The sequence below is a fragment of the Campylobacter mucosalis genome (assembly GCF_013372205.1).
Lineage (GTDB): Bacteria > Campylobacterota > Campylobacteria > Campylobacterales > Campylobacteraceae > Campylobacter_A > Campylobacter_A mucosalis.
Map to the genome: position 1 here is coordinate 173014 of NZ_CP053831.1, position 57671 is coordinate 230684.

A 57671-nucleotide genomic window follows, 5' to 3' on the forward strand; every position below is an offset into this window, starting at 1 on the left:
TAAATTTATAAAGGCGTATGCTGATAATACGACCCTAGATACACAAAGTGCCGATATCGTTAGCATAAGCTATGGCATAAGAAATGTGGTAGCTAGAAAAGAGGCATTAAGGGAGTTTAATAGGGTTTTAAAAATGGGCGGATATGTCGTGGTGCTTGAGTTTACAAAGCGTAAAAAGAGTGGCTTTTTAACCACTATTCGCGACTTTTATCTGCAAAAAATTCTGCCAAAAATCGGTGGTGCGATTAGCAAAAATAAAGAGGCTTATGAGTATTTGCCAAACTCTATTGAGGGTTTTTTAGACGCTAAGGAATTTTGCGATGAGCTTTATGAGGCTGGTTTTGATATAGAGGTTTGTCGTGGATTTAGTATGGATATCTCGACACTATTTATCGGCAAAAAAGTTCGTGAATGCTAAGCGTATCACAGCTAAATGAACAGGCTAAAAACCTACTTGAAGCACACTTTAGCTATGTTGAGGTTGTTGGCGAAATTTCACGCCTTACCAAACACGGCTCAGGCCACTGGTATTTTACACTAAAAGATGAAAACGCAAGTATCTCGTGTGTGATGTATAAGGCAAACAACGCCCGCGTGAAATTTGAAGTAAAAGACGGCTTAAAGGTCGTAATATATGGCAAAATTTCGCTTTATTCTCCAAGTGGTAGCTATCAGCTTATAGCAACTAGCCTAAAGCCAGATGGCGAGGGTGAGCTAGAACTTGCATTTAAACAGCTAAAAGAACGCCTTGAGAGTGAGGGGCTTTTTGATATCTCACACAAAAAACCACTGCCAAAACTGCCACAAAAGATCGCTCTAGTAACATCGGCGACATCGGCAGCTTTGCAGGATATGCTTCGCGTGGCACAGACTAGGTGGAGACTTTGTGAAATTTTTGTTTTTGACACGCTTACACAAGGGCAGAGTGCGCCAGAAGCGATTATTAGAGCTTTAAAAAAAGCCGACGAATACGGTGTTGATGTTATTATTTTGGCTCGTGGTGGCGGAAGTCGTGAGGATCTTTGGTGCTTTAATGATGAGAGTCTGGCTCGCACGATATTTACGCTAAAAACGCCTATAGTATCGGCGATCGGGCACGAGATTGATTATGTTATTAGCGACTTTGTGGCTGACTTTAGAGCTCCTACGCCAACGGCTGCAATGAGTGAAATTTTGCCAGATGAAAATGAATTTATGCAGTATATCGACGGACTTGATAATGCCATAAAAAACGCTATAAAAGCCAAAATTTCAAAGTGTCAAAATAAGCTTGATTTTTTAAATCTAAAGCTATCCCCAAATGCTTTAAAAAATAAAATTGATCTAAAAATTTCACATATTTTAAGGCTTAATGAAAACTTTGACGCTAAGATAAAAGCTAAAATTTCAAAACTGCAAAGCAATGTAAATGAGCTAAACGCGATGTTTTTGGCACGCGAGAGCTTTTTTGAAGCAACAAAAGATTTGATACAGGTGCGTATTTGTGGCAAAAAGGCCAATCTTGAAGAGGTTAAAATCGGCGATGAGATTGAGCTAATATCGCAAACCACAACCAAAAGGGCAAAAATTTTATGAAACTAATCTCACTTTTTAGTGGTGCTGGTGGGCTTGACCTTGGCTTTAAAAAGGCTGGATTTGACATTATTTTAGCAAATGAATTTGATAAAAATATCTATGCCACTTACAAGGCAAATCACGACACACCGCTAATACAAAAAGATATAAAAGAGCTGAAAATTTCAGAGCTAGAAATTTGTGATGGCATTATTGGTGGGCCGCCTTGTCAGAGTTGGAGTGAGGCTGGGAATTTAAAGGGTATTGATGATAAAAGAGGCCAACTTTTTTATGAGTATATTAGAATTTTAAACGGCATTAAGCCTAAATTTTTTGTGGCCGAAAATGTGCGTGGCATGTTAGCCAAGCGCCATAAAGATGCGGTAAAAAACATAATAAATGAGTTTGAAAACGCTGGATACAACGTGCAAATTTGTGTCTTAAACGCAAAAGATTACGGCGTGGCACAAGATAGAATTCGCATTTTTTTCATCGGCTTTTTAAAGGGTTTAAAGGTAAATTTCACACCTTTAAAACCGCACAAAAAAAAGTTAAATTTAAAAGACATAATTTATGATTTAAAAGATAACGCAACACCAGCACTTGAAAAAAACAGAGCCAACAAATCCCTAAAAATCGCTAATCACGAGTATTATATCGGTAGCTACTCCACAATTTTTATGAGCCGAAACAGAGTTAGGGGCTGGGATGAGCCAGCTTTTACAATACAGGCTAGCGGTCGTCAAGCACAGCTTCATCCAAACGCTCCAAAAATGCCACAAATTGGCAAAAATCGCCATATTTTTGCACCAAATTTTGAAAATTTATACAGGCGTTTAAGCGTTAGAGAGTGTGCAAGAGTGCAGGGTTTTAGCGATGATTTTATATTTTATTATGATAGAGTTGATTATGGCTATAAAATGATAGGTAATGCCGTTCCTATAAATTTAGCCTACGAGGTCGCAAAAGCCGTAAAAAGGACATTTAATGAGTGCTAAGAGTGCTTTAAACGGCAAGGCTTATGAGTTTGCTTATATTCTTGCATTAAGCAAAATAAAAAGTGTAAAAATAGCCAAAAATAACGCCTACAACGTAGCTTTAAATGCATTTAACACGCTTTTAGAGCCAGAAAAAGAGCTATTTTTAGCAAGTGCCACGGCTGGGATTAGTAAAATTTTAGAATACGAACCAAACCTTACAGAGCCGATTTTAGCAACAATGCAAGATGACAAAAACGGCGAATTTGGCGATGTTAGAGATATAATTTTACAAAGCGACAAACACCAAATTGGACTTAGTATTAAGCACAACCACTTTGCTGTTAAACACTCACGGCTATCAAAAACGCTTGATTTTGGTAAAAAATGGTATGACTTGCCCTGTTCTAGTGAGTATTTTTTTCAAATTTCGCCAATTTTTGAAATGCTAAATAGACTAAAAGGCACAAAATGGAGTGAGCTAAAAGATAAGCAAAATTTAGTGTATTTGCCAATTTTAAACGCCTTTAAAGATGAAATTCTCTCGCAAAATAAAAGCCACAACATAGCTTCAAAAATGGTTGAATATATGCTTGGCAAGTTTGATTTTTACAAATTAATCGGCAATGATAAGCAAAAAATCACACAAATTTTAGTCTTTAATTTACGTGGGAATTTAGGCAAAAATAGCCTAACAATCTTGCCAATTTCAAAGCTACCAAATCGTATAATTTCGCTTGATTTTAAACAAAATAGCAAAAACACCTTAGAGCTTTATTTAGACAATGGTTGGAGCTTTAAATTTCGCATTCACAACGCCTCAACTATGATAGAGCCGAGCTTAAAATTTGATATAGGATTTTTAGGCGTCCCAGCGACAATAGTTAGTTTTAATACAAAATTTTAAGGAGCAAAAATGAGAATGATAAATTTCAGTGCAGGTCCAACAGGTTTGCCACTAAGTGTGCTTGAACAAGCAAAGGCTGAGTTTACCAACTATAAGGGCGAGGGCTACTCTATAATGGAAATCTCGCACCGCTCAAAGACCTACGAAGAGGTACATTTTGGGGCGATGGATAAGATACGCAAACTTTACGGCATTGGCGATGAGTATGAAATTTTATTTTTGCAAGGTGGTGCTCATTTGCAGTTTGCGATGATACCTTTAAATCTCTATCAAGGTGGTGTGATTGAGTATGCAAACACTGGCGTTTGGACGGATAAGGCGATAAAAGAGGCTAGAACTATGGGTTTAGAGCCTAGCGTAGTTGCAAGTTCTGAGAATTCTGCCTTTGATCATATCCCACAGATAAATTTTAGCGATAGTGCTGACTACGCCTACATTTGCTCAAATAACACGATTTATGGCACTCAGTATAAAACATTACCAAAAACTAAAGCACCGCTTGTCGTTGACGCAAGTAGCGATTTTTTCTCAAAACCGCTTGATTTTTCAAACATCGGCGTTTTATACGGCGGTGCTCAAAAAAACGCAGGACCAAGTGGCGTGACGATAGTGATAATCCGCAAAGACCTGCTAGAGCGAGACCCTATGCCGCACACTCCAACATTTTTGCGTTTTAAAACTCACGCGGACGCAAAAAGTCTTTATAATACACCATCAACATTTGCCATTTATCTGCTAAATTTAACAATGCAGTGGGTGCTAGATCAGGGCGGATTAAACGCGATAAAAGAGATAAATTCTAAAAAAGCACAGATACTTTATGACGCCATTGACGGTTCTGGCGGATTTTATAAAGGACACGCACAAAAAGAGCATAGGTCTGTGATGAATGTTAGTTTTAATGTCGCAAAAAATAGTGAGCTTGAGCCGATTTTTGTTGCTCAGGCCCTAAAAAACAATATGCTAGGACTTAAAGGTCATAGATTGCTTGGTGGTATTCGTGCTTCAATTTACAATGCAGTTAGTGTGGGGGATTGTGAAGCGTTAGCTGATTTTATGAAGGAATTTGCACGTAAAAATGGTTGAAAATAGAGCTTTTTTAAAAGAGCAAATCTTAACTTATCTTGGAAACAAACGCTCCTTGCTAGACCTTATCGGTAAGGGCGTAAAAATCGCAAAAGATGAGCTAAAAAAGGACAAACTCGCCACCTGTGACCTATTTTCAGGCTCTGGCGTTGTGGCTAGATTTTTAAAGCAACACAGCAGTTTTTTGGTCGCAAACGACCTTGAGCTTTACTCAAAAATAGTAAACGACTGCTATCTTTTTAACGCAGATGATGATTTTAAAATGCACCTTAAAAGCTCGTTTAAACCATTCGTAAAACGCGTAAATGCAAATTTAAAGGCGGGTTTTATCACTGAGCTTTATGCCCCAGATGATGATGAGAATATAAAATTTGGCGAAAGGGCGTTTTATACCAAAAACAACGCATTGTTTATTGATACGGCTCGTGATATGATAGATACTTTGCCACTAGAAATGCGTAGGTTTTTTCTAGCTCCACTGCTTTATGAAGCTAGTAACCGAGCAAACACGAGTGGCGTTTTTAAGGGGTTTTATAAAAATAAAAATGGAGTTGGTCAATTTGGCGGAGAGGGGCAAAATGCACTTGGTCGCATAAAAGGTGCGATCTCTTTAAAGGTGCCTGTTTTTTCAAATTTTAACGTCCCTTATGAGATTTATAAAATGGACGCAAATGTCCTGGCTAGTGAGCTTAGTGAGCTTGATCTAATCTACCTTGATCCACCATACAATCAACATCCATACGGCTCAAACTACTTTATGCTAAATTTAATCGCAAAAAATGAGCGACCAAGCGAATTTTCAAATGTTTCTGGCATACAAAAGGACTGGAACCGCTCAGTATATAATAATAAGTCAAAAGCACCAGAGAGCTTTTTTAGCCTAGTTTTGAGCCTAAAGGCAAAATTTATACTTATATCATTTAACTCAGAAGGCTTTATAAGTCGCGAGAATTTTGAGAAAGAACTTGCAAAAATGGGGCAAGTGATAATCTTGGAGCAAAAATATAACACATTTAGAGGGAGTAGAAATCTAAGTGCTAGAAATTTACACGTTAGTGAATTTTTGTATGTATTAAGGAAACGATAAGTTGTCGATAAACAATAAACCAAAACTTAGCATAGCAAAGCAAATTGAGCACCTAAAGCAAAAAGGCATAAAATTTGAAAGTTATAGTGAGAAAGAGGCTTATGTTTTTTTACAAAACAATAGCTATCTTTTTAAAGCAAAGGCTTATTTAAATACTTTTAAAGAAAAGGACAGCCTTGGCAAAACTTTAGAGTATAAGGATTTAGATTTTAAACATCTTGTGGATTTATCTACGATAGATATGCATTTTAGGCGGTTTTTAGTAAGATTAACTCTTGATTTGGAACATATTTTAAAATCAAAAATAATGCGAGATTTTAATAATAGTCCATATAATGGATATGAGATTATTGCTGATTTTTTAGCTCAAAATTCTTATGCAGATGATTTTATTAAAAATCAATTAAATAATATCAATAGGCGAATTGAAGCTAATAAAGATCTTTCTGCTCCTACCGAATTTATTTTAAAAAAATATCAAAGAGATCTTGCAATTTGGAATTTTATAGAGATAACCCAATTTGGCATTTTTATAGAATTTGCAAATTTCTTTTATGAAAAACATAAAAACAAAGAATTTGACGCCATAAAACATAGTCTTTTTAATGTAAAATTTTTACGCAATGCTTGTGCTCACAATAATTGCATATTAGCAAATTTAAAAGACAATATAAGAAATCCTCAAAGACAAAGTTTAGATATTATTTTTGGGCTAAAAATTTTTAAGAAAAAAGATATTAATTTTATTAAAAAGCAGATGATGAATCGATCCATAAATGATTTTGTGACAACAGTTTTGGTGTATGATAAAATTTGCAGAAGTTCTCATATGAAGTATTATTGTTATAGCGAACTTTACGATCTTATGATCGGTAGATTTTTAAAAAATAAAGATCTATATAAAAAGTCAAAAATCATAAAAAGACGTTATATTTTTTGTTTAAGAATATTAAAATTTCTTAAGAATAAGCAAGAATTAAATCAATAGTTTGTATAATCCCGGTATCGTTCGCTGGATAAGACGTGAAAACGGGTGAGTTCGGCTATAGGCACAGAGCTTTTGCTTTGTGCCGATTTATATACTACCTATCGCTTGTAAAATTTCATCTTTAAGCTCTATCATATCTTTGCTAAGTGCTATAAAATATGGGCTTTTTAGGCTTTTTGTATTGTAGTTTATCTCATCTTTTGTTTTTATATCAAACATAAATCCGCCACAGCTTCTAACGATAGCTTCTCCGGCTGCTATATCCCAAAGTGAGCTTGGGCTTAGGCGTATATAAACCCCGCCACTCTCGCAAAGTCTACAAAATTTTATCGCAGAGCCTATCCTTACCACATCAAATCCACGCTGAATTAAAAGCGTGTGCGGTAAATTTTTGCTTTTTATGGTGCTTGTGTAGGCTATTTTGCTATTTTTTGTAACTTTGCTTAGGTTTATAATTTGATTTGGCTGTGTGCAAATTTCTTTAAAACACTCATTACCATTGGCGTAAAATAGCTCGTTTGTGGTTGGGATAAATATCACGCCAAGCACTGGTTTTGCTCGTTCTATAAGTGCGATACACACGCAAAATTCGCCATTTTGTTTGATGAATTCTTTTGTGCCATCAAGCGGATCAACTAGCCAAAATCTATCACTCTTAAGCCTTAGCTCATCGCCTAAAATTCTCTCTTCTGAGCAAATTTCTATACCGCTAACACTTAAAATTTCAAATATCTTCTCATTTGCTGCTAGATCTGCCGTCGTAAGCGGAGAGCTATCCATTTTTTTATACACTTCAAATTTGTTGTAGTGTTTTAAAATTTCAGCTCCAGCACTTACGGCCGCCTTTTTTGCTAGTTCTAAAAGTTCTCTCATTTTAATTTGGTGTGCGATTTGTATTGCCTGTATAAAGCTGTCTAGGGCGAACTATCTTCATTGCACCTTGCTCTTTTAGCTCCAGCCACTGACTTATCCAGCCAGGTGTTCTACCTATGACAAATATGACGGCAAACATATCGTTTGGTATGCCAAGTGCTTTTAATATAAGCCCAGAGTGAAAATCCACATTCGGATAGAGGTTGCGAGATACGAAGTAGTCGTCATTTAAAGCAATCTCTTCAATGCGGTTTGCTACTTTTATAAGCTCTGAGTTTATGCCAATCTCATCTATTAGTTGATCTCTCATCTTTTTAAGAACCTTGGCACGAGGGTCAAAATTCTTATATACCCTGTGTCCAAAGCCCATTAGTCTAAACGGATCGTTCTTATCTTTTGCACGAGCTATATATTTATCGACATTTTCAACGCTTCCTATCTCTTCTAACTGCCTAATCACTCCCTCGTTTGCTCCTCCGTGTGCCCAGCCCCACAAGGCACCAATACCAGCTGCTATACAAGCATAAGGGTGTGCGTGTGTCGAGCCAACTGTCCTTACCGTTGTCGTAGAGGCATTTTGCTCGTGGTCAGCGTGTAGCATAAAGACCGTATCAAGTGCTTTTACTTCAATGGGCTTTAAATCCACGTGTTCATAAGGATATGAACGCATCATATAAAGGAAATTTTCTGTAAAACCGCGATCTAAATTTGGATATATGATAGGATATCCACGTGAGAAGCGGTAACTAAATGCCGCTATGGTAGGAATTTTAGCTATTATTCGCATTGCCATCTCGCGGTATTCTTCAGGCTTGTCCATATTTAGATGATCAAAGTAAAACGCAGACAGAGCAGAAACTGACGCCTGAAGTATCGCCATGGGGTGTGCTTTATCAGGAAACGCGTCAAAAATTTTCATCATACCTTCGTGTATGTATGAGCGTTTTTTAAGCTCTGATTTGAAATTTAAATACTCATCGCCACTTGGCAACTCCCCATTTAAAAGCAAATACGCTACGTCTAAAAATGTTTTATGCTCGGCAAGATACGCGATGTCGTATCCGCGGTGCATTAGTTCGCCCTTTAGCCCATCTATATATGTTAAATTTGATACGCACATTGCAGTTGAGGTAAGCCCCTTATCAAACGTGAACATACCCGTATCGCTAAAAAATGTAGAGATATCCACAACATCAGGTCCCATAGTGCCATTTAGTATCGGATACTCATAGCTTTTTCCATTGCGGTTGTCGATTATGGTTGCGGTATTTTTCATACTAGCTCTCCTTTTGGTTTTATGCTTGTTATTATTTTTATTCCTACCATTGATACTATTGCTTCAATTAAACTTGCTAAAACAAATGACGAGTAAAGCTCATCGCTGATATTTTTAGTCCCGTATGCTATCGTGGCTACCGCTATAAGTAGCGTAAGTGGCATTGAGTGTGCTAATGCGTAAAGAACGACGCCTTTAAATTTTAACAAATTTAAAAACACCAAAGCACTTAAAAATCTAGCACCAACCATTGCAATTACGATAAACATAGCGTTTTGCAACAAAGAGCCTACAAATATACTTTCAAGTTTTAAAGTTGAGCCGATGTAGGCAAAAAATATCGGCACTAAAAAGCCAAATCCAAAGCTACCCAACTTTTGTGGCAGATCTTTTTTGTGATCAAAAAAGGTTGCTATAAACATACCCGCTATAAACGCACCAAATGCAATCTCAAGACGCAGATACGCCATTAGTGCGACCATTGAGAAAAATATCGCGATACTTAGACGGATATCTTTTTCATTTTTATCATACTCTGGCATTAAAACCACTTTAAATCCTGGAAACCACCAAAATAGCACGTCAAGCAGTTTAAAACCAAGCACACTAAGGGCTAAAAATGCCAAAAGATAGCCCACGTTTAGCCAAAATGTAGGCTCTGAGCCGTATTGAAGGTATGATGAAGCTATCGTTAAAAGCACGATACTTACAACCTCGCCAATAGACGCGATAAGCATAGCTAAATTTAGCCACTCTTTATCTTTGCCATACTCCTTAAATAGCGTAAATATCATACCTACGCTCATTATTGGTATGATGATTATAAAAAGCAGGTGCAATGAAAATATAAAAGTTATCGCACTAGCTATAACGTAAAGTAAAAATATATATATGTAGCCTTTTGTTAGAAGCTTTCTATCGGCATTTAAAAACATACGAAGATCTATCTCCATACCTGCTAAAAACATTAAAAAGAAAAATGCCACTTCGCTTACAAGTTTAAAAATGTGATCTTGCGTTATAAGCCCAAAATAACTAGCCAACGCACCTAAGATTATCTCAATCGGAGCTATTGGCATACGCGTAAGACGCGAAAAATACGGAGATAAAAAAATGATACAAGCTAATGAAATAAGCGTAAAAAGTGTATTGTTTTGCAAATCAATCCTAAATGAAATTTTATCTATTATACAACACGCAGTATGTTAAATTTATTAAATTTTATGTAAAATAGCACAATTACACAAGGAGGTAACAGTGCAAGATGTAAAAGAATTTTATGATGAGGTTCCATATTTTTCCGCTGCTTTTGTGGATAGCTCGGTTTTGCGTCTTCAGGCGATTGGTGAGTTTTTAAATATAAATCCGCCACCTTTAAAAAACGCCAGAGTTTTGGAGCTTGGCTCGGCTTATGGTGGTAATATTTTGCCATTTGCCATTCATAATTCAGACGCAGATGTGGTTGGAATAGACATCTCAAGCACTCAAGTTAATGACGGAAATGCTATTGCAAAGAGTATGGGGGTTGGTAATTTTACTCTTATTCAAAAAGATATTTTAAATTTAAGCCAAGATGATATTAAAAAGCTTGGAAAATTTGACTACATCATCGCTCACGGTTTTTTTAGCTGGGTTAAAAATAATGTAAAAGACGCACTTTTGGCTATTATAAAAAATATGCTAAGCCCAAATGGTATCGCGTTTATCTCTTATAACGTCTATCCTGGTTGGCGTGGTTTTGAAACATTACGTGATTTTATGGTTTTTACAAGCAAAGATGAAAAGGGTGACAAAAAGCTAAAAAAAGCAAAATCAGAGCTAAAATTTTTAGAGGATTTTTTAAAACTAAATCTTCAAGCCCAAAGCGATCAAACCCTAAAAGATACGCAACGTCTGCTTTTGACACAGCTTGGATTTTTAAAAAACATTATCAAGGATGATAAAAACGACTACTATATTTTGCACGAATTTTTAGAGCCAAACAATGATCCATTTTACTTTTACAAATTTGCAAATAAACTATCAGCCATAGGGCTTAGCTACCTTGCTGAAAGCACACTTGATGATATTTTTAGTTCTGGTGTTGGGATTGCTAGATTTGATAGACACATCGAGCAAAATTACAAAAACCGCATAGACTCAGAGCAGATGAGAGATTTTTTACTAAATCGTTCATTTAGAAAAAGCTTAGTGGTGCAAGAAAATTTACTACCAAAAGATAGTCAAACTGACATTGGTATTGATGAATTTTCGCGTATAAATTTGATAGCTGATATTAAAAAAGATGATGATAAATTTAGCTTAAAGGGTGCGTTATTGGAGCCTAGATTTGCAAAATTTTATGAAAAAATTATGAGCGTTTATCCAGCAAGTGTTAGTTTAGACGATTTTGATGGCACACACTTGCAAGATGGTTTTGACGCATTTTTATACTTAATGTCAAATCCAAACGTCGCCATAACTACCAAAAAATTTGTCGCTATATCTTATGAAAAGCAAAAAAGCAGACTAAAAGATAGCATAAAAGGCTATATTAGTTACTTTGCAAACACCACTCGGCCGGCACTGCTTTTAGCAACCGAGTTAAACACAAAGGTTGAGCTTGATATGCTTGGTGCAAAAACTGCTCTGCTCTTTGATGGCAAACACTCTATTGATGAGATAGCGTTGAAATTTAGAGAGATTTTTGTAGAGCTTAATGAAACTGATGTTAATATCTTTGATGCCAAAGAGTATGTTTTAGGTGTTAAAACTAAGCTTGAAAATGCGTATTTTTTAGAAAATATTAGCTAGAGTTGTTTTGGGTTAAAGCCCATTGCTCTAGCTTTTTTGATAAAGATTTTAAGCCCTTTTTGCTCTTTTTTGCCCATTTTGTAAGTGATAAATTTCAAATACCACTTAATATCATTTGGGCTTATGTCTCTTGATGTCGCGTATTGCTCTAGGATATAGCGTGGAATTTTGATATTTTGTTTTAAAAAGTTTTTTACCAGTTTGTTGTATGCTGACGCGTTTTTAGTGTAGCAAAATCTACCAAAAACAAATGGCAGCCCCGTCCTGCTGTGCCAAATTTTGCCCAAATCATAAAATTTGCTCTCTCCTTCTTGCAAATACGCCTTTAAGGCTCTGTCGCCTATTATCACTTCACCTTTTATGTTTAAAATTTTAGCTAGCATATTAGAACTAGCACTTGCAACATCAAGTTTGGGCTCTGAGTTTTTACGCACCAAAACGCTTTTGACATCTTTTTTTGCGACAATTCCAAAATTTAGCTTTTTATACTTAGAACGTCTGCTCTCTATGCTTGATATTACCGCAGCGTCTATGCGGTTATTTAAGAGTGCCTTGTTTAGCTTACTAGGCACATCTTTTTTATGCTCGATACCCTTTTTAACGGCATTTGTTAGACTTGAGCGTTTTAAAAATATATGAAATGGTAATAAATTTAAGTAGTCAATCTTGCCAAATTTCAAGTTAAATCCTTACAAACTAAATCCGTCATCAACTACTATATTTTGCCCATTAACAAACATAGAAGCATCGCTTAAAAGATAGACTAATGCACCACAAATGTCAGTAGCATCAAGCATACCTTTTGTGCCACAACGTTTTTTGTACTGGCTTAAAAATGGTTCAGGCTGTGCGTCTAGTATCCCGCCAGGACTTATGGCATTTAATCTTATACCATCTTTTTTAAACATTTTTGCCATATATTTACTCATACCTATAAGCCCGTGTTTTACGGCTGTATACTCTATCGGCGAGTGCATATTTGTGCCTTCGTATGTTTCAAAGGCGGGTGCTCCTATGCCTTGAATTGATGATATGTTTATGATGTTGCCAAATTTTTGATTTAAAAAATAGCTTATAAAAGATTGTGATATATTAAAATATCCACCAAGATGAAGTCCTAAAAATTCGTTAAAGTCATCTATACCTATCTCAAAAAATTTTCTACCATAATTTTTGCTTTTTGGATACGCATTATTTACAAGTGCATCTATTTTGCCGTATTTTTCGTGTAAGAAATTTATTAGTTCGTTGATAGATTTTTTATCTGATATATCAACTTGCAGTGCCTCAACTTTTGCATTTTTGTGAGTATTTAAAATTTCATCCTTTAGTTTATTAGCTCTTTTTGTATCAACTTCGGCTATAACTCCTACGCCGTTATTTTTAACAATAGCCCTTATAAACTCACTGCCTATTCTACCTGCTCCACCAGTAACTACTACTACCTTATCTTTTAGCATTTTTTTGCTCCATTAAAAACTCTACAAATTTAAAATCAAGCTCCGTGTCAATATCTATCGACCGCTCCTCGTCCATTACATAAAGTCCTGTTTTTGGCACAAAACAGCTATCGTGTTTTAAAAGTGCTTCACGCTTCCATATATAAATAGAGGCGTTCATATCGTAGCTTTTTGGTGCGTCTTGACGTCTTAGGACTTGATTTGGTAGTTTTTTTGATAGACTGACTTTGCCATTTTCATCAACTTCAACTAGGTTAAAATATGGACTTCGTCTGCTTGGCATAGCTGTTATTAGGATGTCATTATCATCTTTTAAGAACTGAGTATATGCATTTACTATATCGCTTACATCTCTTAGTGGTGCGGTTGCGTCAAGGTCTATGTGATAATCAAATTTCAAACCATAGTGTGCTTCACTTTTAAGCAGAGCGTCCCTTATGACTTCTATTTTTCCTGCCGTATCACTAGCCATACGCTCGTCTCGTTTAAAAAATACCTCTGCTCCATATTTTAGAGCTGTTTGTGCTATTAAATCACTATCGGTGCTAATGACTATGTGTTTAAAAAGACCACTTTGTTTTGCTTGTTCTATCGTGTATGCTATTAGTGGTTTACCGCAAAGCTCACGTATGTTTTTGTTTTTAACGCCCTTACTTCCGCCCCTTGCACATATAGTGCATAAAACTTCAGCCATTGTTTTGCTCCTGTATAGTTTTTATAGTTTTCATAACCATTAAAGCCTCTTTAAATGAACAAGCTATTTTTTGCTCGTTTAAAATATCATTGTGCATAGCTTTAAACATATCGTTTCTCTCAAAATTCATATCTATTTGGTTTTTCTCGCAACTCTTATCCGCTATAATCAGCTTAGAATTTACAAGATCTGCAAAGATACTAAAATCATCAGTATCTAAGAAAATTTGCCTATTTGTGATTTTGCTTATATAGTCCATTTGTAGACTTATAATGGCGTCGTTTGTCTTTGCCATAATCATAGCTATGTCGTCTGAGTTTATTTTTAGATCTGAAATTTTTAAGTTAATGCTCTTTATCTCTTTAAATTTGCCACAAATCCAGCTAATATAGTCTATCTCGTGACTTAAATCAAGCAATACTCCGCCGCCAAGCTCTTTTTTTGCACTATAGCATTTTGTATAATCGCCCATTCTCCAAGTCGGTAGATACTGAGAACATTTAGCATTTACGGATAAAATTTTTACATCTTTAGTAAGCTCTTTTATCTTTAAAATAAACGGATGAAAACGAAGCACATAACCTATGAAAATTTGATTTTTTGGTATAAAATCGTATAGTTTTTCAAATAGTGGCTTTTCACAAAATATGATTTTATCATTTACGCACTCATCTATAAATTTAAGCTGTTCGTAGTGTAGTGCCGTTGGTGTAGCTATGACAAAATAGTCATATTCATCTAGTGGAGTTTCTTTAAGTGTTTTAAATGTTTTTATGTCGCTTAGCTCTTGTGAGCTAACTACATCAATGCGGTCAAATTTTTTTAAAGATATTAAAACTTCAAAATGCCTTTTGCCAATAGAACCAAAACCTATAATAAGAGCTTTCAAAATTTCACCCTAGCTTATTCTATATTGTTTTTTAGCTTCCAGCTACCATTATCAAGCTGTTTAAAAATTTCTTGATTGTAATGTTTGTCTACTATGTGCCAAAATTCACGTTCACTATAACCAAAAAAATCACAAAATTCCCTAACGCTTCTATTATCTAGCGCATGGTCATGATGTTTTACTAATTTTACGGCTTCATCTCTTGTTATCATTCCATATCTAATCATTCTACTTGCATAGTCCGTAGCGCTTGCGTGACCAAATTTTGGATATTTCATCCAGGCGTGAACCAAGTAGCCAGGTGTCTCAACTTGGTCTATGCTTTCTACGCAGTGTGTTCTATCCCATTCGCCAATTAAATCGTGAAAACCATGTCTTTTTGCAATGCTATAGTTATCAAAACTATTCCACTCTACAAAGTAACTTATATAAATTGGATCTATTTTATCAAGTTCTTTTTTTGACGGAGGATTAAAGAAATTTAGACTCTCCTTTTTTATGCCAATCTTTAACAATTCATCTACCTCTATGCCACTGCCAACTCCATTTTTTATTTGGTCTTTTGCGGAGTATGTTTCTATTGCATTTTCGCCACCATACTCATAAGCAACATTTTCTCCGTAAACTAGTAGCGGTATATTAAATTTAACTGCCATGTGTAGAGGATATGAATATATATATCTATCTATAAGATATGTTGGTTTTCCATACTTTTCAAATGTATATCTGCCTATTTTTTTCTGTGCATCTATATTTGGTTTTATGCTTATAATATCGCAACCAAAAGCTTCGGATATATTTTTTAAGTTATGCCTGCCGGCATTCGTCATAGGAAAATTGTCCTCCACGCTTACTAAAAGTGGATTCATTTTTAGTTTTTCTTTCATTATATATGTTTGAAAGTGACTATCTTTGCCACCAGAAACAGCTATTACGCAGTCGTAACCACTCTGTCCTTTTTTGTTTCTGTACTTATCACAAAGATTTTCTAGCTCTTGCCATCTCTTTTTATAGTCTACGTTTTTTCTGTTGTCATAGGATTGACAAGCAGAGCAAACCCCATTCTCATCAAATGTGATGCCAGGTCTTGTGCTTGGCATAACGCATTTTGTGCAATATTTCATATATTCTCCTTTGTAAATTTTTATTTAAAAAACATCGCCATACTCATCATTTGCTCGTTTATACTCTTCCATTCTGCCTATATCAAGCCAGTAGTCTTTTATCTCAAATGAGCCGACATTTTTATTGTTTTTAACCAACATATCAAATAGTGTTGGCATATCAAAAAACTCATCTTTTGGTATAAAATCTAAAACTTCTGGCGAGAGCATATAGATTCCAGCACTTACAAAAAAGTTGTATGTAGGTTTTTCGGTTATGCTTAAAATTTTGTTATTTTCGGTTTTTACTACGCCATAAGGGATAGTAAAGTCATACTCCCTAACACACATAGTTGCCATAGATGAGTTTAGCAGGTGAAAGTCGTGTAAATGCTCATAGTTGATATTTGTCAAAAGGTCGCCATTCACAACAAAAAATGGCCCATCAGGCTTTTTAGTAAGTAGACTTAACGCTCCTGCTGTTCCCATTCTTTTTGTTTCTAGTATGTATTCTATATTAACTCCAAATTTTGATCCGTCTGCAAAATAGTTTTTTATAATTTCTGATTTGTAATTTACGCACATAGTGATATTTTCATAGCCGTATTCTGCAAATTTTTCAATTATTGTTTGAATTATCGGTTTTCCGCCAACTTTTAGCATTGGTTTTGGCATATTTTCTGTTAGTGGTCTTAGCCTAACTCCAAGTCCACCTGCCATTAAAATAACCTTATTTTGCTTCTTTTTAGGACGTATAAGTCCCTCAATCTCCTCCATACCAAGCACTCTGCCTAGTTCGTCGATGATTGGAATTTGATGAAGCTTTTTACTGATAGCTATACGTAAAATTTCATCTTTTGTATCCGTTACTCTAGCAACCGTTGGTGCTTTAAAGATTATATTTTCAACTTTAGCATCAAGACTTACGCCCTCTAAAAGACCTCTTCTTATGTCGCCGTCAGTTATAGTGCCAAGAAGCCTGTTGTTTTCATCTGTGACGATAGCTATTTTCATAGCGCCGTCATTTATGGTTCTTAACGCCTCTTTAATTGTGGTATTTAGGCTTATTTTTACTTTGTCAATATTTTTCATCTAATTTCCTTTAGCAGCATAAAACTCTCAGCAAATTTTCTACTTTGGCTCATACCCCCCCCCATTGTTGAACCCCGAAGCGTGGCAAGGGCTGTTATGCTCTCTATGCTTCTAGGAAATGGGTGTGGTGCTAGTTCGCTTTTATAAATTTTGATTATATCAATCTTTTTATCAAAAAATTCGCTTATATCAACAAAAACATTTGGTGTAAATGTCGCATTTTGTATGCTTGGGGCAAATTCTGTTTCGCTTAATGTTTCAATCATATAAATTTTTTCTATAAAAGGATACCTAAAGCTTTTAGTGCAAGAGTAGGTTGCCTCAAAAATTTTTCGGTGATCACTATGAACATCAGCATAAAATGGCAGATATAACACCTGCGGTTTTATCTCGTTTATAACGGCTGATATTTTGGCAACTAGCTCACTCATAGAGTATTCATCAACTCTCATCGTATCAAGACCTAGTCGATACACGCCGTCAAATTCATACATTTTAGCTACTTGCGCGATCTCACTCTCTCTTTGATTGTGGTAATTATGCGTTTTTGGTATATCTGTGCATATAAGCCAAAAAATTTCATCACCATTTGCTTTGTGCTTTAAAAGAGTTCCGCCACAGCCAAGTGTTTCATCATCTGGATGAACTGCTATTGCTAAAATTTTACTCATAAATACTCCCCAACTTTAGGTAAAATTTCAAAATCATGTTTTATTAAATTTATTGCCCCATCATAGGTTTTAACCAAAATTCCCCTTTTATTAGAGCGTAAGATTTTTCCACTTTCTATGTTTTTTTGATTGTTTTTTACGATAGTTGCTTTCCAAATTTTTATATCTTTATCCTTATAAGTCAAACTTGCTCCAGCATACGGTTTTGTTAATGCACGAACTAAATTATATATACTTAAGCTACTCATTCTAAAATCTATGCAACCATCTATTTTTGAGCGTTTTCGCCAAATATTTGATAGCTTTTCATTCTGTTTTATACGTTTAAAATTTCCACTCTCTAATAATGGTAAAAATTCACTTATTTGCTTTAAAGCCGTATCTATTACTTTTGTATAAAGAGTATTGGCGTCATCTTTTTGACTGATTTTTATTGACTTTTGAGATAAGATATCTCCACTATCAGCACCGCTATCCATAAAGAAAAATGTGCTGGCAGTGCTTTTAAGACCTAGAGCTAAAGCCCAAATGAGTGGATGTCTGCCTCTGTTTTGCGGTAGTTTTGCAGGGTGAAATCCTATAACGCCAAGTGGAGCTAGGTTTAAAATTTCGTCTTTTAAAAGACTTGATAATCCAAAACAAAAAATAACATCAGGCTTTAACTCTCGTATCCATTTTATGCTATCTTGTGAATTTATATCGTTAAAATAGTGACACGGGATACTGTTTTGTTTGCATATATAGCCAAGGTCAGCAAAATCGCTATTAAAAGCCGACTCATTTTTAGTGCAAACACCAACAACATCTGCCTTTAAATCGATTAATTTTAATAAAGTATGTTTTGAAAATTCTACAACACCTATAAAAACTATTCGCATTTAAAATCCAAATTATAAAATTCTTTTTTTAGTATGTTATCTAATGATATATTTTTTAAAATTTCAACTATTTTTTTGCTTGTATTTCCATTATCATATGGATTTTTAACATCTTTTAAAAGTCTTTGAAAGTCATCGCTATAAACTTTATATATCGCTTGCAGTATTTGCTCTTTATTAGGATCGCAGTTTATTATGCTATCCGCCATTATCCTGCCCTTTTGTCTATCGCCTATATTTATAGTTGATATTTTAAAACTAGGTGCTTCTGCTATACCGCTTGAGCTATTGCCTAAAACTATATCTACGTGCTTTAAAGCAGAAAGGTATCTAAGCTGTCCAAGTGACGTAAATGCTACTGAGTTTTTATGACTTGCTACATATTCATCTATCATTTGATTTATAATACGTCCATAGGTATCGCTATTTGATTTAGTAAAGATTATGTTTGTTTCTTTTAGCTCGTCTAGTGCTTGTAAAATTTCATTAAATTGTGTGGACGATGTGTTGTTTTCTAGTGTATTTGGATGGTATGTTGCTAAAATATTTTTTTTATTTAGTTTAAAATTGATAGATTTTTCAAACTCATCTTTATCTAAAAGTTTTAATCTATTAATATTTTCTATGCCAACCCCACCAACATTAAAAACCCTGCTTGGGTGCTCTCCTAGTTGAATTATCCTTTTTCTGTATTGTGCTGTGGTTGCAAAGTGAATGTGGCTCATTTTTGTCAAGCTATGTCTTATTGCCTCATCTATAATGCCCTCAGTAGTTTCTCCGCCGTGTATATGTGCTATAGGTATCCTAGCAATCATTGCAGCACTAGCTACGCTTAAAATTTCATACCTATCGCCTAGTATCAAAAGGATATCTGGCTTTAACTCATCAAACACTTCAGCAAAACATATCTGTGCTAAGCCCATAGCCTTTGATATGCCTATTGGCGTATCAGATGATAAAAGCATTTCTACTTTTTTATCTATTTTAAAATCTTTTTGTATCTCTTTGTAGGTTAGCCCAAATTCAGGACTTAAATGCATACCAGTAACCACAAGTTGCAATTTTATATTGCTATCACTTTGTAGTTCTTTTAATACCCAATACAAAAGCCCATACTCTGCTCTAGTGCCTGTAACAACGCAAATTTTTCTCATATTAACTCATCTTGTTCATAGTCTTTTTGTGCTTTTTGCCCTATAATCTCATCCCAACGCATAGGGCTTATGCCATTTCCTGGTCGTTTTATTGCCAAATTTTGCTCACTAAAAATTTCGCCCTTTTTTATATCTCTTGCTGCGACTATGGATTTTCTAGCTATTGTTTTATTTTTCTGCTCACTTGGGCTTGTGCGTTTTATGCCGTCGCCTAGTGCTATTTCTATATTTCTTATAGCACTTACCATTGCTTTTAGCTCATCAGGCTCAAGACTGGCTTTGTGATCTGGTCCTTGCATATTTTTATCAAGCGTAAAGTGTTTTTCTATCACAACTGCTCCAAGTGCCACTGCAGCGATAGGCACCTCAATGCCAGGTGTATGATCGCTATATCCAACTGGTATATTTAGAGCGTTTTTAATGGTTAGCATAGCTTTTAAATTTACATCTTGCATAGGCGTTGGATACTCGGTGTTTGCGTGTAGGATTATGATATTTTCGCGGTTTGTGCCATTAATCGTGAGAATATCTATCGCCGTTTCAATCTCTCCTAAGTTTGCCATACCAGTTGAGAGAATGACCTTTTTATTTAACCTTGCTATCGCTCTAAGATATGGCAAATTTGTTATCTCGCCACTTGGAATTTTAAAAATTTCAAGTCCGAAATTTGCCAAAAGCTCTATACTTTCAAGATCAAATGGCGTTGATAAAAACATAATACCACTACTAGCACAATACGCGATAAGCTCTTTGTGAGCCACTTCATCAAGCTCAAGGCGTTTTATCATCTCAAACTGACTCTCGTTTTTATCTGTTGTCTGCTTTTGATAGTCTGCCTTACTAGCATTTTTTGATATTGAGTGCTTTGCTTTAAATGTCTGAAATTTTACAGCGTCCGCTCCTGCTGATACTGCCACATCGATTAACTTTTTTGCTAACTCTATATCGCCATTGTGATTTACCCCAGCCTCGGCTATTATGAAAACTTTGTTCAAACCAAATCCTTTGGGCAAGTTTATAACTTTTTCTTTAAAAATTTGATTAAAAATATTAGTTAAGATAACTTAATGTAACATTTTATAACAATGCTTAAGCAAAAAGCTACTATTATTATAAAATCAAGACAAAAAAGGTGTATATATGGCGACCAAGATTGAAATTTTGGAGTATCTGTCCTCTATAAAAGATGAGCTTTTTTCAAATGGCATAACAAAACTTGGTCTTTTTGGTAGTTACGCAAAAGATAAAGCTAATGCATTTTCAGATATTGATATCGTTGTAGAAAGTAATGCCAAAGAGATGGTTAAGAAGCTTGGCAATCCATTTTTGGCAATATGTTATTTTGATGATATAAAGTCAAAAATATCAAATAAATTTCACTTAAGTGTTGATTTATGCGATACAACATCAATGCCATTAGATAAAAAGAACAATCTTACACAAGGGGCGATTTATGTATAAAAAGGCAAAATACAACAAACCCTATTCAAACCTATCCCCTATTTTAAATTTACCCTCAAATTCCCACTGAACTACACGAACGAAGCTATCGGCAGTTTTAACTAAAAAGCCGTTTTCATCCTTTGCCAAAATTGCTCCTGCGATACCTTTGTAAATAGGCGCGTTAGGTATTAGCTCTACCTTATTTATGGACATCTCATAGCCATTTAGCATAGCTCTAGCCATAACGGCTGGTTTAGAGATAGCACGTACGAAGTTAAATACGTCACGACTTGATTGGTTAAAATTTAGCCTTTCATCTCCACTTTTTCGTTGTGAGCAGTAAAAACCAACAGCGTCTATCTCACTTTGACTTTTCCCTTTTGGTGTCCCATTTTTAAATAAATTGATTGCCTCACAAAGCACATCTGCACATCCAACATACGCACGTTCTAGCAAACTAGCATAAGTGTCATCATCATTTATCTCATAACATTTTTGCGCCAAAATATCTCCCGTATCAATGCTTGTATCAACATAATGTGCCGTTATGCCAAACTCGCGTTCGTCATTTATCAAAGCCCAGTTTAGTATGTTTCGTCCACGATAAAATGGCAACTTTCCAGCGTGGCAATTTATCGTTTTATATCTAGGCAGGTTTATCGTTTTTTCTTTTTTAGCCCATCCCCCCCCATTTGTGCCTTCATTTTCTATCTCCTCTATGGTATCTGTGTATTTTAAAAATAGCTTTGATGTTTTACTGCTTTGGCTTTGCCAAATTTCATTATAAAGATTGTAAATTTTGTGGTTGTAGATTAGACCTGCTATGTAAAACTGCCTTATATCTTTGCTAAATTTGCGTTTAAATTTAAATAAGGCGTCGTTGCTATCACTGCTCGTACCGCCACCTAAATATAAAAAATTTTGCGTTTTGGCATAGGTTTTTATAATGCTATCAAAGACAAAGGCGTTGGCATTTAAATTATAAAATCTCACATCACTTGCACCAAGATGATAGTAAATCACACCTTTTTGCATAAATAAAACAATCATATTTACAATCTCGCCTCTAAATTTTGCACCATAAACTTTCACGTTTTCTAGTGTAAAAAGTTGCCAAAAATAACTCTCATCGAAAAAATAAAATTTCATAGCATTATTCTTAGTCATCGTTTGCGTATAAAGTTCATAAAATTTATAAGCATTTTTGCAGTTTAGCTCAATTTCACAAAACTCTAGCTCGTGTTTTATCGCTGATCGCACGTTACGTCTTAAACTAGGCTCAAAGCTATTAAAAATTTCATCATAGCTTTGTGAGAGATTGACCAATACCGTTTCTCGGTTATTTATACACACATCAAAAAACTCGCTATGGCTTTTACAAAAGTCGTTAAATACGTTAAAACGCATAAATTCAGCGATTATGCACTCGTTTTCGCAACGCTTTTTATAGCTTTCAAGCGCTCTTTTGATAAAGTCTTTATCTTGCGTATTTGTATAAAAGCCACCATACCCATATACACTTTCAAGATGATAATACCCACTAACGCTTTTAGAACCTATACGCTCAATTTTGCTTTTTATGCTAACATTTTGAAAAATTGCATCTGCTTCACGGTAGCAAAACCGAAAAATTTCATCCCCACTATTTAGATAAAGCCTAATGTAATCATCGCTTTGGTAAATATCGTGCCAAAATTCAATCATCAAAACGATCCCCAACGCTAAATTTACCACAAAATTCAAACTCGCTTACACGCACGAAGCTATCGGCAGTTTTTACCAAAAATCCACTCGTATCTTTTTGTAAGATAGCACCAACGGCACATTTATAGTTTGGTGCGTTCTTTATAAGCTCGACTTTGTTTATTTTCATCTCATGCCCATTTAGCATTGCCCGTGCCATTACTGCTGGATGTGCTAATGCTCTTACGAAGTTAAAAACCTCCCTGCTTGTTTGATAAAAGCAAAGTTTTTCGTCCCCAGCTTTGCGGTATGAACAGTAAAATCCCGTTGGATGTATATCGTTTTGCTTAATACCTTGCGGTTTGCCATTTTTAAATTTTACTACCGCTTCATAAAGTACTTCCGCACTTAGTTTAGTAATACGTGCAAATAAACTAGCATAGTTATCCTCATCATTTATCGCAAAAACTCGTTGAGTGATAATATCTCCAGTATCTATGCCCTCATCCATATAATGCACTGTTATGCCAAACTCGCGTTCGTCATTTATCAAAGCCCAGTTTAAAATATTTCGTCCGCGGTAAAATGGCAACTTGCCTGCGTGCCAGTTAATAGTAGCAAGGCGTGGTGTATTGATGATTGGGGCTTTAAAAATTTGATTAAAACAAACCGAGATAAACAAATCGCACTCATAATTTTGTATTTTTTGTAAAAAATCAGGCGTGTTTATGCTCTCATTTTGATACAACGGTATGTCTTTTTCAGCGCAAATTTGGCTTAAAATACCGCTATAATCGCCTTTTGAATAGATAAAGCAAACTTGTATATCAGAGTCATTTAAAAGTGGCTCTATACTCTTTGTGCCCCAAAGTCCCTCAGCAAAATAGCCTATTTTAAGCTTCATAGGCACCCCTCAAGTGACTTTGTGACGTAAAATTTATTTTTTAACGATAGTGCCTGCCTGGATATCAAAAAATACCCGCATACCCCCCCCCACTACGCAATTTTTACCTATCGTTATATACTCTCTTGCCATTGAGTTACTCCCAAAAAATGTATTTTCTCTCACTACCACTCCGCCGTTTAGGACACTAGCTGTTGATATATGGCAGTTATCTTCTACCACTGCGTCGTGTTCTATCAGGGCTTTTGAGTTTATTATACAGTTTTCTCCGATTCTCACACCAGCGTTTATGAGCGCGTGATGCATAACTATGCTCCCCTTTCCTATCACTGCGTGTTTTGAAATATATGCGAGTGGAGATATGATAGTTGGTAAGTTAAAGCCTATTTGTTTTAAATTTAAAAACGCTCTTAGCCTTGCTTCGTTACTCTTAATGTGACCTATGCAAACGATAGCATTTTGGCAAGTTTTAAAAATTTCAGGCAGGTCATCATCCGTGCCTATGACCCGGTAACCTAAAACACTACCTTTAACCTTGCTATCTACTATGCCATAAATTTTAAATTTCCCCTCAAGCTCGATGACATCTATGCAAGATTTTGCGTGTCCGCCTCCGCCTATTAGGACTATATCTTTCATATTATTGCCGAACTAGGTAGGTTTACAACTCTACTTGCTAAAAATTTTGCATTTTTAAGCTCATCAGTTTGGCAGTTTTCATACATTTTAAGCTCGTTTAAAAGTCGCCAAATCGGTCTAGTCATAATGCCACTCTCATTTGATAGCTTTAAAAACTCATCTTTTTGACTAGGTTCTTTAAATAAAATCGCATTTAACCAGTAGTTTGAGCGTGAATTTAACGGCTCTTTTATAAATTTAACGTCATCAAAATCCGCAAAAAACTCCTCATAGCTTTGTGCTAGTTCTCTTTTTAGGCGTAAAAACAACTCTAGATTTTCAAGCTGAGCTAGTAAAAGAGCGGCATTTAGGTTTGGCATTCTGTAATTAAATGCGATTTGGTCGTGGACGTATTCGTATGGATGTGGAATTTTTGCTGTTGTAGTAAGGTGTTTTGCCATTTTTGCTAAATTTTCATCATCACTTACAATAATACCTCCACCACCGCTAGTGATGATTTTATTACCATTAAACGAAAACGCACCAAGCACCCCAAAAGTCCCAGTGTGCCTATCTTTATAGTAGCTACCAAGGCTCTCAGCGGCGTCCTCGACAAGCACGATACCCCAGCTTTTGCAAATTTTAGCTATCTCATCTATCTTACAAGGCAAACCAAAGGTATGCATAGGCACGCAAGCTTTTATGATTTTTTGTGTCGTTTTGTTTATGCATTTGCCATTTTTTAGCTCGCAGTTTTGCTCTAAAAATTTAAGCAAACTATCCGGACCAAGTCCCAAAGTATCGCTATCTACATCTAAAAATATCGGCTTAGCACCAGTACAGCTAATCGCATTTGCCGTAGCTATAAAGCTTAATGGCTGAGTTATGACTTCATCTGTGGCTTTGACATCTGATAAAAGCAGACATATATGAAGCGCAGATGTGCCATTTACCGCAGCTACGGCAAATTTGGCACCAACTTTTTTTGCAAACTCTATTTCAAGCTCTGTTACAAACTTTCCAACACTTGAAACAAAGCCACTATCTATACACTCGTTTAAATAACGCTTTTCGTTTCCTATAAATTTTGGCTCGTGCAAAGCTATGCTTTCGCTTTTAAATTTCTGTTTTATAAAATTTACTATCTTTTGCATTTTCACATCTTTGAATCAAGATATTTTCCAGTCTCTTTGTGATTAAAATTTGGCAAAATCTTTAAAAATTCAGCCAAAATATCATCTTTGCTCCATTTAAGAGAGTTTTTTAGCTTTTGTATATTTTGCAAAAACTCATCTAGCTTTTGGCTATCAAAATTCAAACTATTTTTTATCACTCCGATACTTTTAAATTTATCCATATCTAAAATTTCGCTATCTGTGTAAAACTCTTCAAAGTCTTTCTCTCCAGTAGTATCGCTTGGAGTAAATAAACACGCCCATTTTTTAAGCCCTGCTAACTCTTTTGCTCTAGCTCTAGCCTCGTTTTCATCAGCACATATAAACGGCTCATATCCTAAATTTTCTAAATATCTTACAGCAATATCGGCAAAAGTTATAAGATGTAAATTTTGTGATAATTTTGGAAAAAATATATCGCAGTTTTGCCCAAATATCGCACTCATAAGGCAAAGCTCTCCACTCTCTTTTGGAGTTACAAAATAGCGTTTTATATCGTTTGGAGCTACTATAGGCTGAAGTTTTTTAATACGCTCATTAAAGCCGTGAAGCAAACTACCATCGCTAAAAGCAACATTTGCAAATCTAGCCATAGATAGCAAAACATCATCGGCTTCTCTGGTTGCAAAAAGCTCCATTATACGCTTGCTTGCACCCATCATATTTACAGGATTTGCCGCTTTATCTGTGCTAACGCAAAAGTATTTTTTACCACCATTTTTTGCCGTTTGTTTCATAGTTTTTATGGTATTAAGGATATTTACTTCTATCATTCGCATAAGCGTAAATGGATCTTTTTCGCTTCGCACGTGCTTGAGTGCTGATAGATTTAGCACGTAGTCATATTTTCCGTCAGCCCCTATAAATGCGTCATACTCTTTGCTTCCCGCGTCTATGGCAAATGTCGCAAATTCTCCACCTATATAACCAAACGAGCTTCTTATATCCCTTACTAGCTCCACTAGGTTATTTTCTGATATATCAACTACGTGTAGTTTTCTCGGGTTTCGTTTAAAAATCTCTTTTACAACCGCACTCCCTATCGAACCCGCTGCGCCAATGACTAAAAACGTTGAACTTTTTATCTCATCTTTAAGTGTTGCTTCATAGTCAGATATATCATCAGTAAAAAGCTCTTTTTCACGTCCGATTAGCTCTAGCGTCTTTATCATTTTGGTAAAATTCCACGCTTTTTCATCTCTTTTATGAGTGGCTTACTGGCTCTTGTTGTAACCTCTATATCCGCATTTAGCCCACCTGCTGCAGAAAATAGCCAGTATTTATGCATCTCAAGCCACTCTATTAGCTTTTGGACTTTCTCTTCTGTTGTATCGCTTGGAGCTACAGAAATTTTTGCCAGCTCTCTCTCTTGAAAGTCAACCGATATCTTTAGTATATTTGATATGTGTTTGCGGTATCTTTTTATATACAGCATATTTTTAACTTTATCTATTTTATCTGAGATTTTTACCAGCGCGCCAAAGTGATCATTTGTAAGTTTTCCTTCATTGTTGAGCTTTAAGAGTTTATCTATCTTTGGCGTTATATCTAAAAATACTTTTTCTATTTTCGCTTTAACTTCGCTTTGTGTGTTTATCTTTTCTTGTATGATTTTATATGCTTTTAGCATATTTTCATTTGCTACCTTGTCGCTTACTTTTTCTATATTTGCTAGTTTTTTTACCTTTTTATCCGCACAAAGTTCGCTCATAACTTCGCTAAATGGCTTTTCTATAGCCCCTGCTATCCTAGCTCCACCCTCGGTGCAGTTATATGTCACAAAGCCCTCTTTGCTTGACTCATCTATATCTTTTTCAAACTGATTTCTAAACAAATTCCATATCTCAGTCGTCCTTATCTCTCCATCTCCACCGTAAGCCGTAACATATACATCGTATTCGCTTGCATTTTCTACAAAGACGTGTCCTGTTGCGTGACTAGCCCCATCCTTGCCAAAGGCTAGGTCTTGACCTATTAGCACTATGTTTTTATGGTTTAAAACGTATGCTAGTTGATAGGCTTGATTTGCCGTGCTATGCCCTATGCCTAGATAGCCGTGATGGTTAAGCTTATATGATCTCTCATCTGAATTTGGACGCATTGTTAAAACCATACGCCTATCTTTTAGGTTTCTTATCGTGTTTGGGTGGGTTAGCGAGGCTATGATAAAGTATATATCCTTATCCATCTTTTTATCTTTTGCTTCAAAAAATGTAGAGGTTTCAGGAGCTCTTTCTATCGACGTTACATAGTCTGGAGTTATGCCGTTTTTTAGCAGTATCGGATATGAGGCATCAACACTTATGACGCTTACATAAGGGGCATATTTTTTAAGTAGTGGCAGCTGCTTTGTAAGTGACGGGCCAGTTGATACGATGACTGCAGTTTTTACCCTGTTTTTGCGTTTTTTTGCTAGTTCTAGGTAGCTGTAGTTTGTCAGCATATATGGCATATTTATTAAGTTTTGCTCTATGCCTTGCAGGTTATCATCTATACTATTTCCACAAGAAGCCGCATACTGCATAAACGCCCTTGTAAAGTATCTATTTATATGCTCAAAGTCATCTGAGTAGCCATCATAAAACTCTGTATGTATATGCAAATCATAAAGCTTCATGTACTGCACAAATTTATCATCAGATATTAAAAAGTAAGTCTGCGTAAAGTTCATAAGCTCCGAGCTAAAAAGCATAAGCCTCCCACTAGCTAGCTCTTGCGAAAAATCTATAAGGTTTAAAACTATATACATTATCTCAAGCTCAGGCTCGACCACCACTATCCTTTGGTGCGTTTGATTTGCCATTAGCCCTTTATATAGCACACCATTACCAAGACCATAAAAATACATCACAGGATATCTTTTATACTGCTTCTCAAGGCTTTGCAGTATACTCTCTACGTCTTTGGCAGGTTTTTCATATATGTATTTTAAGGTTTGCTTATCTATGATATTTATATCTATGGGATCCTTGCCCACAAATACATCAAATTTTTTATTACCGTCTATTGAAAATAGCCTAGTAGCTAGTATCTCATCTTGCTGGAAAAGTGCTTGTAGGTTTTTAGCAAATATTGGATTTGATATATCTTGTATGCTGTTTTTTGGTGTGTCCATGTGCTCTCCTTGGGCTGTAAATTTTATATCTGTTTATATCGTCATAATCAAAGCAAAATTTATACCAAACTGACGATATCACGCTTCCCTGGCTGTTTTAATACCCATATACGCTATCGCACCAAATCCAAACACAATCACGAAAAAAACGAAGTAAGTCATCATCACAAATCCCCAATCTCTTTTAATTTCTTCTCAATTTTTTTATTTATAATCACAAAAGCGACTGTCAAAAACACTATCGATAAAACAGAACCAATGACAATCAGCCCCTCAGCCTTATTGTAGTTCGTAGCCAACCACGCTATGTTTGCAAGAAGCGAACCCATAACAATGCCAAGCCAAAATTTTAAAATCCCCAATCTCTCTTTTGCTTCATCTAGTTTTGACATTTTTTACCCCTTTTACTCCCAAAATTATATCACAAATTTAATTTTACAAAATTTCTCTAAATCCTATAAACTTTTTTCACAAATATCCGATATGGTTTTTAAGTAGCCAAAGGAAAGGTTACTAAATAAACTTAAAAGGATTTAAAATGAGTTTCCGTATTAACACAAACATCAACGCGATGAATTCTCACGCTAACGCTGTAGGCAACAACAGAGACATTTCAGGCTCTTTGCAAAAGCTAAGCTCAGGCCTTAGAATTACAACCGCGGCAGAAGATGCATCAGGTTTGGCTATCGCAGATAGTCTTCGTTCACAAGCAAGTGCGCTAGGTCAAGCTATCGCAAACGCAAACGACGCAGTGGGTATCATCCAGACAGCTGACAAGGCTATGGACGAGCAGTTAAAGATTCTTAACACTATTAAGACTAAGGCTACTCAGTCAGCCCAAGACGGACAAACTACACGTTCACGTCAAGCACTTCAGGCTGATATCGTTCGCTTAATGGAGCAACTAGATAACATCGGTAACACAACTTCATTTAACGGACAGCAACTGCTAAACGGAACATTCTCAAACAAAGAATTCCAAGTAGGCGCATACTCTAACCAGTCTATCAAGGCAAGTATTGGTGCTACCACATCTGATAAGATAGGTCTAACTCGTTTTGAGAGCTCAAGATTGCTTACTGGTATGGCTGAGGTTAATCTTAAATTCCTAAACGTTGACGGCGTAAATGACGTAAAAGTCGCTTCAGCTGTTATCTCTTCAGGTCTTGGCAAGGGTGTGGGTGCTTTAGCTGAAAATATCAACAAGGTTTCTGATAAAACTGGTGTTCGTGCTAGTTTTGATGTAACTTGGATAGCAAGTGGGGCCATTAGTGGCGGTACAATTAAATCTCTTACTATTAATGGCGTTAAAATCGGCGACCTTGAAGTTCAGAAAAATGATGGAAACGGTGCTTTAGTAAATGCCATTAACGCTGTAAAAGATCAAACAGGCGTTGAGGCCTCTGTAGATACAGAGGGTAGAATGGTTCTAACAAGCCGTTCTGGTAGAGCTATGGTGATAAGTGGTGGCGAAATCTCTGCTGGTCTAGGTGGCAATAAAGGTCTTTCGGCTTTTGTTGGTCGTCTAAACCTAGTTCGCCTAGATGGTCGTGATATAAAAATCAGTGCTGATGCAGTAATTTCTGATAGCACATTTAGTGACAATGGTGGTGGATCTCAATCAGTATCTCTAAGGGATGTGCGTGGACAGATAGAGGGCAAACTAGCTACAGCTATGGGCTTTCAAAGAATGACTGGAGCTCTAACAGTAGCTCAATCAGCTGGTGTTATGACTCTGCGTGGCGCTATGGCTGTTATGGATATAGCTGAGTCAGCTCAGGTAACCCTTGATCAGATCCGCTCTGACCTAGGTTCTGTACAAAATCAGCTACTAGTAACTATCAACAACATAACTGTAACTCAGGTAAATGTAAAGGCTGCCGAGTCACAAATCCGCGACGTAGACTTTGCTGCTGAGTCTGCTAACTTCTCTAAGTTTAACATACTTGCTCAGTCAGGTAGTTATGCTATGAGTCAAGCTAACAGCGTTCAGCAAAACGTACTTAAACTACTTCAGTAGTTTAGTCTCCGCGAGTACTTAAAACGCGTCTTCTGCAAATGTGTTAAACGAGGGTTTAGGTTCTCCTAAACCCTTTTTTTATTTAAATTTGTTATAATCAACCAAAAAGGAATTTCGTGAGTAAAAATGAAGGCTTGAAGGCTGATATTGATTTTTTAAAGTCGTTGATTATATTTTTCTTAACGGCTCTATTTGGCGTGGTTGGCTGGATAGTAACGATTAGGCAGAAAGCACAGATTGCAGATATTTTATTGGTTGGTGTAGCTATAGTTGTTTTGTCGGCTATCATATCTTTGTTATTTAAAAAGATAAGAGAAAAAATAAAAGAACTAACAAATTTAAAGGAGAGAAAGTAAAATGGCTTCAGTGTTTTTAGCAACTTGTATAATTTTTGCCTTTTGTGTTGTTTTTTATAGTGTAGTAAAGTATGCGTGAAATTATTAAATACTACATCAGCGAAGCCGACGCAGATATACTAAAAGAGATAGCACAAAAAGATAGTATATAAGCGCGGATAATTTTACTAAAGAATTACGTAGTAAAATAGACGAGAAAGATCAAGTTATCAAAAAATTATGCTCCCACAACCGCAATATCTAGCTTTTTATCAACGCAATCGTTTAAAAAAATGTTGATAAGGGTTTGGTACGGCACTCCTTTTTTATCTGCCATTTCTTTGAAATAATCAATAACCTTGCCGTTTAAATTTATCGTTATTTGCCTTTTTAGGCTCTTATCTACATAAGGATTTCTAATGCCTTTTGAAAAATCAATTTCTTTTTTCATAACTGCTCCTCATATTGTGCCTTTTCGTTTGTAGTTGCTTTTCTTGCAGAGATAAGTCATTTATATACTCCATAATTACCATATAATTATACTATATAATAGAGCCTTTCGTTTATAAAAAATTAAGTCATTAAATGCTACGATAGGGCTATGAACGAGAGTGGACAGGCATTGATACTGGCAATAACGGCGATTTTATCACTTTATGTTGGCTATAAACTACTAACCACAAAACCTAAACATCAGTAGAATTCTTAGGAGTTAATATGACAGGAACGATGATAATAACAGATGAAACACCCCAAATAAGAAAAATTTTACAAAATGCAATAGATGAGATAAGGCAACTAACTCCACAAGTAAAAGTCGAATACATAGACTATGACCAGGGCTACATCAGCGAAGCCGACGCAGATATACTAAGGCAGATAGTACAAAAAGATAACCGTGGCGAGATAGAGTATATAAGTGCGGAGGAATTTCAAGCCAAAATGCACCAAAGAGGCTTTGCGTGGTAATAATATATAAAGATGATTTTATTGAGGCGTTGGCTAGAATTAGAGAATTTATTGCACTAGATAGTGTATCAAGGGCGGATAATTTTACTAAAGAATTACGTAGTAAAATAGAACAAATACCATTTATGCCGTATCGATTTCGCAAAAATGCAATATTAAATGATAAAAATATTCGTGATTTGATTTTTAAAGGTTATGTGGTGTCTTATAAAATAGATGAGAAAAATCAAGTTATTAAAATTCTATCGATATTTAAATACAACATGCCAAAATTTTAATATCTACATTTACCCTTTTTAGTATAAAATTTGCTTATTTTATATAAAATAACACATTAGGGGGCTTTTATGTTTAATAATAAATCGATCTTAATTACTGGCGGAACTGGTAGTTTTGGCAAAAAATACACAGAAATTTTACTAAAAAAATACAAACCAAAACGGCTAATCATCTACTCACGAGATGAGCTAAAACAATACGAAATGGCTCAAGTGTTTAACGCCCCAGTTATGCGGTATTTCATCGGTAATGTGCGTGATGAAGACCGCTTAAAAACGGCGATGAACGGCGTTGATTACGTAATTCACGCAGCCGCAATGAAGCACGTCCCAATCGCTGAATACAACCCAATGGAGTGCATAAAAACCAACATAAATGGTGCCTCAAATGTCATCAACGCAGCCTTAGAAAACGGCGTTAGCAAGGTTATCGCACTATCAACTGACAAGGCTTGCAACCCAGTAAATTTATACGGCGCAACAAAACTAGCAAGCGATAAGCTTTTTGTCGCGGCAAATAACATCTCAGGCACGAAAAAAACGCGCTTTGCGGTGGTAAGATATGGCAATGTCGTCGGTTCTCGTGGCTCGGTCGTGCCACTTTTTAAACGCTTAATTAGTGAGGGTGTAAGTGAACTGCCTATTACGCACCCTGATATGACAAGGTTTTGGATAACGCTAGAACAAGGCGTAAATTTCGTGCTTAAAAACTTTGAGCGCATGAGCGGTGGCGAGATTTTTATCCCAAAAATTCCTTCAATGACGATGCTAGATTTAGCCAAAGCATTAGCACCAAATTTAGGCATAAAAATCATAGGAATTCGTCCTGGCGAAAAGATGCACGAAGCGATGATTAGCAAGGACGACGCGCACTTAACCTACGAATTTAGCGATCATTTTGTCATCTCGCCCTCGATAAAATTTACAAACATTGGCAATGATTTTTCAAAAAATATGCTAGGCGAAAAAGGCGTAAAAGTCGCTTTTGATTTTGAATACAGCTCTGATAAAAACAAAATTTGGCTTGATAAAGACGGGCTTTTAGAGATGATTGGAGATTTATGATACCTTATAGTAGGCAACAGATAACAGATGACGATATAAAGGCAGTTTGCAATGCTTTAAGGGGCGATTTTTTAACAGGTGGCGATAAGGTTAGCGAGTTTGAAAAGGCGTTGCAAGACTACACGGGTATAAAGCACGTGGTAGTGATGAACTCGGCTACTTCGGCACTTCACGTGGCGTATTTGATTTTTGGTGTTAAGAGTGGCGATGAGGTTATAACTACGCCATTAACCTTTGCAGCCACTGCAAATGCGGCGTTAATGTGTGGTGCTGATGTTAAGTTTTGCGATATTAAAATGGATGGCAATATTGATGAAAAATTGATAGAAAATATCATTACAAAACACACAAAAGTGATAACGGCTGTTGATTTTGGTGGCAACTCGGTTGAGATTACAAAGCTAAAAGAGATAGCAAAAAGGCACGGCATTTTTTTACTAGATGACGCTTCTCACGCACTTGGGAGCGAATTTGATGGCATAAAGGTTGGCAATCACGCTGATATTAGCATTTTTAGCTTTCACGCTATTAAGCCAATTACGACCTTTGAAGGTGGTGCTATCGCTACAAATAGCGATGAATTCGCACGTCTTGCAAGGCTGTATCGCTCTCACGGCATTACTAAAACCGAGCTTTGGGACAGCGATATGAGCGTGCTAGGCTTTAACTACCGACTTAGCGATGTCGCTTGTGCTTTGGGAATTTCTCAGCTAAAAAGGCTTGATGAGATGATAGCTGTGCGTGAAAAAGTGGCTCTTTTTTACGATGAGTATTTTAAAGATTGTAAGTTTTTCACATTAATAAAACCAAAATTTAAGAGTTCAAGACACCTTTATCCTGTGCTTTTAGATGAAAAATTAGCTAAATTTAAGCGTGAAATTTTTAAAGAGCTTCACGAAAATGGCGTTGGCGTTCAAGTGCATTATAAACCAACTTATAAATTTAGCTTTTATAGCCAAAAATACGGCACTTTAAGCCTTAAAAATGCTGAAAATTTTTACGCAAGAGAGCTTAGTCTGCCTTGTCATCAAGGTATGAGTGAAGCGGACGCTAAGTTTGTGGCAAAAAATGTGCTTGAAATTTTAACCAAATTTTCAAAAAAGGCGTAAAATGCGACTTTGCGTGATACCAGCAAGGGGCGGTAGTAAGCGAATACCGCATAAAAATATCAAGGATTTTTGTGGTATGCCACTCATTGCTTATAGTATTAAAAATGCACTAAATTCGGCTATTTTTGATGATGTTATCGTTAGCACAGATGATGAAAAAATAGCCGAAGTTGCCGTTAAATACGGAGCAAAAGTGCCTTTTTTACGTGAAGCTAAACTTAGTGATGATTTTGCCACTAGTTCTGATGTAGTGCGTGATGCGATTGTTAAAATGGGCGATGAATTTAGCGAGATTTGCTGTCTTTATGCGACTGCTCCGCTTTTAACGCCTGATATTTTAGTTCAGGCTTATGCTCAGTTTAAGGCTGTTTCTTGTGAATTTTTATTCTCAGCGACCGAGTTTAGTTTTGCGATACAAAGAGCATTTAAGCTTGATGAAAATTCGTATGTGAAAATGTTTCATCCAGAGTTTGAAAATGTTCGCTCACAGGATTTAGAGCGTGCCTATCACGATGCTGGGCAGTTTTATTTTGGCAAACGCAAGGCATGGCTTGATAATAAAGCGATGTTTGCTCCGTATTCACGGGCTTTTGTGTTGCCACGTAATTTGGTTTGCGATATTGATACGCCAGATGATTTTGAGTTTGCTAAGAAGCTTTTTATGATAAATCATCAAAGCTAAGAAATGTATAAACTTATAAATTTTACCGAGCTTTTAAAAGAGCAAAAGATTATGGTTTTTAAATGGCGAAATGATGAGAGAGTTTTTAAATTCATGAAAACAAAGAGCATTAGTCTTAAAAGTCATCTAAAATTTTTAAAATCCCTTAAAAATGATGCTACAAAAAGGTATTTTCTAGTTAAAAATAGTGACACTTTTTTAGGTGTGATTAGCTTTATAAATATTACGAACGCTTCTTGTGAATTTGGTGTTTATGCAAATCCAGGGTTAAAAGGTCAGGGTGATACGCTTATGATTGCGATTTTGGATTATGCATTTTGTGTTTTGTGTGTAAAAAGCCTAAATGCAACAGCCTATATACAAAATAAAGCAGCTATTGATTTATATAAAAAATTTGGCTTTGAAATTTATAAGCAAGATAGCGAGTTTTTATACCTCACTCTAACAAATAATAAAATATAATTTTTAAGAGAAAATACGCTAATATTTTTAAGAGTATTTTTATTAAAAGGAGAAAAAATGAGTGGCGTTAGTCTTATTGTGGCTTTTGTCATTGCTGTTGGCTTGATGATATATATGATATCAAAGCTTAAGGTTCATCCGTTTTTAGCACTTATGAGCGTATCATTAGTACTTGCTTTAGTGGCTGGTATAAGCCCTACAAGGATACCTGCTATGATAGGTGACGGCTTTAGCGGGACGTTTAAGAGCATTGGTATTGTTATCATATTTGGAGCACTTATCGGAATGGTGCTTGAAAAAACGGGCGCGGCACTCAAACTTGCCGATATGGTAGTAAACGCAGTTGGCTCAAAAAGACCAGAACTTGCTATGCTTATAATGGGCTGGATAGTGGGGATACCAGTCTTTTGCGATAGTGGTTTTGTCGTGCTTGATCCAATACGTCGTGCTTTACGTAAAAAAATAGCTGCAAATCCTGTGGGTATGGCAGTTGGGCTTAGTGGCGGTCTTTATGCTTCTCACGTGTTTATACCACCAACTCCTGGACCGATAGCTGCTGCTGGTGCTATTGGGGTGGATTCAAATTTGCTACTAGTCATAGTAATGGGTGCTGTGGTATCCGTGCCTGTTCTTATAGCTGTTTATATATTTTCTAAATTTATAGGCAAAGAGGTTGTTTTAGACGATGATGATAGCACACAAAAGAGTTATGAGGAGCTTATACGCGAGTATGGGGTTTTGCCTAGCGGATTTTTAAGCATTGCACCGATACTTATGCCTATTGTATTTATGGCGCTTGGCTCTGTGGCTAAAGTCGCAGGTATAGGCGGTGGCTTTGGCACACTTTTGGTGTTTTTAGGAAACCCTATCATCGCTCTTGCTGTCGGTGCTATTTTTGCTGTGATTTTACTAGCTTCTACAAACAAACTAGATACGTTTAATCACATTACAAACGAAACGCTAAAGGTTGTGGGTCCGATACTATTTATAACTGCTGCTGGTGGTGTGCTTGGTAAGGTCATTACAGAGGCTGGATTTGTCGAGTATATCAAGCAAAATGCACACATTATAAGTTCTGCTGGAATTTTCTTTCCTTTTATCATCTCTGCTATACTTAAAACAGCTCAGGGTAGCTCAACCGTTGCTATAGTTACCACGGCTTCTATAATGGGTATGTTTAGTGCTGGGGATTCTTTGATGAGTGCTCTTGGGCTTACAACGCAAATAGCAGGTGTGCTTTGCGTTATGGCGATAGCTGCTGGGGCAATGTGTGTTTCTCACGCAAATGACAGCTACTACTGGGTTGTTACAAATTTTAGCGGTATGAACCCACAACAAGGATATAAAACCCAAACTATGATGACATTTATAATGGGTGTGGTTGGTATGATAAGTGTATTTGTGCTTTCATTGGTGTTGCTATGAGAATTTTAGTAGCCATAGACTCTTTTAAGGGCTCTCTTAGTTCGCTTGAAGCTGGTAATGCTATAAAAGAGGGCATAAAAGAGCTTTGCGATGATATCGTCGTAAAGCCCGTGGCTGACGGCGGAGAGGGTAGTGTCGAGGCTTTGGCTGACGCGTTAAAGGGCAGATACGTAGATATAATCACGCAAAATCCGCTTGGTGTTAAAATTTTGGCTCGTTATGCTATGGCTGGAGAACTTGCCATTATGGAAATGGCGTCGGCTTCTGGGCTTACGTTGCTTGAAAAGAGTGAGCGAAATCCACTAAAAACCAGCACATATGGCTTTGGACTTATGATAAAGGACGCGATAGATAACGGTGCTAGGAAATTTATTATCGGTATAGGTGGTAGTGCTACAAACGACGCTGGAGTTGGTATGCTTAGTGCGCTTGGGTTTGAGTTCTTTGACGAAGAGGGAAATTTACTAGAGCCAAATGGCGAAAATTTGGTAAAAATCTCAAAATTTTCAGACTCAAATGCTTTAAAAGAGCTTAGCGAGTGCGAGTTTTTAATAGCTTGTGATGTTGATAATCCGCTATTTGGCAAGAATGGTGCGGCGTATGTTTACGGGGCACAAAAGGGTGCTGATAGGGATATGATAAAACAGCTTGATGTTGGGCTTATTAGCTTTGCTAGTGTGGTAGAAACTCAAACAGGCAAGGTATACTGGGGACTCAAGGGCGCTGGGGCTGCTGGCGGTCTTGGGTATGGATTTATAAGCTTTTTAAATGCCAAGCTAAAGCCAGGGATCGAGATTATCACCGAAGAGATAGGGCTTGAGGATGAGATAAAACGTGCTGATCTTATCATCACTGGTGAGGGCAGACTTGACTTTCAAAGTTCAATGGGCAAGACACCAACTGGCATATCAAAACTAGCCAAAAAATACTCAAAACCAGTCATAGCGTTAGCAGGGAGTGTAAGCGAGTGTGCTAGTGGCTGTAACGACGCAGGAATAGATGCGTTTTTTAGTATCCAAAATGAGCCGACAAGCCTTGAAAACGCTATGAAAAAGGGCGTTGCAAGTGAAAATTTAAAACGCGTTGCAAATCAAGCAGTAAGGCTGTTTATGCTAGGCAAGGGCTTAGAGCTTTAACTCACTAGTTTTTGGGGAAATTTTTAAATCTTTGTAGCAGGTAAACTCACCGTTTAGAAATTTCTCCCGTCCTGCACGAGCTATCATCATAGCGTTATCTGAGCAAAACTCAAGCGGTGCTAGGAGTAGTTCGCAGTTGCTATTTTCGCATAGATCTTTTAAACTATCTCTTAAAACTGGGTTTGCACTGGCTCCACCAACTACGCCAAAGCGTTTAAATTTACGCTCATTAAAAATGCGTTTTAGTTTATCCATTATGTGAGCACAAGCTGTTTTTTCAAAGGCAAAAGATATGTCGCTTATATCTTTTTGGGTTAAATTTTCAAGGCTTTGGATTTGCAGTCTGACTTGATTTTTAAGTCCTGAAAAGCTGTATTCAAGGCGTTTATCTCCAAGTAGCGGTATGGTAAAACTAAATCTATCTTTATCTTTGCACTCTCTTGCGTAGTTGCTAATAATCTGTCCACCAGGATATCCAAGCCCCATCATCTTAGCAGTCTTATCAAAGCTCTCGCCAAAGCTGTCATCGGTCGTTTTTGCGATGATACTAATGTTTTTATTTTCATCTATATCAAGAACCATCGTGTGTCCGCCACTTACTAGCAAAATTCCAAGCGGTAAAGCTATCTCATTACTCAAAAATAGTGAGTAGATATGCCCAACTAGATGATTTATGGCAATTAGTGGAATTTTTAGCGAGATACTAAGGGCTTTTGCCATACTTACGCCACCTATTAGGCTCACGCTAAGACCTGGTTCGTTTGTAATGGCTATCGCTTTTATCTGTTTAAAGTATGGTTTTATATCGTTTAGCAGTGCTGGAAGTGCTTGAGTGTGAAGTCTAGCGGCAAGTTCAGGCACTACGCCACCATAAACGCTGTGAGCTTCTTCTTGAGATATTTTTTTATGCAGTATCTGTGCTAAGTCATCTATCCTTAAAAGTGCGACCGAACTATCGTCACAACTGCTTTCAATGCCAAGTATCATCTAAACTCCACAAGTATCATACCTGCAAATTTATCCTTTGAAGCACTCGTTTCATAAAACTCAACTCTAAAAATTCTACCAGCTTTATCTATGCTGTAATTTTTATCAAACAAAGAGCGTGAAACGCTAATGTCTGCTTCATTTTGCGATTTTGCACTATATCCTATAATGTTTACTCTTATGTTGTCTTGTTTTTGCACTAGAAATTTATCTTTTACAAGCACCTTTTGTCCGCTTTTTACGTTTTGTGCTACGCCATCAACGACAATGCTTGGTGTTACTTTTTTGTTTGAGTATTCAAAAAACTGAGGTGTGATTTTAGTAGCTAGTCGGTTGCCGTATCTTACCTCATACCCATTTTTTGTTTTTATGACGGCTACTAGAGGATTATCTGAGCTGTATTGTAATTTTGTATCTTTTAATGGTACGTATGAGATGTTTGATCTTAATCCTTTAAGCCCCAATGCAAAAAAATCATCAAAAAAGCTAAGTCTTATATCCTTTTCTATCACGCTTTTTATGCTTTTTGGAGTTAACTCAAAATTCCTAGAAAACTCAATACCAGCGGAGTTCATATACTCTTCTATCGCTAGTAGATGATAGTAGGTTCGCGACTCGACGTTTAAATTTTTACTAGCTTCGTTTGCAAATGCACTCTTGCCTTGAGTGACAGCAAAATAAGTAAGCGAACGAAGCATATCTTTATCGCCCTCGGCTGTCTTTGTGTTTTTTACGTGGTAGGTGTGAATTTTATCTATTAGTCGCTCGTTTATCTTGTTTTTAACGCGGTTTGCTAGGGTGTCTAAATCCGGATAACTGGCATTTTTTAAAAAGGCTTGATCGATAATGCAAGTATTACCCCATTTGTTTGGATTTTGATCTTTATTTATAAATTTATCTCTGTAATATCCGCTTCCGTCGTGTAAATTTAGAATTAAAGTAACGTTGCTATCTGTTATAAGTTTTTTTATATCAGTAACCGCTTTGTAGTCTGGATCGTTTGGGTCGATGTGAGCAAATTTGCGGTTCATATCGCCCTTTGTGCCTCTGCTTCGCTCGATTATGGACTTGAAATTTAAATTTGGCACGACCCATACGCTACCTTTTGTTATATTATACTCAGTAGCGACGATACTAGCGGCTAAAAACCCGCCCGGCTCATCGCCTTGTATGCCACCTATTATGAGCATAGTATTTTGATTTGGTATGCCTTTTTTATATAGAGTATATTCTAGCTCGTCAACACCAAAAAGGGCAAGAGATAGAGTGAAAAATATGACTAATATACGCAATTTTTTTCCTTTACTGCTGGTCGTAACGCTTAAATTCTGGCAGGGTTAAGTTTAGGATTATTCCAACTATCGCACCAAGTCCTATGCCTGAAAATTTCACAACATCAAGGTCTATTGACATACCGCCTATTGCCGATACAAAGATTAAAGCTACAATTATCATATTTTTTGGTTCGCTTAAATCTACTGAGTTTCTTACTAGCATTTGCATACCAACGGTCGCGATAACGCCAAAGAGTAAAAGCATTATGCCACCGATAACTGGTGTAGGTATCGTGCTTAAAAATGCTCCAAGCTTTCCCACAAATGCTAGTAATATAGCAGATATCGCAGCCCACGTCATTATGGCTGGGTTATACGCTTTTGTGATATTAACAGCACCTGTAACTTCAGAGTATGTAGTATTAGGTGGTCCGCCAAATAGCCCTGCAAGGCTTGTTGCTATACCGTCGCCAAGTAGTGTGTTTTTAAGACCTGGATTTTTTAAAAAATCCTCTTTTGCAACGTGTGATATAGTAAGCATATCACCTATATGCTCAATCGCTGGAGCTAGGGCTATTGGAACCATATAAAGTATGGCGGCTAGTTCAAATTTTGGTGCTACGAAATTTGGTATAGCAATCCAACTAGCCTTGGCAATCGGCGTAAAATCCACAATCCCTATGAAAATAGATATGACATAACCTACAAAAATTCCAAAAAGTATAGGAATGAGTCTAAAAATTCCGCGTCCAGCCATCATTATAAATATTGTAACTAAAAGTGATACAAAGGCTACGCCCATAGCTTGAGCCCTTGTGTAGTGATCTCCTGCTTGTGTAGCCATATTTACAGCTGCTGGAGAGAGGATAAGCCCTATTGTCATAATAACTGGACCAACTACTACCGGCGGTAAAATTTTATGTATAAAACCATCGCCTTTTAATCTAATAAGAATGCTTAAAAATGCATACAAAAGTCCAGCCGCTACAACTCCGCCCATAGTCGCAGCCACTCCCCACTCTTTTATGCTAAATGCAAGTGGAGTAATAAAAGCAAAAGAACTTGCTAAAAAGATTGGCGGTATATTTTTTTTGTTTATGAGCTGAAAGGCAAGTGTTCCAATACCAGCGGTAAATAACGCGACATTTGCGTCAAGCCCAGTTAGCATAGGCACAAGCACTAACGCCCCAAAAGCGACAAATAAAAATTGAACCCCTATAACGCTATCTTTTAGTCTAAAATGGTATCCGTCATATTTTTGCATCTATCTCCTTTGTATATTTTCTAACCTCTTTATCAATCTCGAAAATTTCGTCGCTAGATGAAATTTTTATAGAGCTAAATTTATTAAATGCCTTTAAAATTGCATTTGAAATATCTAAAAACCCACACTCATTTTTTAAAAATTTAGCCACCATTACTTCATTTGCAGCATTTACCACAACGCCCATATCAGGCGAGTTTAAAAGCTCATCTTTTAGCGAGAAAATAGGGTATTTTTCTGTATCAATTTGATGAAATTTTATCTGCGAAAGCTCTAATAAATTAAGCGGTTTTACTACATTTTCATCTACATTTTCAAGCACTGCGTGAGCGATAGCTAACTTCATATCTGCCCTGCTAAAGTGTGCAGTAGTCGAACCATCTATAAATTCTATTAAAGCGTGTATCATCGAAGTTGGCTCGATTATAGCATCTATATTTTTTGTGCCATAAAGCCAGTAAGCCTCCATAATCTCAAATAGCTTATTTGCCATACTTGCGCTATCTATTGTGATTTTTGCACCCATACTCCAGTTTGGATGTTTTAGGGCTTCTTTTGGAGTGACGTTTTTTAGGGCTTCTTTTGGAGTTTTATAAAACGCTCCACCTGAAGCCGTGATGATGAGTTTTGAAATTTTAGTTTTGTTTTGCAGTAAAAACTTTAGTCCAAAATGCTCACTATCGATTGGTAAAATTTCATCGGTTTTTAAAAACTTACCGCCTACGACAAGACTCTCTTTGTTTGCCAAAGCTAGGGTTTTGCCAAGTTTTTTCGTCTTAAGTGACGCCCTTAATCCAGCAAATCCAACTATGGCATTAACTACCTTTTGGCTCTTACAAAGCTCTAACATATCTGAAATTTCATCGCCCACAAATACCCATTTGTGAAGCACTTTTGATTTTAATGCCGGATCTGATATGCAGACAAATTTTGGATTAAATTTTAAAATTTGCTCGTTTAAAAGATCGACATTAGATCCGCAACTTAGTGCTTCAACCTGTATATTGTGCTGTTTGCAAATTTCAAGAGCGTTTGTGCCAATGCTACCCGTTGAGCCTAGTATTACCACGATAGTGTCCAAAGTAGGGCTATAACGCCAAATAAATACCCATCTATCCTATCTAACATACCACCGTGACCAGGGAATAAATTTCCGCTATCTTTGACATCTACTAGGCGTTTTAAGTAGCTTTCAAACAGATCGCCCCAAACACCAAACAGAGCGACTAAGAAACTAGCACAAATGATTTGAGTAAAGCCTTCGATAATAAAATTTCCAAAAATCGTCCCCACTATCGTTCCAGCTGCCACACCACCAAATACGCCTTCAAGGGTTTTGTTTGGCGAACTTGGACTAAATGGGCGTTTTCCAAAGAATTTACCTACAAAATATGCCCCACTATCGCTTGCTATGACGATTAAAAATAGCCACGCAAGGTAGCCTATGCCGTATTCTGAATATAACATCCAAATAAGAAATATAGGTGTTGTAGGATATACAAATGGCACGACTGCTTTTAAATTTTCGCTCTTAATGTGAGCTATAACCGAAGCAACGATGAGTATTGCTACAAGTGCTATGAAAATAGGATTTGTAAAAAGTGTTAGAGTATAAAACGCAAGTGCGATAAATACTAGGCTTTTTTGCTCTATTTGATATAGTTTTAGCGATTCTAAAAATGCAAATGTAAGCACCACGCCAAGGATAAAGAAATTTAAAAGATAGCTATTTATGTAAAATACCGCTAGTAGTGCAACTAGCATAGCTACGCCGGTTATTATGCGTTGTTTCATTGTATCGTCCTTAAGAAATTTCCGCGATTTTATCTAAAATTTGCTTATATTTTTATATCGATATGAGAGTGTGGCTCAACTTGCGATATCTGCTCATCTTGCTCGTCATCGTTGCTACTAGCCATTTTGTGATGATTTTGCTCTGATTGCTCCTCGTCGTTTTTTTGCTTTTCATGCTCATTTTCTAGATCGATCTTATATGTTTCTTCGGTTGGACGAAGCTCTGTTACCTGGATATTTTCATCACTTGCTATTTGTGCAGCCATAGCGTTTTGCAGGTCAAATCTCGCCTGATAATTTGCGTGAGTCGTAGAGGCGACTGGTGCGTTTTGGTTTATGAAATTTGCATTGCCTATTGGTGTAAGCTCCATTTTTACTCCTTTGTGAGTATTATCGTCTTAAAATCTACATAGTTTACATTTGCACCGTTTTGAACTTTGATATTTTTGCGTTTTGTGTAATCTATCTCGTATTTTCCTGCTTTTACGTTGCTAAAATTTAGGCATAATTTTGCACCAAAGTTTAAAATTTCATCATCTATTTTTAGCTTGTTTGATTTTATTATCACGTGAGGACTTGGCAGATCTTTTAGATGAAGCCAAATATCGTCTTTTTTGGCATTTTTAAGCAACTCTATGTTGCCATTTTCATTGCGTCCGATTGAAATTTTAAACTCTTTTATATAGAAATTTTTGATATTTTCGCTCTCACTTTTATCAAATTTTTGATTTTTTACCTTTGGATATAAAATTTGTAGTTCGCTTATGCTGAGTGCTTTTTTAAGCATCGTTTGTAAATTTGAGTAAAATTTGATCTTTTCGTTTAAATTCTCTCGCTCTAAATTTACACCAAGTGCCTTTTGCGTGAGCTTTTTTGCCTTAAGAAAAAAGCTATTTGCACTATTTTTTGGGCTATCTTCAAGAGTAAATCTAATATCTTGTCCATTAAAGTCAAGCAGTCTAAAATCACGCTCAAATTCTTTAAGATTGCTCAAATTTGCAAGTAAAACACTAGCTTTTTGCCTTAAAATTTCACTTTGCTGGTTTAGCTCAGATTCATTTTCAAGGGCATTAAGGTTTGCATTTAGGGCGTCTAATTTTTTTTGTATTTGCGTGATTTTAATCTCTTTTAGGTTTGCTAAATTTTGGCTATTTATACGATTAAACTCATCTTTTAAAAACTCGTTTATATCGGCTATCGGCTCGGTTTTTTTCTCTTTTATCTCTATGCTTTCTAGCTCTTTTAGTTTATGGTTTGGTTTTATTGTTCTTAGATTATTATCTATGTGACGCAAAGCTTCTAGTATCAAGCCGTTTTCATCGGTTATTATAGCGTTTGTAAAGCGTCCTGTAAATTCAAGATAGAGGTTTGAAGTAAGGCTTTTGTATGATCCGTCAAATTTGGTAGTGATTTTTAAAATTCTGTTATTTTCAAGGCATTTTATGTCTAGAATTTTAGAGCTTTTAAATCTTTTGGCTAGTATGTTATCAAATGGTGCGTTATAAATTTTAATCTCTTTAAAGTCGTCATTTTTATATATTGCTGAGCCTGATTTTGCAAGGTCAAAAAAGATATTTTGTGAGTCAAAGCTTATGCATAAAAGCATATCGCCAACTCGCTTTATATCGTTTATCTTTTTGAAATTTGATAAAAAACTGGCTATTTGGATAAGATGTGCGTATTTCATAGCCTAATTATATAAAAAATTATAATTTTTGTATAGATAAAAATTTTTAACTCGCTATAAGTAATTCCTATTTATAATAATCATTATTATTTTATAATAGGAGAGATTAAAATTATGGTTCTTAAGAGAGTGTCGCTTGCACTATGTTTGGCGTTGCCACATTTTGCTTTTTCAAGTGATGTGGTATTAGATAGTGTAGAGGTTGTAGAGAGTGTTGATGATGGATATAGAGCCAGAACTAGCCAGATAGGAAAGAGCAATTCTCCTATTTTAGAAATTCCACAAACCCTAAATGTCGTAACAAATCAGCAACTAAAGGATAAAAAGCCAGAAAGCCTGGCTGAAGCGTTGCAAAATGTAAGCGGTATAAGCTATGCAAATTCCACAGGCGGTATCTTTGACGCTGTGTTAAAGCGTGGTTTTGGTAAAAATCGTGACGGCTCGATTATGAGAAACGGCACTCCTGCTGGAGTAAGGCACAGCTTTAATGCAACCGTTGGGAGTGTGGAGGTGCTAAAGGGTCCAGCCAGTCTTTTATATGGTATGCAAGATCCTGGTGGGATTATAAATCTAGTAACCAAAAAGCCACTTTATGAATTTCAAAATGAAATTTCAGCTGGTATCGGAAATCATCACTACTGGAACGTAGGCTTTGACACGACAGGGCCTATCGGCGATAGCGGGTTTGCTTATAGGTTGATTTTTGATCGGAGCACAAAGGATTATTGGCGTGAATATGGCGAGTATAAGTCCTTTATCATCGCTCCTAGTCTTAGCTATAAAGGCGATGACTACCGAGTAGATCTAGCCTACACGCACGGCAGATACACCGATCCGCTTGATAGAGGTCAGTATATGGTTGTTAATAAAACTGCGGCTTATAAGGATTGGGACGGGAAATTTTTACTATCTGATCCTAAAAAAAGACTTGATGAGAAATTTAACGAGATCACTGGGAAAATCGATACTTTTGATATAAATTTTGAAAAAAATATAGCTCAAAACTGGCTACTAAAAGCAAACTACGCCTTTACTCGCTCTATGCACGAATACGGACAAATGCGTGTTAGAGATTTTACTCCACCAAAAGGCGACATAACAAGAGAGAATTCATCATACACTAACTTTGAACATCGCACACACGCAGGTGGCGTAAATTTAAATGGTTTTATTGAAACTGGCACTTTAACGCATAATGTTTTGCTTGGCGTTGATTTAAAAGAGGAGCTTAGACGAAGACCTGGCTCAGCAGTGCAGGATAAAAATAGTGCAAATAACATAAACATCAACAATCCAAAATTTGGTGTGCCTATGGCTACAAGCCCTTTGAAAAACGATAGCCAGTATCAAAGGATAAGAAGCGTTGGCGGATATTTGCAAGATAATATAAATATCACTGAAAATTTTATTTTTGTACTTGGTGCTAGATATGAGTATTACGATCAATTAGGTGGCAAAGGCGACGCTAATGGTGGAAATTTTAAGGCACAAACTGATAATCACGACGGCAAATTTATATACCAAACAGGGCTTGTGTATCTGCTAAATCCTGAGCTATCAATCTATGCAAACTACGCACAAAGCTTTAAACCGCAACTTTCGATGAATGAAGATATGAGTTCGCTTGATCCTGAAGAGGGCGTATCTAGCGAAGTTGGCACGAAATTTCAAAATGATGACATCACAGCCACTCTTGCATTATTTAATATAGATAAAAAGAACGTTGCTTATACCATAAATAAAGTAAGCTACGCAAGTGGCAAGGTAAATTCAAAAGGTGTTGAGATAGACTTTAACGGACGTGTAAGCAAGGGCTTGACGATTGGCGCAAGTTACGCATACACAAAGACAAAGACGCTTGAGGATAAACAAAACACTTGGAAGATCGGTAAACCGTTTGACGCAACGCCAAAAAATCAGGCAAGTTTGTTTGCAAACTATGACTTTAGCCATCTTGGATTAAGCGGTTTTAGAGTAGGTGGCGGAGCTCGTTACTTTGGATCTTGGCTTGCATACTCAAAAGTGGGTAATGGGTATAAAATGCCACACGCTATTACTTATGATGCGTTTGCTAGTTATACAACTAAAATTTCAGGTTACGAGACAAACTTTCAGCTAAATGTCAAAAATTTGACAAACAAACTCTACTACACATCATATAACAGCGAAGGTGCAAACATCTTAGCCATAGTGCCAGGATATGCAAGGCAAATAATGCTAAGTGCTTCTGTGAAATTTTAACCATTTAACCCGCTAAGGCGGGTTGAAATTTATAAAACTTTTGATAAAATCTGCAAAATTTTCAAAGGAATTTTATGAAACAGACGATTACTGAAAAAATTTTCTCAGAGCACGTTAAAGAGGCGGTTTATGCCGGGCAAATCGTGCAAAGTCCCATTGATATGGTTATCGGTAACGACATCACTACGCCAATCTCAATCAAGCAGTTTGAGCGAAGTGGTGCTACAAAATTAGCAAATCCTGACGGCTTTTCTATCGTAATGGACCACTACATACCAGCAAAAGATATCCTAAGTGCAAATCAGGCTAAAATTTCACGTGATTTTGCCTATAAACACGACCTAAAAAACTATTTTGATGAAAAAGATATGGGGATAGAGCACGCACTTTTGCCTGAAAAAGGACTTGTAGTGCCGGGCGATGTGATAATTGGTGCTGATAGCCATACCTGTACACACGGCGCACTTGGGGCGTTTGCGACTGGTATGGGCTCAACTGACCTAGCTTACGCTATGATAACTGGCAAAAACTGGTTTAAGGTCCCACAAACTATAAAGGTCGTATTTAAAGGCAAGCTTGGCGAGCACGTTTATGGCAAGGATTTAATCCTTGAAATAATCCGCCAAATCGGCGTTGATGGTGCTTTATACAAAGCCCTAGAATTTACTGGCGAAACGATAGCCCTGCTTGATATGGATAGCAGATTTTCTATGTGTAATATGGCGATTGAAGCTGGTGGTAAAAGCGGTATAATCGCTTATGATGAGATTACAAAAGAATTTTTAAAAGATAAAAATTTAAGCCGTGAGCCAAAAATTTACCACTCAGATGATGACGCAAAATATGAGCAAATTTTAGAAATAGACGTAAGCAAACTTGATCCAGTTGTCGCCTATCCATTTTTGCCAAGCAACGGCAAAAGTGTGCGTGAAGCGGTTAAAGATGATTTAGCGATTGATCAGGCATTTATCGGTTCTTGCACAAACGGCAGATTAAGTGATTTACGCATTGCAGCACAAATTCTAAAGGGACGCAAGGTTGCTAAAAAAACACGCCTTATCATCACCCCAGCCACGCAAAAAATCGCCCTACAAGCACAAAAAGAGGGATTAATGGATATATTTGTTGAAGCTGGTGCGGTCGTAAGCAATCCAACCTGTGGTGCGTGTCTTGGCGGATATATGGGAATTTTAGGTGTTGGCGAGAGATGTGTTGCTACGACAAATAGAAATTTCGTAGGCAGAATGGGCGATAGAACAAGTGAAGTTTATCTAGCAAACTCAGCAGTCGCCGCCGCTAGTGCGATAATGGGTAAAATCGCCGACCCAAGAGATTTATAATTTGACTAACTGCGTGATTTTAGCCGGTGGCAAAAGCTCTCGTATGGGGCGAGATAAGACACTTTTGCCATTTGGCAGTTTTGCTACTCTTACGCATTTTCAGGCTAACAGGCTATCAAAAATTTTTAAAAACGTCTATGTTAGCTCAAAATTTGATAAATTTAATCCCCCACTAAATCTCATAAAAGATGAAAATTTAGAGATTTTCTCGCCAATGTTAGCACTTAGCTCAATCCTTAAAAATTTTAACACAAGCGTTTTTATCATACCTGCTGATATGCCTTTTGTAAAGCTTAGCACGATAGATGAGCTTGGTAAATATTCTTTGGATTTTGACGCCGTAATCCCCAAAGATAGTTCTCATCGCCACAGCCTTTGTGGATTTTTCTCGCCAAAACTGGCGTTAAAGGCGGACTTGCTTTATAAAAAAAATGAGCATAAAATAGGACTTTTATTAAATGACGCAAACGTCAAAGAGCTGTTTTTTGACGATGAAAGCGAGTTTTTTAATATAAATAATCCAAGCGATTACAAAAGAGCATTAAGTGAAAATTTTTAAAATTTTAATGCTTTTTGCAACCCTTTTAATCTCATCTGATGAGCTTTATAATAAAGCTTTGGAGTTTGAAAAGCGTGGCGACATACAAAATGCGATGAAATTTTACAAACTCGCGTATGAAAACAAAACCGCCAAAACAGCGCAAGTTAGCCCACAAAAGCCACAAATAACGGATACTTTTTGGGATATAAAGACCTATGACTTAAACTACCTAATGCCAGTTACATACACAAAAAACATCGCAGATGACGGGCGAAAAAAGGTTGAAACGAAATTTCAATTTAGTGTGCAAAAGCCGATTCTTTACGATATTTTGGGGCTAAAAGAGGTAGTAAGTGTAGCCTACTCACAAACTTCTTGGTGGCAGACCGCAAAAAGCTCGACACCGTTTCGTGAGAGTAACTATCGCCCAGAAATTTTTGTACAAATTCCAACTAAAGATGACACGTTTAAATGGGTAAAATTTGGCTTTTTGCACGAGTCAAACGGCAAGGGTGGCGAGGAGTCAAGGAGTTGGAATAGAGTGTATCTTAGCTCATTTTTAGAGCTTAATAGATTTACTTTGGAGCCTAGAATTTGGACGAGTGTCGGCGATTTAGATGATAATAAAGACATTAAAAAATACATCGGAAATGCAGATCTTAAAGTGGGCTACAAGCTAGGGCTTCATACGCTAAGTGCTAAATTTAGCTCAAATTTGCACCTTGATAATACAAATCGCACATCAGCCCAGCTTGAGTGGATCTTTCCACTATTTTCTGATATGTATGGATATGTTAGCTATTTTAACGGCTACGGCGATAGTCTTATTGACTACAACCGGCACACAAACAGGATTGGCATCGGTTTTGCCATATTAAACTAAATATTGTATAATCTCAAAAAAGGATCTGTTTTGAGAAAATTTTTACTACTTCTGCTTTTTATCGGTTTTGCGCACGCAGACTGGATGCAACTTGATAAGGATCACACAAATGTCGGCTTTGTTGCAAAGCATTTAGGTATCGCAAATGTCGCTGGTCGTTTTGAGGATTATGACGCGGCAATAGATTTTAACAAAACCACAAATACGATAAAATCTCTAGAAGCCGTGATAAAGGTAAGTTCGATAAATACGCAAAACAGAGCAAGGGATAATAACCTAACTAAAGAGATATTTTTTGACACTAAAAAGGTAAAAAGTATCGTTTTTAAGATGACTGGTGATGATCGAGGTGTGATTTATGGCGATTTAAGGATAAAAAACATCACAAAACCAGTCAAGCTAAACTACATCTACAACGGCGTAGCGCAAGATGATACAGGCGTCACAAAGTATAGCTTTTCATTTGTGGGTGACATAAAACGCAAGGATTTTGATGTCGGCAAGGACTATCCAACCGCACTTATATCAGATGACATTCGTATAGTTATAGACGTTGAAGCTAGTTTAAGAAAATAAACAGGGGCAAAGCCCCTAAAATCAGTGTTTTGATAGATAGTTTGTATCGTAGTTGTTTGAGATGAAATCTTTGTTTTTCATCATCTGTATATGAAAATCACGCGTTGTTTTGATACCGCCGATTATTAGTTGTTCTAGTGCTACACGCATTTTGTGTATGGCTTTTTCGCGTGTTTCGTCCCAAACGATGAGTTTGCCTATCATGCTATCATAAAATGGCGGAACGCTATAACCTTGATAAACGTGGCTATCCATTCTCACGTTTCGCCCACCCGGACAGACATATTTTGTTATCTCGCCCGGATTTGGCACGAAGCTGTTTGGGTCCTCGGCTGTGATACGGCACTCTATGGCGTGTCCGTGAAGCTTTATACTATCTTGACTAGGTAGTTTTTCGCCCTGTGCTACACGTATCATTAGCTCAATCAAATCAAGTCCGCTTACCATTTCGCTAACACAATGCTCTACTTGAAGGCGTGTATTCATCTCAATAAAGTAAAAATTTAAGTGCTTATCCACTAAAAATTCAAATGTCCCAGCGCCCTCATAGCCTATCGCTTTTGCCGCTTTTACGGCTGTTTCGTGTAGGCGTTTTCTTGTGTTTTCATCAAGCAAAATCGCTGGGCTTTCTTCTATTAGTTTTTGATGACGGCGTTGCATTGAGCAGTCGCGCTCTCCTACGTGCAATACGTTGCCGTGGCTATCGCCAATTATTTGCACCTCAATGTGACGCGGATTTAAAATATACTTCTCCATATACATAGTCCCGTCGCCAAATGCCGTAACAGCCTCGCTCTCAGCCGACCAAAACGCTTTTTCTAAATCCTCTTCACGCTCAACCACACGCATACCACGACCACCGCCACCAGCGGCAGCTTTTAGGATGACTGGATAGCCTATCTGTTTTGCAAGCTCTTTTGCAAATTTTATATCTTTTATGGCGCCGTCAGAGCCAGGGATTACTGGCACACCAGCTCTTTGCATTACCTGCTTTGCCTTGCTTTTATCGCTCATTATAGCCATTGCTTGCACACTTGGGCCGATGAATTTTATCTTGTGATGTTCGCAAATTTCAACAAAATTTTGATTCTCGCTTAAAAAACCATATCCGGGAAAAATTGCGTCCGCTTCGCTAATTTCAGCCGCTGAGATGATAGCTGGTATGTTTAGGTAGCTATCGCTTGAGCGAGGACTTCCTATGCAAATGGCAGCGTCAGCGTATTTTACGTAAAGTGCGTCCCTGTCGGCTGTTGAATAGACAACTATCGCCTCTTTGCCCATCTCCTTTATCGTTCGCAAAGCACGAAGCGCGATTTCGCCTCTATTTGCGATTAATACTCTTTTAATCTCCATCAAATTTTCTCCACCGCAAATAGTGCCATACCAAACTCAACTGGCTGTCCGTCAGCTACTAAAATTTCGCTAATTTGGCAGTCAAACTCAGCTTCAATGTCGTTCATTATCTTCATAGCTTCAACGATACCGATAACCTCGCCTTTTCTAACCTTTTGACCAACCTTTACAAATGGGGCAGCGCCTGGACTCGGAGCTGAGTAAAATGTGCCAACCATTGGCGAGTTTAGTGTATTTTTAGCCGTTGTGGCTGGTTTTTCATTAACAACTTGAACATTTATAGCTTGTGGTGCAGGTGCTGGAGTGGCTACTGGCGCAGGCGCAGGGAGATCACAACAATCAGCATATTTCTCAAGCTCTAGCTCAAAATCGCCCTCTTTTATGCGAATTCTATTTATGTCTTTTGTTTCAAAAAGCTCTATTAACTGCTTTATATCCTCTTTTTTCATACAAACTCCTATGCGTGATTTAAACTAGTGATTTTAGCAAAAAATATCAAATATAAAGCTAAATTTACAAATTTAGCCCCAAATTTTGGGGCTAATGGTTAATTATAATTTTACTCTTTTACATATCCGTCTTTTGCAAATGCTTGCATAAAGCGTAAAATTCTATCCTTTTCATCATCGCTAATTTTTGCAAATGTCTGCATAGCTCCTATGTATGCCTCCCACTCACTCATTAAATGCTCTTTTGGCTTGTGAGCAGCGTGGCAAGATGAACAGGAGTCATAGTAAAACATCTCAACCTCCTCCCAAGCTTCTATCTCGTTTTCGCCAAGTTTTTTTGAAGATATTAAAAACTCTGCTTCATTTGTAGCAGTTTTGTTTAGCTTATAAAAAACCACGAGTGGGTCTTTTTTGTAAGCTACGATTTTATTATCAGTGTTTGCAACTTCGCCACTTATCTTAACCAGCGAAAACTCACAATCTTTTTTAATAAGCTTAACAGGTGAGCCTTCATAAATCTCGCCTACAACAGCCTTTGTTTTTGGATCAATTAGATCAGCCTTTATATCATTTACAAACAAATCTTGCGAAAAAAGAAGGCTAGATAAACTAGCCAATATTAGAAATTTTTTCAATTATGCTCCTTTTACTTTTGGTGCTTTTATGCCTTGATATGGTGCAACTTCAACCTTTTTTATTGTCGCTAAGCACGTATTTACAGATGTTGCTTGTGCCATTTTTGATGTTGGGCGTGAGCTTGTTAGGATGTTTATATGACCTGCATTACAACGTGGTTTTTCATCATCTATATTTTCAGGATCATACCAAGCACCCTCTTCAACACTAATAACACTCTTCATAATGTCTTTTGAAACGACAGCGCCGCATAAAATCGCACCTCTATCATTTGAAATTTCAACGACATCGCCATCTTTTATGCCGTAATTTTTTGCATCTTCATCATTTATAAGCACTGGCTCTCTGTTTGCTACCTTATAAGCCTTTCTTACAAAAGAGTTATCAAGCTGAGAGTGAATTCTTAGCTTTGGATGTGGACTTAATACATGAAGTGGATATTTTGCTGTCTCTTTTTCATTACCTAACCACTCAGCTGGTTCAAACCACATTGGATGACCTTTAAAATCATCAAGCCCAAATGACGCAAATTTATCTGAGAAAATTTGAATTTTGCCAGTTTCTGTGGCTAATTTATTTGCAACTGGATCGGCTCTAAATGCAGCGTGGCGGACAAATTTATAAGCCTGCGCTGGTGGTGCAAAGTGTATAAATCCTTTCTCCCAAAACTCATCAAAGCTCATAACATTTACGCAGTCGCTCTTTTCGTAAAATCCCTTGATGATATCCATCTTTTCTTTGCCTTGTGTGAAGCGTCTATACTCTTTTTCGCCACTCATCTTTGCCATATCAGCAAAAATATCATAGTCGTTTCTAGCTTCAAATAGTGGCTCAATAACCTTTTTCATCGCATAAACATAATCTTGTGAGTATGAGCCACCATAGCTTATATCATCACGTTCAAGTGGTGTGGTAGCTGGTAAAACTATATCAGCCATCTTTGCCATAGGAGTCCACCAAGGCTCGTGAACAACAATAGTTTCAAGAGTTCTTAATGCTTTTATTAGCTCGTTTGTGTTTGGATGATGTCCTAAAAGAGTGGCACCTGTCATATAAAGCACCTTAATCTCTGGATAGGTCATCTCTGCACCTTTAAATTTAATTGTTTTGCCAGGATTTAGTATCGCTTCGCTAATTCGTGATGCTGGAATATTTATATCAACACTATTTTTACCTTGTGCTAAGCCACCAGGAAGTGTTGCACCACTAAATGCCTGTGCTCCACCTGAATAGTGCATAGAAAAGCCAAAGCCACCACCAGGAAGTCCGATTTGACCTATCATAGCAGCTAAGACAATCAGCATCCAATCAGCTTGTTCGCCGTGTTGCGCTCTTTGCATTGCCCAGTTTCCAGCTAAAAATGTGCGATTTTTTACAAAGGTATCTGCAAGTGCTTTAATTACTGCTTCATCAACGCCTGAAATTTTAGAAGCCCAAGCAGGGGTTTTAGCCACTTTATCCTCTGTTTTGCCAAGTAAATAAGGCAAAAATTTATCAAAACCATATGTATATTTTTCTATAAAGCCTTTATCATATTGACCGCTAGTATAAAGATGGTGACACATTCCAAGCATCATTGCTACATCGGTATTTGGACGAATCTTTATCCAATCTGCCTTAAAACGCTTTGCAATAGGTGTGTATTGTGGATCTATTGTTATAAATTTAATGTTTGATTTTTCATATTTTTTGAAGTATTCATTATCGCCTCTGTTTGCGATTTTGTAATCAATTTGGTTGCATTTAAATAGATCAGCACCCCACATTACATAAACTTTTGTATTTTCAAGGATTACTTCGTGGCTAGTTTGAAGTGAGTAAACCTCTAAATCGCCCATAATCGTTGTATTTACCTTTCCAGCAGCACCATTGCTATACTCGCCGTCTGTACCAACTGCTCCACCGATGACATTATTAAAAAAGCGTCCAGCTACCGCACCACAGTTATGAAGCAAACCAGGATGTCCCCAACCACTATAACTTCCATTATAAATTTGCTCTGGTTTTACACTTTTTAGTTTGCTCAAAACCAGCTTTAATGCCTCATCCCAACTAACACGCACAAATTCCTCTTTGCCACGTAATTCTGGTGCATTTTTGCCCTCTAAAAAACTCTTTCTAACGCAAGGATATTTAATGCGAGTATCTGAATAAACCCTATCTATCCAAGCTTCATTGCCTGGAAATTTCGGATCTTTATCTGAAATTTGTGGTCTTATTTTTACGATTTTGCCATCTTTTACATCAGCATAAAATGCACCTAAATTTGAAGCGTGTGGTATGCTTTTTACGCTTTCATCTTTTGCAAAGAGTGGATTAGCCCCCAGTGCCAAACTTGCAACTGCTGATGATTTTAAAAAATCTCGCCTTGAAATTTTCATAGTCTCTCCCTTTTATGAAATTTGATTTCAAAAAGCTATTATATTTAAAATGAGCTTAAAACAAAAAATGTTAAAATGTTTTAAAAATTTTAAAAGGATAAAAATGGGACTAAAAAGTGATAAATGGATAAGAAAAATGAGCTTAGAAGCCGATATGATCGTGCCTTTTGCAGAAGAACAGGTTGGTCGTGGTGTAGTAAGTTATGGCGTGAGTAGTTATGGATATGATATTCGCGTGGGCGATGAGTTTAAAATTTTTACAAATATTGGTGGCACCGTGGTTGATCCAAAGAATTTTGATGAGAAAAATGTCGTGGATTTTAAGGGCGATGTCTGCATCGTGCCACCAAATTCGTTTGCACTAGCTAGAACGATTGAGTATTTTAATATGCCTGATGATGTTTTAGCGATCTGTCTTGGCAAAAGCACATATGCAAGGTGCGGTATAATCGTAAATGTAACGCCGTTTGAGCCGGGATTTAAGGGGCATATCACGATTGAGATTTCAAATACAACTCCACTACCTGCTAAAATTTATGCAAATGAGGGCATAGCACAGGTGTTGTTTTTACAAGGTGATGAGCCGTGTGAAGTAACTTATGCCGATAAAAAGGGCAAATATCAAGCACAAGAGGGTATAACGTTGCCTAGAATTTTAAAGTGATTTTGGCGAGAGGATGAGAGAATCGAACTCCCCGCAGAGCGGTCAACCGCCCCGCCATCGGATTTGAAGTCCGTGAGCACCACCAGATTACTTTATCCTCCAAATGCCTGATTTTACCACTTTTTATATAAATTTTAGTTCAAATTTTATAAACTTTTTAAAATTTCATAAAGGGTTGTGATATTTTTAGGCTTATTTTTTTAGTTTTTACCGGTTGTTCAAGCATGTTTTTCTCTCCGGCAACTAGCGTTTTAAACGTCTATGACGTCTATTCGGTGTCTAAAGATGAGCGAGATATGGGCTCTATTACAAAAGATAAGTATCTGCAAACAAAAATAAGAAGCAAAATTTTATTTACAAAAGGGCTTAGCAGTTTTGATATAGAGGTTGAGGTTTTTTACGGCGATGTCTTTTTACTTGGGCTTGTGGATACAAAGGAGCTTGAAGAGATGCTTGTAAAACTTGCTGTGGATACTGATGGTGTAAGAAGCGTAAATACGTATATCAAAATAAAACAAGCCAGTTATCCTTGCTCAAGCCTTGCGATACTTACAAATTTAAAGCAAAATTTATTTACCGATAGCGTGGTCGATGGCACAAATGTTCGTGTGGCAGTGGTTGGTTGCGATGTTGTTTTTAGCGGTGTTGTAAATTCTATCGAGCAGGAAAAACACGCTATTTGGTACGCAACGCACATTGAGGGAGTGAAAAGCGTACAGTCATTTTTGCGTGTGACTAGCAGGAAGTAGTCTTTCTAAAATTTCTATACAATTTGCCGTTAAATCCACACAAGTCGTGCCAAAAAGGTCATTGTCTTGTATCTTTTTTAAGCCATCTTTGCTTCTATAATCAGCACCTAAAATTTCGCTACATATCGTGCTTTTATATAGTTTTTCATACTCATTTTTAAACTCACTAGCCTTGCTTTGTAAAACATCTTTATCGGTAAAATAAACCCCAAGCACACCAAGACTAGCAGCGTAACTACCGCAAAGTCCAGCTTGAGTAAAACCTCCGCCAAATAAACTAGCCATAGCCACAAAATCTTTGTTTTTAAAAAAGTGATCAAATATGATTTGTGCACAATTTAAGCTCTTAAATTTCTCTTTTACAATCTCTTTCATTCTCTTACTCCAAAACAGCCGTAGCCATCGCCACTGACGCAGGCTAGGCAGTGCCTATCGACTTTGATTTTATGGGTTAAATCAGATAAATTTAGCACATTTTGTATTGTTAAAAGGCTAGAGTTCATCTGCAAAGCCGCGTTAAAATCGCAGTCATAAATTTGCCCATCGTAAGCTACGTTTATTAGTGTTTTACACATTACATTTTGCAAATTTTCTACTTTGTAGTTTTGCTCTAAAAGGCTTATGTATTCCTCATATTCGTCAAATTTTTTAAGCATTTTTGCAAAATTTCCTATCGGGACATTTGCCATACAAAATAATCTATCAAAACTTACGCCATATTTTACCAACTCCTGCTTATATTTTAGCTCAAGTTCTGCTTGGTTTGGTGGCAGATACGCTCCGTTTGGGTTATAAATCAGGTTTATTTTTTTAATACCAGCTTGATTTAGCAGTTTAAGGGCTAAAATTTGCTTATCAAAACTACCTTTACCACGCATAGCGTCGTTAAAATCTCTCTCATAAAACGGCACTGATGCCATTATGGTAATGTCAAAATTTTTATAAATTTCT

Annotated in this window: 60 protein-coding genes and 1 tRNA gene (2 of these 61 only partly in view); 26 read left to right on the forward strand and 35 right to left on the reverse strand. The window is 36.8% G+C overall.

The window, feature by feature from the left end; genetic code table 11:
• The 7 genes in view from ubiE to CMCT_RS00925 are tightly spaced (at most 9 nt apart) and all read left to right on the forward strand, a layout consistent with a single transcriptional unit that may run on beyond the window.
• Positions 1 to 418, forward strand: partial view of a bifunctional demethylmenaquinone methyltransferase/2-methoxy-6-polyprenyl-1,4-benzoquinol methylase UbiE gene (gene ubiE, locus CMCT_RS00895; RefSeq protein WP_034968945.1) — the 3' portion only. It extends 299 nt beyond the left edge of the window; only the last 418 of its 717 coding nucleotides appear in the window; the start codon falls outside the window, past its left edge; the stop codon is at positions 416 to 418.
• Complete coding sequence (xseA, locus tag CMCT_RS00900) at positions 412 to 1575, forward strand: exodeoxyribonuclease VII large subunit (RefSeq protein ID WP_034968948.1); 1164 nt, start codon at positions 412 to 414, stop codon at positions 1573 to 1575. The genes ubiE and xseA overlap by 7 nt, the downstream gene beginning before the upstream one ends.
• Positions 1572 to 2552 (forward strand): DNA cytosine methyltransferase, encoded by a 981-nt coding sequence (locus CMCT_RS00905; protein ID WP_034968951.1) that lies wholly within the window; start codon positions 1572 to 1574, stop codon positions 2550 to 2552. Before xseA ends, CMCT_RS00905 begins: the two co-directional genes overlap by 4 nt.
• On the forward strand, positions 2542 to 3438 hold the full coding sequence (locus CMCT_RS00910) for a HaeIII family restriction endonuclease (RefSeq protein WP_034968952.1): 897 nt from the start codon (positions 2542 to 2544) through the stop codon (positions 3436 to 3438). The genes CMCT_RS00905 and CMCT_RS00910 overlap by 11 nt, the downstream gene beginning before the upstream one ends.
• Before the next feature lie 9 nt (positions 3439 to 3447).
• Positions 3448 to 4524, forward strand: coding sequence for a phosphoserine transaminase (gene serC / locus CMCT_RS00915; protein WP_034968956.1), 1077 nt, complete (start codon positions 3448 to 3450; stop codon positions 4522 to 4524).
• Positions 4517 to 5611 (forward strand): DNA adenine methylase, encoded by a 1095-nt coding sequence (locus tag CMCT_RS00920; protein WP_034969123.1) that lies wholly within the window; start codon positions 4517 to 4519, stop codon positions 5609 to 5611. The genes serC and CMCT_RS00920 overlap by 8 nt, the downstream gene beginning before the upstream one ends.
• Before the next feature lies 1 nt (position 5612).
• Positions 5613 to 6599 carry an Abi family protein gene (locus CMCT_RS00925; RefSeq protein WP_034968958.1) on the forward strand — a complete coding sequence of 329 codons (987 nt, stop codon included), beginning with the start codon at positions 5613 to 5615 and terminating at the stop codon, positions 6597 to 6599.
• Between the two features lie 87 nt (positions 6600 to 6686).
• Here the strand turns inward: CMCT_RS00925 and CMCT_RS00930 are convergent, their stop codons facing one another.
• From CMCT_RS00930 to CMCT_RS00940, 3 genes are read right to left on the reverse strand one after another with little or no spacing between them, the layout of a single operon-like run.
• Positions 6687 to 7472, reverse strand: a complete 786-nt coding sequence (locus CMCT_RS00930; RefSeq protein WP_034968960.1) for a 3'(2'),5'-bisphosphate nucleotidase CysQ family protein — start codon at positions 7470 to 7472, stop codon at positions 6687 to 6689.
• A 1-nt stretch (position 7473) separates the two neighbouring features.
• The gene (locus tag CMCT_RS00935) at positions 7474 to 8748 is read right to left on the reverse strand and encodes a citrate synthase (protein WP_034968962.1); all 1275 of its coding nucleotides are present in this window, start codon (positions 8746 to 8748) and stop codon (positions 7474 to 7476) included.
• On the reverse strand, positions 8745 to 9908 hold the full coding sequence (locus CMCT_RS00940; protein WP_169763624.1) for a cation:proton antiporter: 1164 nt from the start codon (positions 9906 to 9908) through the stop codon (positions 8745 to 8747). Before CMCT_RS00940 ends, CMCT_RS00935 begins: the two co-directional genes overlap by 4 nt.
• A 97-nt stretch (positions 9909 to 10005) precedes the next feature.
• On the opposite strand from CMCT_RS00940, the gene CMCT_RS00945 reads away from it, so the two are divergent.
• Positions 10006 to 11541, forward strand: coding sequence for a class I SAM-dependent methyltransferase (locus tag CMCT_RS00945; protein WP_176324968.1), 1536 nt, complete (start codon positions 10006 to 10008; stop codon positions 11539 to 11541).
• Here the strand turns inward: CMCT_RS00945 and CMCT_RS00950 are convergent.
• Genes CMCT_RS00950 through neuB form a run of 10 tightly spaced genes read right to left on the reverse strand, consistent with a single transcriptional unit; the run spans position 11538 to position 20477 of the window.
• Positions 11538 to 12221, reverse strand: coding sequence for an MqnA/MqnD/SBP family protein (locus CMCT_RS00950; protein ID WP_169763626.1), 684 nt, complete (start codon positions 12219 to 12221; stop codon positions 11538 to 11540). The two genes, CMCT_RS00945 and CMCT_RS00950, sit on opposite strands and share 4 nt — an antisense overlap.
• Before the next feature lie 9 nt (positions 12222 to 12230).
• Positions 12231 to 13001 (reverse strand): oxidoreductase, encoded by a 771-nt coding sequence (locus CMCT_RS00955; RefSeq protein WP_034968964.1) that lies wholly within the window; start codon positions 12999 to 13001, stop codon positions 12231 to 12233.
• Positions 12988 to 13695 (reverse strand): acylneuraminate cytidylyltransferase family protein, encoded by a 708-nt coding sequence (locus CMCT_RS00960; protein WP_034968966.1) that lies wholly within the window; start codon positions 13693 to 13695, stop codon positions 12988 to 12990. Before CMCT_RS00960 ends, CMCT_RS00955 begins: the two co-directional genes overlap by 14 nt.
• Positions 13688 to 14584: a Gfo/Idh/MocA family protein gene (locus tag CMCT_RS00965; protein WP_034968967.1), complete on the reverse strand. Its 897-nt coding sequence runs from the start codon at positions 14582 to 14584 to the stop codon at positions 13688 to 13690. Before CMCT_RS00965 ends, CMCT_RS00960 begins: the two co-directional genes overlap by 8 nt.
• 14 nt (positions 14585 to 14598) lie before the next feature.
• Positions 14599 to 15708, reverse strand: a complete 1110-nt coding sequence (locus CMCT_RS00970) for an N-acetyl sugar amidotransferase (protein ID WP_034968970.1) — start codon at positions 15706 to 15708, stop codon at positions 14599 to 14601.
• Positions 15709 to 15732: 24 nt separating this feature from the next.
• Positions 15733 to 16779: a nucleotidyltransferase family protein gene (locus CMCT_RS00975; protein WP_034968972.1), complete on the reverse strand. Its 1047-nt coding sequence runs from the start codon at positions 16777 to 16779 to the stop codon at positions 15733 to 15735.
• Entirely contained in the window at positions 16776 to 17450 is a 675-nt protein-coding gene (locus tag CMCT_RS00980) for a PIG-L deacetylase family protein (protein ID WP_176324969.1), read from the reverse strand. The genes CMCT_RS00975 and CMCT_RS00980 overlap by 4 nt, the downstream gene beginning before the upstream one ends.
• A complete protein-coding gene (locus CMCT_RS00985) occupies positions 17447 to 18328 on the reverse strand; it encodes a formyltransferase family protein (RefSeq protein ID WP_034968973.1) in 882 nt (293 codons plus the stop codon). The genes CMCT_RS00980 and CMCT_RS00985 overlap by 4 nt, the downstream gene beginning before the upstream one ends.
• Positions 18319 to 19482, reverse strand: coding sequence for a UDP-N-acetylglucosamine 2-epimerase (neuC, locus tag CMCT_RS00990; RefSeq protein WP_034968975.1), 1164 nt, complete (start codon positions 19480 to 19482; stop codon positions 18319 to 18321). Before neuC ends, CMCT_RS00985 begins: the two co-directional genes overlap by 10 nt.
• Positions 19479 to 20477 carry an N-acetylneuraminate synthase gene (gene neuB, locus CMCT_RS00995; protein ID WP_176324970.1) on the reverse strand — a complete coding sequence of 333 codons (999 nt, stop codon included), beginning with the start codon at positions 20475 to 20477 and terminating at the stop codon, positions 19479 to 19481. Before neuB ends, neuC begins: the two co-directional genes overlap by 4 nt.
• Before the next feature lie 145 nt (positions 20478 to 20622).
• Between neuB and CMCT_RS01000 the strand changes: the two genes are divergently transcribed.
• Positions 20623 to 20943, forward strand: coding sequence for a nucleotidyltransferase family protein (locus tag CMCT_RS01000; RefSeq protein ID WP_034968976.1), 321 nt, complete (start codon positions 20623 to 20625; stop codon positions 20941 to 20943).
• A gap of 21 nt (positions 20944 to 20964) precedes the next feature.
• Here CMCT_RS01000 and CMCT_RS01005 read toward each other — a convergent pair whose 3' ends face one another.
• The 7 genes from CMCT_RS01005 to CMCT_RS01035 all read right to left on the reverse strand — a co-directional run bounded on the left by CMCT_RS01005 (position 20965) and on the right by CMCT_RS01035 (position 28812).
• Positions 20965 to 22629, reverse strand: a complete 1665-nt coding sequence (locus CMCT_RS01005) for a formyltransferase family protein (RefSeq protein WP_176324971.1) — start codon at positions 22627 to 22629, stop codon at positions 20965 to 20967.
• Positions 22622 to 23512 (reverse strand): methionyl-tRNA formyltransferase, encoded by an 891-nt coding sequence (locus CMCT_RS01010; protein ID WP_034968981.1) that lies wholly within the window; start codon positions 23510 to 23512, stop codon positions 22622 to 22624. Before CMCT_RS01010 ends, CMCT_RS01005 begins: the two co-directional genes overlap by 8 nt.
• A 33-nt stretch (positions 23513 to 23545) precedes the next feature.
• Entirely contained in the window at positions 23546 to 24151 is a 606-nt protein-coding gene (locus tag CMCT_RS01015; RefSeq protein ID WP_176324972.1) for a NeuD/PglB/VioB family sugar acetyltransferase, read from the reverse strand.
• Positions 24148 to 25284, reverse strand: a complete 1137-nt coding sequence (locus CMCT_RS01020) for a LegC family aminotransferase (RefSeq protein ID WP_034968986.1) — start codon at positions 25282 to 25284, stop codon at positions 24148 to 24150. The genes CMCT_RS01015 and CMCT_RS01020 overlap by 4 nt, the downstream gene beginning before the upstream one ends.
• Before the next feature lie 2 nt (positions 25285 to 25286).
• Entirely contained in the window at positions 25287 to 26477 is a 1191-nt protein-coding gene (locus tag CMCT_RS01025) for a UDP-N-acetylglucosamine 4,6-dehydratase (protein WP_034968988.1), read from the reverse strand.
• Entirely contained in the window at positions 26474 to 28420 is a 1947-nt protein-coding gene (locus CMCT_RS01030) for a motility associated factor glycosyltransferase family protein (protein WP_051654881.1), read from the reverse strand. Before CMCT_RS01030 ends, CMCT_RS01025 begins: the two co-directional genes overlap by 4 nt.
• A 164-nt stretch (positions 28421 to 28584) precedes the next feature.
• A complete protein-coding gene (locus CMCT_RS01035) occupies positions 28585 to 28812 on the reverse strand; it encodes a hypothetical protein (protein ID WP_034968990.1) in 228 nt (75 codons plus the stop codon).
• Positions 28813 to 28958: 146 nt separating this feature from the next.
• Between CMCT_RS01035 and CMCT_RS01040 the strand changes: the two genes are divergently transcribed.
• Entirely contained in the window at positions 28959 to 30440 is a 1482-nt protein-coding gene (locus CMCT_RS01040) for a flagellin B (RefSeq protein ID WP_176324973.1), read from the forward strand.
• Between the two features lie 116 nt (positions 30441 to 30556).
• Entirely contained in the window at positions 30557 to 30796 is a 240-nt protein-coding gene (locus tag CMCT_RS01045; protein WP_034968991.1) for a hypothetical protein, read from the forward strand.
• Positions 30797 to 31013: 217 nt separating this feature from the next.
• Here the strand turns inward: CMCT_RS01045 and CMCT_RS01050 are convergent, their stop codons facing one another.
• Positions 31014 to 31226 (reverse strand): antitoxin, encoded by a 213-nt coding sequence (locus CMCT_RS01050; protein WP_034968994.1) that lies wholly within the window; start codon positions 31224 to 31226, stop codon positions 31014 to 31016.
• A 266-nt stretch (positions 31227 to 31492) separates the two neighbouring features.
• Here CMCT_RS01050 and CMCT_RS01055 point away from each other — a divergent pair, with 266 nt between their 5' ends.
• The 8 genes from CMCT_RS01055 to CMCT_RS01090 all read left to right on the forward strand — a co-directional run bounded on the left by CMCT_RS01055 (position 31493) and on the right by CMCT_RS01090 (position 37901).
• A complete protein-coding gene (locus CMCT_RS01055) occupies positions 31493 to 31744 on the forward strand; it encodes a hypothetical protein (RefSeq protein WP_034968996.1) in 252 nt (83 codons plus the stop codon).
• Positions 31738 to 32022 carry a type II toxin-antitoxin system RelE/ParE family toxin gene (locus CMCT_RS01060; protein ID WP_034968998.1) on the forward strand — a complete coding sequence of 95 codons (285 nt, stop codon included), beginning with the start codon at positions 31738 to 31740 and terminating at the stop codon, positions 32020 to 32022. Before CMCT_RS01055 ends, CMCT_RS01060 begins: the two co-directional genes overlap by 7 nt.
• A 69-nt stretch (positions 32023 to 32091) precedes the next feature.
• Positions 32092 to 33087 carry a UDP-N-acetylglucosamine 4,6-dehydratase (inverting) gene (gene pseB / locus CMCT_RS01065; protein WP_034969001.1) on the forward strand — a complete coding sequence of 332 codons (996 nt, stop codon included), beginning with the start codon at positions 32092 to 32094 and terminating at the stop codon, positions 33085 to 33087.
• Positions 33084 to 34196, forward strand: coding sequence for a UDP-4-amino-4,6-dideoxy-N-acetyl-beta-L-altrosamine transaminase (pseC, locus tag CMCT_RS01070; protein WP_034969004.1), 1113 nt, complete (start codon positions 33084 to 33086; stop codon positions 34194 to 34196). The genes pseB and pseC overlap by 4 nt, the downstream gene beginning before the upstream one ends.
• Before the next feature lies 1 nt (position 34197).
• A complete protein-coding gene (gene pseF / locus CMCT_RS01075; protein ID WP_034969006.1) occupies positions 34198 to 34878 on the forward strand; it encodes a pseudaminic acid cytidylyltransferase in 681 nt (226 codons plus the stop codon).
• Between the two features lie 3 nt (positions 34879 to 34881).
• Positions 34882 to 35340, forward strand: coding sequence for a UDP-4-amino-4,6-dideoxy-N-acetyl-beta-L-altrosamine N-acetyltransferase (gene pseH, locus CMCT_RS01080; protein WP_034969008.1), 459 nt, complete (start codon positions 34882 to 34884; stop codon positions 35338 to 35340).
• Between the two features lie 57 nt (positions 35341 to 35397).
• Positions 35398 to 36765: a GntP family permease gene (locus CMCT_RS01085; RefSeq protein ID WP_176324974.1), complete on the forward strand. Its 1368-nt coding sequence runs from the start codon at positions 35398 to 35400 to the stop codon at positions 36763 to 36765.
• Positions 36762 to 37901: a glycerate kinase family protein gene (locus CMCT_RS01090; RefSeq protein WP_034969010.1), complete on the forward strand. Its 1140-nt coding sequence runs from the start codon at positions 36762 to 36764 to the stop codon at positions 37899 to 37901. The genes CMCT_RS01085 and CMCT_RS01090 overlap by 4 nt, the downstream gene beginning before the upstream one ends.
• Here CMCT_RS01090 and tsaD read toward each other — a convergent pair.
• Genes tsaD through CMCT_RS01125 form a run of 7 tightly spaced genes read right to left on the reverse strand, consistent with a single transcriptional unit; the run spans position 37890 to position 44907 of the window.
• Positions 37890 to 38888 carry a tRNA (adenosine(37)-N6)-threonylcarbamoyltransferase complex transferase subunit TsaD gene (tsaD, locus tag CMCT_RS01095; protein ID WP_034969012.1) on the reverse strand — a complete coding sequence of 333 codons (999 nt, stop codon included), beginning with the start codon at positions 38886 to 38888 and terminating at the stop codon, positions 37890 to 37892. The genes CMCT_RS01090 and tsaD overlap by 12 nt on opposite strands.
• On the reverse strand, positions 38885 to 40180 hold the full coding sequence (locus CMCT_RS01100) for a M99 family carboxypeptidase catalytic domain-containing protein (RefSeq protein ID WP_034969015.1): 1296 nt from the start codon (positions 40178 to 40180) through the stop codon (positions 38885 to 38887). The genes tsaD and CMCT_RS01100 overlap by 4 nt, the downstream gene beginning before the upstream one ends.
• Positions 40181 to 40190: 10 nt before the next feature.
• The gene (locus CMCT_RS01105) at positions 40191 to 41426 is read right to left on the reverse strand and encodes a uracil-xanthine permease family protein (RefSeq protein ID WP_171993313.1); all 1236 of its coding nucleotides are present in this window, start codon (positions 41424 to 41426) and stop codon (positions 40191 to 40193) included.
• Positions 41413 to 42507, reverse strand: coding sequence for a 1-deoxy-D-xylulose-5-phosphate reductoisomerase (gene dxr / locus CMCT_RS01110; protein WP_244948654.1), 1095 nt, complete (start codon positions 42505 to 42507; stop codon positions 41413 to 41415). The genes CMCT_RS01105 and dxr overlap by 14 nt, the downstream gene beginning before the upstream one ends.
• Positions 42489 to 43220 (reverse strand): phosphatidate cytidylyltransferase, encoded by a 732-nt coding sequence (locus CMCT_RS01115; RefSeq protein WP_034969018.1) that lies wholly within the window; start codon positions 43218 to 43220, stop codon positions 42489 to 42491. Before CMCT_RS01115 ends, dxr begins: the two co-directional genes overlap by 19 nt.
• A 44-nt stretch (positions 43221 to 43264) precedes the next feature.
• Complete coding sequence (locus CMCT_RS01120; RefSeq protein ID WP_034969021.1) at positions 43265 to 43591, reverse strand: hypothetical protein; 327 nt, start codon at positions 43589 to 43591, stop codon at positions 43265 to 43267.
• Between the two features lie 2 nt (positions 43592 to 43593).
• Complete coding sequence (locus CMCT_RS01125; RefSeq protein WP_034969023.1) at positions 43594 to 44907, reverse strand: NFACT family protein; 1314 nt, start codon at positions 44905 to 44907, stop codon at positions 43594 to 43596.
• A gap of 114 nt (positions 44908 to 45021) precedes the next feature.
• Here CMCT_RS01125 and CMCT_RS01130 point away from each other — a divergent pair, with 114 nt between their 5' ends.
• From CMCT_RS01130 to CMCT_RS01150, 5 genes are all read left to right on the forward strand, one after another.
• Entirely contained in the window at positions 45022 to 47148 is a 2127-nt protein-coding gene (locus tag CMCT_RS01130) for a TonB-dependent siderophore receptor (RefSeq protein WP_034969025.1), read from the forward strand.
• 74 nt (positions 47149 to 47222) lie between these two features.
• Entirely contained in the window at positions 47223 to 48488 is a 1266-nt protein-coding gene (gene leuC, locus CMCT_RS01135; RefSeq protein WP_034969028.1) for a 3-isopropylmalate dehydratase large subunit, read from the forward strand.
• A gap of 1 nt (position 48489) precedes the next feature.
• Positions 48490 to 49047, forward strand: a complete 558-nt coding sequence (locus tag CMCT_RS01140) for an NTP transferase domain-containing protein (protein WP_034969030.1) — start codon at positions 48490 to 48492, stop codon at positions 49045 to 49047.
• Positions 49034 to 49912, forward strand: coding sequence for a phospholipase A (locus CMCT_RS01145; RefSeq protein WP_051654883.1), 879 nt, complete (start codon positions 49034 to 49036; stop codon positions 49910 to 49912). The genes CMCT_RS01140 and CMCT_RS01145 overlap by 14 nt, the downstream gene beginning before the upstream one ends.
• Positions 49913 to 49942: 30 nt before the next feature.
• Positions 49943 to 50488, forward strand: a complete 546-nt coding sequence (locus CMCT_RS01150) for a YceI family protein (RefSeq protein WP_034969033.1) — start codon at positions 49943 to 49945, stop codon at positions 50486 to 50488.
• 21 nt (positions 50489 to 50509) lie between these two features.
• Here the strand turns inward: CMCT_RS01150 and CMCT_RS01155 are convergent, their stop codons facing one another.
• From CMCT_RS01155 to CMCT_RS01170, 4 genes are all read right to left on the reverse strand, one after another.
• Positions 50510 to 51841, reverse strand: a complete 1332-nt coding sequence (locus CMCT_RS01155; RefSeq protein WP_034969035.1) for an acetyl-CoA carboxylase biotin carboxylase subunit — start codon at positions 51839 to 51841, stop codon at positions 50510 to 50512.
• Positions 51841 to 52290, reverse strand: a complete 450-nt coding sequence (gene accB / locus CMCT_RS01160; protein WP_034969038.1) for an acetyl-CoA carboxylase biotin carboxyl carrier protein — start codon at positions 52288 to 52290, stop codon at positions 51841 to 51843. Before accB ends, CMCT_RS01155 begins: the two co-directional genes overlap by 1 nt.
• Positions 52291 to 52400: 110 nt before the next feature.
• A complete protein-coding gene (locus tag CMCT_RS01165) occupies positions 52401 to 52925 on the reverse strand; it encodes a c-type cytochrome (protein ID WP_034969040.1) in 525 nt (174 codons plus the stop codon).
• Positions 52926 to 55307, reverse strand: a complete 2382-nt coding sequence (locus tag CMCT_RS01170) for a molybdopterin-dependent oxidoreductase (RefSeq protein ID WP_034969042.1) — start codon at positions 55305 to 55307, stop codon at positions 52926 to 52928.
• A 103-nt stretch (positions 55308 to 55410) separates the two neighbouring features.
• On the opposite strand from CMCT_RS01170, the gene dcd reads away from it, so the two are divergent.
• A complete protein-coding gene (gene dcd, locus CMCT_RS01175; RefSeq protein WP_034969045.1) occupies positions 55411 to 55971 on the forward strand; it encodes a dCTP deaminase in 561 nt (186 codons plus the stop codon).
• A 3-nt stretch (positions 55972 to 55974) separates the two neighbouring features.
• Here the strand turns inward: dcd and CMCT_RS01180 are convergent.
• Positions 55975 to 56072: transfer RNA gene (locus CMCT_RS01180), tRNA-Sec, on the reverse strand.
• Positions 56073 to 56195: 123 nt separating this feature from the next.
• Between CMCT_RS01180 and CMCT_RS01185 the strand changes: the two genes are divergently transcribed.
• Entirely contained in the window at positions 56196 to 56720 is a 525-nt protein-coding gene (locus tag CMCT_RS01185) for a BON domain-containing protein (protein ID WP_051654884.1), read from the forward strand.
• On the opposite strand, the gene CMCT_RS01190 is transcribed toward CMCT_RS01185, so the two are convergent.
• Together CMCT_RS01190 and arsS are read right to left on the reverse strand one after the other, a co-directional pair.
• Positions 56691 to 57095 (reverse strand): C-GCAxxG-C-C family protein, encoded by a 405-nt coding sequence (locus CMCT_RS01190; RefSeq protein ID WP_051654885.1) that lies wholly within the window; start codon positions 57093 to 57095, stop codon positions 56691 to 56693. The genes CMCT_RS01185 and CMCT_RS01190 overlap by 30 nt on opposite strands.
• Positions 57092 to 57671 carry the 3' portion of an arsenosugar biosynthesis radical SAM (seleno)protein ArsS gene (gene arsS, locus CMCT_RS01195; RefSeq protein ID WP_176324975.1) on the reverse strand. 308 nt of this gene lie beyond the right edge of the window, so the window shows 580 of its 888 coding nt (coding positions 309-888); the start codon falls outside the window, past its right edge; the stop codon is at positions 57092 to 57094. The genes CMCT_RS01190 and arsS overlap by 4 nt, the downstream gene beginning before the upstream one ends.

What these genes read in the sequence shown, in the direction of transcription:
- CMCT_RS00935 (WP_034968962.1), bottom strand. Translation starts at nt 8,748, where the DNA reads ATGAAAAATACCGCAACCATAATCGACAACCGCAATGGAAAAAGCTAT.
- CMCT_RS01010 (WP_034968981.1), bottom strand. Translation starts at nt 23,512, where the DNA reads ATGAAGCTTAAAATAGGCTATTTTGCTGAGGGACTTTGGGGCACAAAG.
- CMCT_RS00970 (WP_034968970.1), bottom strand. Translation starts at nt 15,708, where the DNA reads ATGAAATATTGCACAAAATGCGTTATGCCAAGCACAAGACCTGGCATC.
- CMCT_RS00955 (WP_034968964.1), bottom strand. Translation starts at nt 13,001, where the DNA reads ATGCTAAAAGATAAGGTAGTAGTAGTTACTGGTGGAGCAGGTAGAATA.
- CMCT_RS00910 (WP_034968952.1), top strand. Translation starts at nt 2,542, where the DNA reads ATGAGTGCTAAGAGTGCTTTAAACGGCAAGGCTTATGAGTTTGCTTAT.
- pseF (WP_034969006.1), top strand. Translation starts at nt 34,198, where the DNA reads ATGCGACTTTGCGTGATACCAGCAAGGGGCGGTAGTAAGCGAATACCG.
- CMCT_RS01105 (WP_171993313.1), bottom strand. Translation starts at nt 41,426, where the DNA reads ATGCAAAAATATGACGGATACCATTTTAGACTAAAAGATAGCGTTATA.
- CMCT_RS01005 (WP_176324971.1), bottom strand. Translation starts at nt 22,629, where the DNA reads ATGATTGAATTTTGGCACGATATTTACCAAAGCGATGATTACATTAGG.
- CMCT_RS01050 (WP_034968994.1), bottom strand. Translation starts at nt 31,226, where the DNA reads ATGAAAAAAGAAATTGATTTTTCAAAAGGCATTAGAAATCCTTATGTA.
- leuC (WP_034969028.1), top strand. Translation starts at nt 47,223, where the DNA reads ATGAAACAGACGATTACTGAAAAAATTTTCTCAGAGCACGTTAAAGAG.
- CMCT_RS01025 (WP_034968988.1), bottom strand. Translation starts at nt 26,477, where the DNA reads ATGATAAAGACGCTAGAGCTAATCGGACGTGAAAAAGAGCTTTTTACT.
- pseB (WP_034969001.1), top strand. Translation starts at nt 32,092, where the DNA reads ATGTTTAATAATAAATCGATCTTAATTACTGGCGGAACTGGTAGTTTT.
- CMCT_RS00920 (WP_034969123.1), top strand. Translation starts at nt 4,517, where the DNA reads ATGGTTGAAAATAGAGCTTTTTTAAAAGAGCAAATCTTAACTTATCTT.
- CMCT_RS01170 (WP_034969042.1), bottom strand. Translation starts at nt 55,307, where the DNA reads ATGAAAATTTCAAGGCGAGATTTTTTAAAATCATCAGCAGTTGCAAGT.
- CMCT_RS01130 (WP_034969025.1), top strand. Translation starts at nt 45,022, where the DNA reads ATGGTTCTTAAGAGAGTGTCGCTTGCACTATGTTTGGCGTTGCCACAT.
- CMCT_RS00930 (WP_034968960.1), bottom strand. Translation starts at nt 7,472, where the DNA reads ATGAGAGAACTTTTAGAACTAGCAAAAAAGGCGGCCGTAAGTGCTGGA.
- pseH (WP_034969008.1), top strand. Translation starts at nt 34,882, where the DNA reads ATGTATAAACTTATAAATTTTACCGAGCTTTTAAAAGAGCAAAAGATT.
- tsaD (WP_034969012.1), bottom strand. Translation starts at nt 38,888, where the DNA reads ATGATACTTGGCATTGAAAGCAGTTGTGACGATAGTTCGGTCGCACTT.
- CMCT_RS00975 (WP_034968972.1), bottom strand. Translation starts at nt 16,779, where the DNA reads ATGAAAAATATTGACAAAGTAAAAATAAGCCTAAATACCACAATTAAA.
- CMCT_RS00980 (WP_176324969.1), bottom strand. Translation starts at nt 17,450, where the DNA reads ATGAGTAAAATTTTAGCAATAGCAGTTCATCCAGATGATGAAACACTT.
- CMCT_RS01125 (WP_034969023.1), bottom strand. Translation starts at nt 44,907, where the DNA reads ATGAAATACGCACATCTTATCCAAATAGCCAGTTTTTTATCAAATTTC.
- CMCT_RS01000 (WP_034968976.1), top strand. Translation starts at nt 20,623, where the DNA reads ATGGCGACCAAGATTGAAATTTTGGAGTATCTGTCCTCTATAAAAGAT.
- CMCT_RS01115 (WP_034969018.1), bottom strand. Translation starts at nt 43,220, where the DNA reads ATGAAACAACGCATAATAACCGGCGTAGCTATGCTAGTTGCACTACTA.
- CMCT_RS01030 (WP_051654881.1), bottom strand. Translation starts at nt 28,420, where the DNA reads ATGGACACACCAAAAAACAGCATACAAGATATATCAAATCCAATATTT.
- CMCT_RS01015 (WP_176324972.1), bottom strand. Translation starts at nt 24,151, where the DNA reads ATGAAAGATATAGTCCTAATAGGCGGAGGCGGACACGCAAAATCTTGC.
- neuC (WP_034968975.1), bottom strand. Translation starts at nt 19,482, where the DNA reads ATGAGAAAAATTTGCGTTGTTACAGGCACTAGAGCAGAGTATGGGCTT.
- CMCT_RS01040 (WP_176324973.1), top strand. Translation starts at nt 28,959, where the DNA reads ATGAGTTTCCGTATTAACACAAACATCAACGCGATGAATTCTCACGCT.
- CMCT_RS01185 (WP_051654884.1), top strand. Translation starts at nt 56,196, where the DNA reads ATGTTTTTCTCTCCGGCAACTAGCGTTTTAAACGTCTATGACGTCTAT.
- dcd (WP_034969045.1), top strand. Translation starts at nt 55,411, where the DNA reads ATGGGACTAAAAAGTGATAAATGGATAAGAAAAATGAGCTTAGAAGCC.
- CMCT_RS01155 (WP_034969035.1), bottom strand. Translation starts at nt 51,841, where the DNA reads ATGGAGATTAAAAGAGTATTAATCGCAAATAGAGGCGAAATCGCGCTT.
- CMCT_RS01085 (WP_176324974.1), top strand. Translation starts at nt 35,398, where the DNA reads ATGAGTGGCGTTAGTCTTATTGTGGCTTTTGTCATTGCTGTTGGCTTG.
- CMCT_RS01120 (WP_034969021.1), bottom strand. Translation starts at nt 43,591, where the DNA reads ATGGAGCTTACACCAATAGGCAATGCAAATTTCATAAACCAAAACGCA.
- CMCT_RS01090 (WP_034969010.1), top strand. Translation starts at nt 36,762, where the DNA reads ATGAGAATTTTAGTAGCCATAGACTCTTTTAAGGGCTCTCTTAGTTCG.
- CMCT_RS00985 (WP_034968973.1), bottom strand. Translation starts at nt 18,328, where the DNA reads ATGCGAATAGTTTTTATAGGTGTTGTAGAATTTTCAAAACATACTTTA.
- CMCT_RS01020 (WP_034968986.1), bottom strand. Translation starts at nt 25,284, where the DNA reads ATGCAAAAGATAGTAAATTTTATAAAACAGAAATTTAAAAGCGAAAGC.
- xseA (WP_034968948.1), top strand. Translation starts at nt 412, where the DNA reads ATGCTAAGCGTATCACAGCTAAATGAACAGGCTAAAAACCTACTTGAA.
- serC (WP_034968956.1), top strand. Translation starts at nt 3,448, where the DNA reads ATGAGAATGATAAATTTCAGTGCAGGTCCAACAGGTTTGCCACTAAGT.
- pseC (WP_034969004.1), top strand. Translation starts at nt 33,084, where the DNA reads ATGATACCTTATAGTAGGCAACAGATAACAGATGACGATATAAAGGCA.
- CMCT_RS00905 (WP_034968951.1), top strand. Translation starts at nt 1,572, where the DNA reads ATGAAACTAATCTCACTTTTTAGTGGTGCTGGTGGGCTTGACCTTGGC.
- CMCT_RS00960 (WP_034968966.1), bottom strand. Translation starts at nt 13,695, where the DNA reads ATGGCTGAAGTTTTATGCACTATATGTGCAAGGGGCGGAAGTAAGGGC.
- CMCT_RS01190 (WP_051654885.1), bottom strand. Translation starts at nt 57,095, where the DNA reads ATGAAAGAGATTGTAAAAGAGAAATTTAAGAGCTTAAATTGTGCACAA.
- accB (WP_034969038.1), bottom strand. Translation starts at nt 52,290, where the DNA reads ATGAAAAAAGAGGATATAAAGCAGTTAATAGAGCTTTTTGAAACAAAA.
- CMCT_RS01035 (WP_034968990.1), bottom strand. Translation starts at nt 28,812, where the DNA reads ATGTCAAAACTAGATGAAGCAAAAGAGAGATTGGGGATTTTAAAATTT.
- CMCT_RS01055 (WP_034968996.1), top strand. Translation starts at nt 31,493, where the DNA reads ATGACAGGAACGATGATAATAACAGATGAAACACCCCAAATAAGAAAA.